The sequence below is a fragment of the Microcoleus sp. bin48.metabat.b7b8b9.023 genome, from assembly GCF_013299185.1.
Classification (GTDB): Bacteria; Cyanobacteriota; Cyanobacteriia; order Cyanobacteriales; family Microcoleaceae; genus Microcoleus.
The window spans coordinates 1-57,671 of record NZ_JAAFKG010000015.1 but is presented as its reverse complement, the minus strand read 5'-3'; the positions used below and the strand labels follow the sequence as shown (position 1 = coordinate 57,671).

Annotated in this window: 44 protein-coding genes and 1 CRISPR repeat array; of the genes, 19 read left to right on the top strand and 25 right to left on the bottom strand. The window is 45.5% G+C overall.

Annotated elements, in window-relative coordinates; all coding sequences use genetic code 11:
• Positions 1-31: 31 nt before the first annotated feature.
• Positions 32-406: a FeoA family protein gene (locus QZW82_RS11305; RefSeq protein ID WP_293148046.1), complete on the bottom strand. Its 375-nt coding sequence runs from the start codon at positions 404-406 to the stop codon at positions 32-34.
• A 503-nt stretch (positions 407-909) separates the two neighbouring features.
• On the opposite strand from QZW82_RS11305, the gene QZW82_RS11300 reads away from it, so the two are divergent.
• Positions 910-1,809 carry an alpha/beta hydrolase gene (locus QZW82_RS11300; RefSeq protein WP_293148044.1) on the top strand — a complete coding sequence of 300 codons (900 nt, stop codon included), beginning with the start codon at positions 910-912 and terminating at the stop codon, positions 1,807-1,809.
• A gap of 330 nt (positions 1,810-2,139) precedes the next feature.
• Here the strand turns inward: QZW82_RS11300 and QZW82_RS11295 are convergent, their stop codons facing one another.
• The 7 genes from QZW82_RS11295 to QZW82_RS11265 form a co-directional block, all read right to left on the bottom strand.
• On the bottom strand, positions 2,140-2,583 hold the full coding sequence (locus QZW82_RS11295; RefSeq protein ID WP_293148042.1) for a DUF4079 domain-containing protein: 444 nt from the start codon (positions 2,581-2,583) through the stop codon (positions 2,140-2,142).
• 236 nt (positions 2,584-2,819) lie between these two features.
• A complete protein-coding gene (locus tag QZW82_RS11290; RefSeq protein WP_293148040.1) occupies positions 2,820-3,581 on the bottom strand; it encodes a WecB/TagA/CpsF family glycosyltransferase in 762 nt (253 codons plus the stop codon).
• Positions 3,582-4,013: 432 nt separating this feature from the next.
• Positions 4,014-5,381, bottom strand: a complete 1,368-nt coding sequence (locus QZW82_RS11285) for an O-antigen ligase domain-containing protein (RefSeq protein WP_293148038.1) — start codon at positions 5,379-5,381, stop codon at positions 4,014-4,016.
• 213 nt (positions 5,382-5,594) lie between these two features.
• Entirely contained in the window at positions 5,595-6,677 is a 1,083-nt protein-coding gene (locus tag QZW82_RS11280) for a glycosyltransferase family 4 protein (protein ID WP_363318918.1), read from the bottom strand.
• Between the two features lie 270 nt (positions 6,678-6,947).
• On the bottom strand, positions 6,948-8,402 hold the full coding sequence (locus QZW82_RS11275) for a transposase (protein WP_293148034.1): 1,455 nt from the start codon (positions 8,400-8,402) through the stop codon (positions 6,948-6,950).
• Between the two features lie 332 nt (positions 8,403-8,734).
• Positions 8,735-9,907, bottom strand: coding sequence for a glycosyltransferase family 4 protein (locus tag QZW82_RS11270; protein WP_293148032.1), 1,173 nt, complete (start codon positions 9,905-9,907; stop codon positions 8,735-8,737).
• Between the two features lie 1,477 nt (positions 9,908-11,384).
• Positions 11,385-12,074, bottom strand: a complete 690-nt coding sequence (locus QZW82_RS11265) for a CPBP family intramembrane glutamic endopeptidase (protein ID WP_293148030.1) — start codon at positions 12,072-12,074, stop codon at positions 11,385-11,387.
• 463 nt (positions 12,075-12,537) lie between these two features.
• Here QZW82_RS11265 and QZW82_RS11260 point away from each other — a divergent pair, with 463 nt between their 5' ends.
• Entirely contained in the window at positions 12,538-14,127 is a 1,590-nt protein-coding gene (locus tag QZW82_RS11260; RefSeq protein WP_293148153.1) for an Hsp70 family protein, read from the top strand.
• Between the two features lie 21 nt (positions 14,128-14,148).
• Positions 14,149-14,487: direct repeats of the CRISPR family, unit length 30 nt; unit sequence TCGTAGTGAGGACTTCAGTCCTTTCTTTTC.
• Between the two features lie 33 nt (positions 14,488-14,520).
• Here QZW82_RS11260 and QZW82_RS11255 read toward each other — a convergent pair.
• The 5 genes from QZW82_RS11255 to ftsH3 all read right to left on the bottom strand — a co-directional run bounded on the left by QZW82_RS11255 (position 14,521) and on the right by ftsH3 (position 18,656).
• Positions 14,521-15,042 carry a L,D-transpeptidase gene (locus tag QZW82_RS11255; protein ID WP_293148028.1) on the bottom strand — a complete coding sequence of 174 codons (522 nt, stop codon included), beginning with the start codon at positions 15,040-15,042 and terminating at the stop codon, positions 14,521-14,523.
• Between the two features lie 249 nt (positions 15,043-15,291).
• Positions 15,292-15,930, bottom strand: a complete 639-nt coding sequence (locus QZW82_RS11250; RefSeq protein WP_293148026.1) for a bifunctional 4-hydroxy-2-oxoglutarate aldolase/2-dehydro-3-deoxy-phosphogluconate aldolase — start codon at positions 15,928-15,930, stop codon at positions 15,292-15,294.
• 132 nt (positions 15,931-16,062) lie between these two features.
• Positions 16,063-16,209 carry a hypothetical protein gene (locus tag QZW82_RS11245; protein WP_293148024.1) on the bottom strand — a complete coding sequence of 49 codons (147 nt, stop codon included), beginning with the start codon at positions 16,207-16,209 and terminating at the stop codon, positions 16,063-16,065.
• Between the two features lie 98 nt (positions 16,210-16,307).
• The gene (locus tag QZW82_RS11240; protein WP_293148022.1) at positions 16,308-16,670 is read right to left on the bottom strand and encodes a nuclear transport factor 2 family protein; all 363 of its coding nucleotides are present in this window, start codon (positions 16,668-16,670) and stop codon (positions 16,308-16,310) included.
• Between the two features lie 147 nt (positions 16,671-16,817).
• The gene (gene ftsH3 / locus QZW82_RS11235) at positions 16,818-18,656 is read right to left on the bottom strand and encodes an ATP-dependent zinc metalloprotease FtsH3 (protein WP_293148020.1); all 1,839 of its coding nucleotides are present in this window, start codon (positions 18,654-18,656) and stop codon (positions 16,818-16,820) included.
• Between the two features lie 498 nt (positions 18,657-19,154).
• Between ftsH3 and QZW82_RS11230 the strand changes: the two genes are divergently transcribed.
• Together QZW82_RS11230 and QZW82_RS11225 are read left to right on the top strand one after the other, a co-directional pair.
• Positions 19,155-25,883, top strand: a complete 6,729-nt coding sequence (locus tag QZW82_RS11230) for a glycosyltransferase (RefSeq protein WP_293148018.1) — start codon at positions 19,155-19,157, stop codon at positions 25,881-25,883.
• Positions 25,884-26,226: 343 nt separating this feature from the next.
• A complete protein-coding gene (locus QZW82_RS11225) occupies positions 26,227-26,793 on the top strand; it encodes a hypothetical protein (protein ID WP_293148016.1) in 567 nt (188 codons plus the stop codon).
• A gap of 66 nt (positions 26,794-26,859) precedes the next feature.
• On the opposite strand, the gene QZW82_RS11220 is transcribed toward QZW82_RS11225, so the two are convergent.
• The 3 genes from QZW82_RS11220 to QZW82_RS11210 all read right to left on the bottom strand — a co-directional run bounded on the left by QZW82_RS11220 (position 26,860) and on the right by QZW82_RS11210 (position 28,394).
• Positions 26,860-27,210 (bottom strand): type II toxin-antitoxin system PemK/MazF family toxin, encoded by a 351-nt coding sequence (locus QZW82_RS11220; RefSeq protein WP_293148014.1) that lies wholly within the window; start codon positions 27,208-27,210, stop codon positions 26,860-26,862.
• A complete protein-coding gene (locus tag QZW82_RS11215) occupies positions 27,194-27,391 on the bottom strand; it encodes a hypothetical protein (protein WP_293148012.1) in 198 nt (65 codons plus the stop codon). The genes QZW82_RS11220 and QZW82_RS11215 overlap by 17 nt, the downstream gene beginning before the upstream one ends.
• 109 nt (positions 27,392-27,500) lie before the next feature.
• Positions 27,501-28,394: a CNNM domain-containing protein gene (locus tag QZW82_RS11210; RefSeq protein WP_293148010.1), complete on the bottom strand. Its 894-nt coding sequence runs from the start codon at positions 28,392-28,394 to the stop codon at positions 27,501-27,503.
• 247 nt (positions 28,395-28,641) lie between these two features.
• Here QZW82_RS11210 and QZW82_RS11205 point away from each other — a divergent pair, with 247 nt between their 5' ends.
• From QZW82_RS11205 to QZW82_RS11190, 4 genes are all read left to right on the top strand, one after another.
• Positions 28,642-29,559 (top strand): YihY/virulence factor BrkB family protein, encoded by a 918-nt coding sequence (locus QZW82_RS11205; protein WP_293148008.1) that lies wholly within the window; start codon positions 28,642-28,644, stop codon positions 29,557-29,559.
• 19 nt (positions 29,560-29,578) lie between these two features.
• Positions 29,579-29,899 (top strand): hypothetical protein, encoded by a 321-nt coding sequence (locus QZW82_RS11200; RefSeq protein WP_293148006.1) that lies wholly within the window; start codon positions 29,579-29,581, stop codon positions 29,897-29,899.
• Between the two features lie 189 nt (positions 29,900-30,088).
• Positions 30,089-31,357: a glycosyltransferase family 1 protein gene (locus QZW82_RS11195; protein WP_293148004.1), complete on the top strand. Its 1,269-nt coding sequence runs from the start codon at positions 30,089-30,091 to the stop codon at positions 31,355-31,357.
• Between the two features lie 139 nt (positions 31,358-31,496).
• Positions 31,497-32,498: a glycoside hydrolase family 104 protein gene (locus tag QZW82_RS11190; protein ID WP_293148002.1), complete on the top strand. Its 1,002-nt coding sequence runs from the start codon at positions 31,497-31,499 to the stop codon at positions 32,496-32,498.
• Between the two features lie 109 nt (positions 32,499-32,607).
• On the opposite strand, the gene QZW82_RS11185 is transcribed toward QZW82_RS11190, so the two are convergent.
• The 3 genes from QZW82_RS11185 to QZW82_RS11175 all read right to left on the bottom strand — a co-directional run bounded on the left by QZW82_RS11185 (position 32,608) and on the right by QZW82_RS11175 (position 36,210).
• Positions 32,608-33,324 (bottom strand): DevA family ABC transporter ATP-binding protein, encoded by a 717-nt coding sequence (locus QZW82_RS11185; protein WP_293148000.1) that lies wholly within the window; start codon positions 33,322-33,324, stop codon positions 32,608-32,610.
• Positions 33,325-33,404: 80 nt separating this feature from the next.
• A complete protein-coding gene (devC, locus tag QZW82_RS11180; RefSeq protein ID WP_293147998.1) occupies positions 33,405-34,589 on the bottom strand; it encodes an ABC transporter permease DevC in 1,185 nt (394 codons plus the stop codon).
• A gap of 199 nt (positions 34,590-34,788) precedes the next feature.
• Complete coding sequence (locus QZW82_RS11175; protein WP_293147996.1) at positions 34,789-36,210, bottom strand: HlyD family efflux transporter periplasmic adaptor subunit; 1,422 nt, start codon at positions 36,208-36,210, stop codon at positions 34,789-34,791.
• Positions 36,211-36,324: 114 nt separating this feature from the next.
• Here QZW82_RS11175 and QZW82_RS11170 point away from each other — a divergent pair, with 114 nt between their 5' ends.
• Positions 36,325-36,933, top strand: coding sequence for a TetR/AcrR family transcriptional regulator (locus QZW82_RS11170; RefSeq protein ID WP_293147994.1), 609 nt, complete (start codon positions 36,325-36,327; stop codon positions 36,931-36,933).
• Positions 36,934-37,167: 234 nt separating this feature from the next.
• A complete protein-coding gene (locus QZW82_RS11165; RefSeq protein ID WP_293147992.1) occupies positions 37,168-37,296 on the top strand; it encodes a hypothetical protein in 129 nt (42 codons plus the stop codon).
• On the opposite strand, the gene QZW82_RS11160 is transcribed toward QZW82_RS11165, so the two are convergent.
• Both QZW82_RS11160 and hpsU read right to left on the bottom strand, forming a co-directional pair.
• A complete protein-coding gene (locus QZW82_RS11160) occupies positions 37,266-38,396 on the bottom strand; it encodes a flagellar assembly protein H (RefSeq protein ID WP_293147990.1) in 1,131 nt (376 codons plus the stop codon). The two genes, QZW82_RS11165 and QZW82_RS11160, sit on opposite strands and share 31 nt — an antisense overlap.
• Before the next feature lie 283 nt (positions 38,397-38,679).
• The gene (gene hpsU, locus QZW82_RS11155) at positions 38,680-39,360 is read right to left on the bottom strand and encodes a hormogonium polysaccharide biosynthesis acetyltransferase HpsU (protein WP_293147988.1); all 681 of its coding nucleotides are present in this window, start codon (positions 39,358-39,360) and stop codon (positions 38,680-38,682) included.
• A gap of 44 nt (positions 39,361-39,404) precedes the next feature.
• Here hpsU and QZW82_RS11150 point away from each other — a divergent pair, with 44 nt between their 5' ends.
• The 3 genes from QZW82_RS11150 (at position 39,405) to QZW82_RS11140 (ending at position 40,972) form a co-directional block, all read left to right on the top strand.
• Positions 39,405-40,199, top strand: coding sequence for a cation diffusion facilitator family transporter (locus tag QZW82_RS11150; protein WP_293147986.1), 795 nt, complete (start codon positions 39,405-39,407; stop codon positions 40,197-40,199).
• 144 nt (positions 40,200-40,343) lie between these two features.
• Complete coding sequence (locus QZW82_RS11145; protein ID WP_293147984.1) at positions 40,344-40,568, top strand: DUF2281 domain-containing protein; 225 nt, start codon at positions 40,344-40,346, stop codon at positions 40,566-40,568.
• Entirely contained in the window at positions 40,565-40,972 is a 408-nt protein-coding gene (locus QZW82_RS11140) for a type II toxin-antitoxin system VapC family toxin (RefSeq protein ID WP_293147982.1), read from the top strand. Before QZW82_RS11145 ends, QZW82_RS11140 begins: the two co-directional genes overlap by 4 nt.
• Positions 40,973-41,657: 685 nt before the next feature.
• Here QZW82_RS11140 and QZW82_RS11135 read toward each other — a convergent pair.
• Both QZW82_RS11135 and QZW82_RS11130 read right to left on the bottom strand, forming a co-directional pair.
• The gene (locus QZW82_RS11135; protein ID WP_293147980.1) at positions 41,658-42,635 is read right to left on the bottom strand and encodes a glycosyltransferase family 2 protein; all 978 of its coding nucleotides are present in this window, start codon (positions 42,633-42,635) and stop codon (positions 41,658-41,660) included.
• 101 nt (positions 42,636-42,736) lie between these two features.
• The gene (locus QZW82_RS11130; RefSeq protein WP_293148151.1) at positions 42,737-43,705 is read right to left on the bottom strand and encodes a glycosyltransferase family 2 protein; all 969 of its coding nucleotides are present in this window, start codon (positions 43,703-43,705) and stop codon (positions 42,737-42,739) included.
• A 408-nt stretch (positions 43,706-44,113) separates the two neighbouring features.
• Between QZW82_RS11130 and cobU the strand changes: the two genes are divergently transcribed.
• The 3 genes from cobU (at position 44,114) to QZW82_RS11115 (ending at position 47,743) form a co-directional block, all read left to right on the top strand.
• Entirely contained in the window at positions 44,114-44,662 is a 549-nt protein-coding gene (gene cobU, locus QZW82_RS11125; RefSeq protein WP_293147978.1) for a bifunctional adenosylcobinamide kinase/adenosylcobinamide-phosphate guanylyltransferase, read from the top strand.
• 279 nt (positions 44,663-44,941) lie between these two features.
• Positions 44,942-45,364 carry a hypothetical protein gene (locus QZW82_RS11120; RefSeq protein ID WP_293147976.1) on the top strand — a complete coding sequence of 141 codons (423 nt, stop codon included), beginning with the start codon at positions 44,942-44,944 and terminating at the stop codon, positions 45,362-45,364.
• A 309-nt stretch (positions 45,365-45,673) separates the two neighbouring features.
• Entirely contained in the window at positions 45,674-47,743 is a 2,070-nt protein-coding gene (locus QZW82_RS11115) for an AarF/ABC1/UbiB kinase family protein (RefSeq protein ID WP_293148149.1), read from the top strand.
• A gap of 727 nt (positions 47,744-48,470) precedes the next feature.
• Here QZW82_RS11115 and QZW82_RS11110 read toward each other — a convergent pair.
• Both QZW82_RS11110 and QZW82_RS11105 read right to left on the bottom strand, forming a co-directional pair.
• Positions 48,471-51,509 (bottom strand): hybrid sensor histidine kinase/response regulator, encoded by a 3,039-nt coding sequence (locus QZW82_RS11110; protein ID WP_293147974.1) that lies wholly within the window; start codon positions 51,507-51,509, stop codon positions 48,471-48,473.
• A gap of 966 nt (positions 51,510-52,475) precedes the next feature.
• Positions 52,476-53,462, bottom strand: a complete 987-nt coding sequence (locus QZW82_RS11105) for a hypothetical protein (RefSeq protein WP_293147972.1) — start codon at positions 53,460-53,462, stop codon at positions 52,476-52,478.
• A gap of 370 nt (positions 53,463-53,832) precedes the next feature.
• On the opposite strand from QZW82_RS11105, the gene QZW82_RS11100 reads away from it, so the two are divergent.
• The 3 genes from QZW82_RS11100 (at position 53,833) to QZW82_RS11090 (ending at position 57,570) form a co-directional block, all read left to right on the top strand.
• Entirely contained in the window at positions 53,833-56,628 is a 2,796-nt protein-coding gene (locus QZW82_RS11100; RefSeq protein ID WP_293147970.1) for a DNA methyltransferase, read from the top strand.
• Between the two features lie 232 nt (positions 56,629-56,860).
• Positions 56,861-57,148, top strand: coding sequence for a DUF1778 domain-containing protein (locus QZW82_RS11095; RefSeq protein WP_293147969.1), 288 nt, complete (start codon positions 56,861-56,863; stop codon positions 57,146-57,148).
• Positions 57,148-57,570 (top strand): GNAT family N-acetyltransferase, encoded by a 423-nt coding sequence (locus QZW82_RS11090; protein WP_293147967.1) that lies wholly within the window; start codon positions 57,148-57,150, stop codon positions 57,568-57,570. Before QZW82_RS11095 ends, QZW82_RS11090 begins: the two co-directional genes overlap by 1 nt.
• Positions 57,571-57,671: the final 101 nt, after the last annotated feature.

Genomic DNA, 57,671 nt, shown 5'->3' with positions numbered 1-57,671 from the left:
TTGCTGTAGATACAATTTTTTGATAATTTCCCTAGACAAGATTCGTACACATAATTTTCTGTGCCATACCCGCCCCCAAACCGATGCGGTTGTCGCAAATCCCCACAATCACCGATCCCCCAGAATTGCTGACGATTTGAACTTCGATGCCGGGGACTAATCCCATGCCGATGAGGCGTCGCACTGTGCCTTCTGAACCTTTGAGTTTGACTATCCGCAGCTTGTCGCCAACGCTTGCCATTGCTAGCGGGAATGATTTACCCTGAGCTGAGTCTGGCTGAACTTCTGTGCTATCCTCTGCGGTTTGAGAGACTTCTGGTGTCTCGCCGTAAAAGGTAAAAGCCCCGAACTGTCTTGGGTTTAGCTGTTCGTTTTGTTGGCTGTATTCTTGGGTGTTTTCTTTCATCTCTTCTGGTTGTCGATCGATTTTAGTAACTTTTTGCTTGGGCTTGCTTGTGCGCCAGACTTGAGATTAATTCTCAATACTGGCAGCGCACAATGGTATACATCGCTAAATTTCCAGTTTCAGCGAACTCTTTCCCTGTTAATATTTCGGACGCAGCCATCCAACCAGCCCAGAAAGACGATTTTTTGGCGAGTTCGTAGTTTTAATCTCTCTTGCGTTAGATGCCAATGTGCGCTTTAACCCCCACGAAGCAATACCTACTGCTCTTAAGCATAGTAAATTAAAAAGGAATTATTAGCAACTATTCTCAAATATTTTAACATATAGTTAACCAACTCAGCCTTAGCCGAGACACCACGAGACTAAATATAGATCCTGGTTTCAGAGGTCGATCGCCCTAAATCCTCAAGTAGGAGGCGATCGAGCATATATACTTAAATGTTTGAGGGAAAGGGGCGATCGCGGAGGCATCGGCCCTACCGATTCACAATTTATCAAGAATTATGCCAGCAAGTTTTCTCCCAAAGTCGATCGCACAACTCACAGAATCTACCTCAATTAGCTTAGCCCAAAACATCCAACAAGAGGCAATTACAACTCCCATAACACAGGAGCCAATTGCCACAACCTACGCGCGCCAAGGCAGTGGAAATACGCCAATTTTGTTAATTCACGGCTTCGACAGTTCCGTATTTGAATACCGCCGCCTGTTGCCGCTGCTTGCCGAAAAAAATGAGACTTGGGCCGTTGATTTGTTGGGTTTTGGCTTTACAGAAAGAGCGGCGGATTTGCCATTCAGTCAAAAAGCGATTGGAAGTCACCTCTATTATTTCTGGAAAACGCTGATTTCGCAGCCTGTAATCTTAGTTGGCGCGTCGATGGGAGGTGCAGCAGCAATAGATTTCACTCTCAATCATCCCGAAGCTGTCAAAAAATTAGTATTAATAGACAGTGCTGGTTTTGCAGTAACATCTAATAAGGGAAAATTTTTAATCCCTCCTTTAGGATATCTGGCAACTTCATTTTTGCGGAACCCAAGAATTCGCCAAAAAATTAGCGTCAATGCTTATTTCGACGAAACTTTAGCTTCTGTTGACGCACAAACCTGCGCGGCCTTGCACTTAGAAATGCCCAACTGGAATCAAGCTTTAATTGCGTTTACCAAAAGTGGAGGTTACGGCGGTTTTGGGGCAAAGCTGTCGCAAATTCAGCAGCAAACCTTGATTTTGTGGGGAAAACAAGATAGAATTTTAGGGACAGCGGATGCAGAAAAGTTTAAAAGTGCGATCGCAAATTCCCAACTAATTTGGATACCGGATTGCGGACACGTTCCCCACTTAGAAAAACCACAGATTACCGCTCAACATATCTTAGATTTCATAGCTAAAGTAGCAGGTTCGTAGTGAGGACTTCAGTCCGCATCTCAGGTTCGTAGTGAGGACTTCAGTCCGCATCTCAGGTTCGTAGTGAGGACTTCAGTCCGCATCTCAGGTTCGTAGTGAGGACTTCAGTCCGCATCTCAGGTTCAGGTTCGTAGTGAGGACTTCAGTCCGCATCTCAGGTTCGGGTTCGTAGTGAGGACTTCAGTCCGCATCTCAGGTTCGTAGTGAGGACTTCAGTCCGCATCTCAGGTTCGTAGTGAGGACTTCAGTCCGCATCTCAGGTTCGGGTTCGTAGTGAGGACTTCAGTCCGCATCTACCTATCAGAGGACTGAAGTCCGAACCATCAAACGTTAAACTTTCGGTAAATACTTTTGTACAATCGTCCATCCGGTGAGCAAAACAATCACAAATCCCCCACACAAAGCCAAATTAGTGCCAATGTGTAGCGGACGCGCCCAAGGATTTTTAGGGCCAATTTGCAGCCCGCTTCCTACAGAAACCAACACCAACGCCACCACAGCCAACCCCGCCGGCAAATGAACCGAATGACCCAACTTGCCGTACTCTCCCAGCGTACCGACTACCCCAATTAAGAGCAGTAAAATTACCAGAGTCGCCATCCCCGCACCAGTCCCCAAATGAAAGGGACGCAGCCATTTTGGGCGCGGCTGTTTCGTGCTGCGGGCGGCAAACATCCACGTTCCAGTAACGGCCAACAACAGGTAAGCCAAAAGCGCCGCACCCATTGACCACGCCGCTATTTTCCACAACCACAAGAAAGAAGGCAGATTCATGATTTAAATCCCGAGTTAGGGATTTGCAACAAAGGTTTCTTTCCGATTTTACCTGCACCTGAAACCAAAAATGAATATAGTTGGCAGAATTATTGGCAGAAAGTGCGATCGCACTTTCCACAGATTCCATCTGTCTGGGCCCAATTCAAACGCCGGATATCACACTCAGATTCATTGACGTTATTGATTTGTAAATAAGAGTGTTTCCCAAGCCCCTTCCCTTCTAGCTTCGGGGTTTAACTGTCCACGAAAGGCATTTTATAAAACCCTAATTTTTGTTCTACGATCAAGCGGAAAAACGGCAGACCTTCTATCAAATATCTTCTCCACAACCTTCTCGGTTCGCTTAACAGTCGGTACGCCCATTCGATGCCAACTTCGCTCATCCATTTAGGAGATCTTGCTTTGCAACCAGCTTCAAAATCAATGGTTGCACCTACGGCCAAGAAAACTTTCACGTGCGTGAATTTACTTCTGTATTTAACCAGCCACTTCTCTTGCTTCGGCGCTCCCACTCCTATAGCCAGAACTGTAGCTCCTGATTTATTGATCGTGTCAATTATTGCTTCACACTCCTCCTCATTTTTTTCAAATCCAAAAGAAGGAGAAAGTGCTTCAACAACTATTTCTCTACCAATTTTTTGATTGATTTTTTCCTGAGCTTTCCTGGCAATTCCTTCAGCCGCTCCTAGCAAAAATATTTTAACGTCCTCGTTATCCTTGTGATAGATATAAAATGCCGGAAACAAATCAGAACCCGAAATCTTTTCCTTGATAGGAGTACCCAAAAATTTTGAGGCATACATCAAAATTTGACTGTCGCAGACTCTATAACTCGATGTATTGTAAGCTTCATAAAAGTCGCGGTCATATTGCAACTTAATTAAGTGGTCTACATTGGGTGTAAATACGACACCACCTTCGTCGTCTAGTTTTTCAAATAACTCTGTAATTGTAAAGTTATCTATCGCTACATTCAATAAATTAACGGTTTTCATTTTGTTATTCCCATCCAGCCTTGATATTCAACTACAACTCAAACCATAAACCCACGATACAGCAAGAGTGTTTTCACTACTTGGGCGTGGGGGTGAATATACTTTTTTTAGTATATCGCCCTACACCCTACCTGTCCAGTCAGAATGTTTAAAGATTGTGTAAAGAATCTGCGGCTTTTAGGAAAAAGTGTATAAAGCTAATTTGCTTTACAACTCGCAACACAGTTTTAATCAAAACACAATCCGGTGCTAATGTTTGAAACCTTGCCAATTAATATCGATATTTTATTTTATTACATTAATTTTGAGCAAACTGAGAAAGAGATTGCAACTTCGTGACTAGATTTAATACAAACATAGTAGATTTTTGAATTTTTGTATCTAGAGAACCCAATATATTTTCAAGCTTTGAGCGCGCTCAAAGCTTGAAAATCATCCTGATTTTTGGTGAACCAGCGACTGTCTTCTTGGTGGCAAACTGGTTTTCTTTGCCTTGAGACTTTCTGGAGCTTTTAAAACCAGACCCGATATTCCTCCAGCAATAACCGCAAAAATCGGGTTAGCCATAGCGTTCAAAACACAGTCAAACATATACATAGTTACGGCTACTCCCAGGGCCGCAGCGGGCGCTACTTTCGGATGAGACCAGGTTCTGGCGGGATACTTGAACGCAAAGACGACAACAGGAAGTAAAAATGAAGAAAATAAACTAACTAAACCGACTGCACCGTTGATGCCAAATGCAATAATCCACAAGCTGTCAGTGACCGAGATATCTTTACCGTACCCGTCGTACACGCGGTTTCCGCCCGAATCCCCCCAGCCAAAAATAAATCTTTGTCGCGCTTTATCTCCTAATATCTCTTCCATGTCAAATCTAAACTTCAGAGAGGCGGCCCGTTCTTCGCCAAATATGGGATTGATTACGCTCATCACGTCGCGGCTCGAAAATTGACCCGATGCAGCTACGTACAGATAAAACGCTATATATCCAATTACGAATAGTAGTGGCAAAGAAGTCCGAAACCACTTGGCACAAAATAATATGAGCAACGCGATAAAAAATAAAGTATAGGCACCTGTAGAACGGCAGAGGAAAAAAGCGATAGTTAATACAATTGCTAGAGTCTTAATGTTTTTGCCCTGAAACTTTTTGAGCGACCCAGTTTGCCAGAGCCAAACTGCGATTAAGGCTGCTGTCATCATCCACACGCCTACCATCAAACCGTGCTGCATAAATACTACAGGTCTCCACCCCCCCATGCGCCTTGCTTGACCCCAGTCCTCAAAGGCGTTGACGCCGTAAACCATTTGGTGCAGAAGTGGGCCCTTAACCCCTTCCAATAAAGTAAAAGGAACGTAGGCTAAACCACCTGCAAAAATCCCGATCGCCAATTGTCGCAGCCCGTCTAAACTACCCATATACAACCGTCCAAAAAAATAAGGCAGACCCCAAGTAACGATTTGGTTGAAAGTCGGAGAAATCGGGCTACCGCCATTAGTAAGTTGTGAAACAATTGGAGACAAACAGCAAATTACGACTGGCACGTCCAGCCAGCCAGGCTTAAATTTGGTGATGCGCTCAGTGTCGTAGATAATAACACCCAGCAAAATGGCGTAGCAAGATGCGGAAACTTTGGTATAGGCGGGCAATATGGGGATGGGATAAGAAACTTGTGGTAAAAACAGCCACGCTGCCACAAAAGTGATAATTACCGCCCGCTGAGTCGGAAACCTCACAAACAAGTAAAGAACGATCGGGATCAAACCGAACATCGTCAATGGGATTAATGCAGCCATAGGTTTTTTTGGCAGTAAAATGGTGGTAGAAAGACTACTTTATTTCCCGGATCTGAATTCTCGCTCTGACGATCGCCTCTTTACCCGATCTTGATAAAGCGGTTCTCAAGCGTGGTGAGGTATGCCCACGGAGACCTATGACGGAGGCCTATGCCCAATGCCCTATGCCCATGAGTACCTCATAGGGCAGCTCGAAAGGCTATAAATAGCTTTCTATTTGTACAGGTTGTCCGTTAATTGTGGCTGACGTTCGAGTGCGGTGTACAGTGCAGCCTCGAAGATATCGGTTGCATCCTCCCAGGTATAATGTATCACCGTGTCCAAAGCAGTCTCAGACATGGCCCGCCATTCGGCATCAGACAACTGACAAATCTGCTCGATCGCTTTTGCCATATCCTCTGGGTCTTCTGGTTTCACAAGTATTCCACCCCCGCCAGCTAGGAGTTCCGGAGCCGCGCCAGCAGGAGTGCCGATCACTGGAGTGCCACAAGCCATCGCTTCTAAAATTGGCAAGCCGAAGCCTTCGGTTTGGCTGGCAAACAGCCAAGCATCGCATTTGCTGTAAAGTTCTTTGAGTTCGTCTTGACTAGGTATCTTATAATACTCAATATTATGCTGCAACAAATCCGGAGGAGCAGTTTCGCCGGAACCAAAGGCAACTAAACGAAGATTAGGGATTCTTTTGGCCGCTAGATTGAAAGCTTCAATGGCAAGAGCACACCCTTTCCAAGGAGCTATAGAATAGTACATCCCGACTGTGGGAACCGACTGCTTGCCCCGCGGCTGCCCCGATCGCGATCGGGGGTCATAAAATTGTGTGGTGTCAACAGTCGGAGGCACGAGAGATACAGACAAATTACCAAATTCATTCCTAGCCTTGTCTTCCAGCCACTTAGCCACGGCAATTTTGTGCATCGGCAGCCGCCAAGTTGCATCTACTCGAGCTTTTGGTGTGTAGTCAAAAGCCTCGTAGTGTTGGAGAAAATATACTTTCGCTCCTTTGCTGGGGGAGAGTTTAGACACCCACTCGGCAGTTTCCCACCAAGTAGCCATGATAATATCGGCATCAGGTACGTCCCTGTCGGTAATTGGACGGTAGGTTTCGGTAACTCGACTTTCGACATCTATACGGTCAAAGTGAGACGGCCCTCTCGCCTGAGCGGGTTCCCAACCCTTACCTCTGACCACAGAGCGCAATTGTTGCATTAAACTTGGTCGTTCGTGAGGTGTAGAGACGATACATATTTTGTGTCCTCGCTGTTGGAGAATTTGTGTGTAGATAGACAAAACCCTCATGCCACCTGTAAGAGCAAGGGTAGGAAGGACAAAAGTAATTCTCATAGTATAGGTAGATGTGAAAGATCAAAACTGGTCGATCGAGCTTCTCCATCCTAATCTATTTGCACTGACGAGTCTCTTTTTGGGTTTGGCGCAGGGTTTAGGTCAAAGATCGAGGCGATCGTTACTTGATGTCGAGCCGGCCGTACTTTGTCGTCAGGGACTTTTGCCAATGACAAATCAGGAGATGTGTGAGAATTAGACAAGTCTAACCTTTAACAGATACATTTAACCCGGTAAATCTAGGAATCCACCCAAATCTACTGTGTATGGCATAATCTGGAAAGCTTGCAGCTTACCAGACATGGAGGTATCCCTCAAAGCTTTCAACAGAATATTGAAAGCGCCGTTTAAATCCCTGTCCAGAGTGTGTCCGCATTCGGGACATTTAAACGTTTTTAAGCCGCCCAACTTACTATGGATATGACCGCATTTTGAGCAAGTCTTACTGGTGTACTCTTCTGTCACGTCTACTACAACACAACCGTACTTGGATGCTTGATGCTTCAACGTTTGTTTAAAACGATAATGACTCAAAGTTACCATCGCTCTAGCTGTCTTCGTGGCAAGTTTTCGCTTACCCTTTTTTACCATTTGCTGCGTTTCAAATGTTGGCAAGAAAATTAACTTATACTTGCTAACTAGGTAATTAGCCGCCTTATTGTGCAATTCCGAAACTAAGTTCTTAATCTTAACACGAATCCTGGCTGCTACTTTTCTCGATCGATACCGCAGCCGCTTAAACTGACTACCTTTGCTTTTTCCGAGCCGAGACATTAACTTGTCTAAATGTCTGGCTAACCGATAAATGCGACCGATATCACTTTTGCCTAATTTCAGTATATTATGACCGTCAAATCCTGTCATAAATGTTCTGATTCCCGGGTCTAAGGCAATCGCTAATTCGGATTGAGTCGGAGGCGGTGCAACAGTGTCAACCGCATAGCAGATAAACCATTGATCGTTGATAATACTAAGGGTTGGTTCGTGTTGCATTACCTCCACTATTGCTTCAGACGCTTTAAAAGACAAGCCTTTGGTTTCGCGCGGATAGAATGTGTTTGATTTCCAGTTTGCTGTTTGAAACCTAATAGTTTGAGTAGGAGCTTTACAACTTCTAAATTTGGCTGTACCTTGGGATTTACAAGCTGCTTTGTGTGCTTCACAGGCTTGAAATACTGCTAGTTGACGCGGGTTGTATGGCTGTTGAGACACCCATTCAGGCGCTGAATCCATGATGCGTTTACGCAATTCATATTTACCGATTTTTTCATTTTTGAGAATGGCAATTGCTTGATTGTAACACCATCTGCTTGCGGCTATCCATGTCCGCCATTTCTGAGCTAGTTTTGTTTCCGGGTAGACTCGGATCTTTTTGGATAGTAGATTTGTCTTGACGCTGGGAGTAGAGTCCGCAATCGTCAGCCTGGATGATTCATAGGATATCTTCAACCATTTCTGGTTGGGGAGATAAGTCTGTTCGGCACAGAACCAGGAGTTAGCAATTTTGCTGTTGACAGATCCACTTGATAATATGGATCTGTCAACTCCTGGGCGCGAGTAGGTCAAAGCGATCGACGACCACAACTGTCTCGATATCTCCTGACATGACTTGTCCCAAAAAGGCAAGAATTTCTTGGCGTGTGAAGTTGAGTCCGTATCCAATGTATTGGAATTCGTCATACACGGTGGTTTTTTGTTGATTACATAGTATCAATGTCTACCGCTATCTTCAAGGAATTTACAAGAAATCGTTTACTATACGAAAGCAGCCTGAGCTTTCAAACATCCGTTGAACTCGGGTTGAGATTTTGGCCGGCAGTAACAGGAAACCAGTATTTGAGGTAGATGCGGTCAGAATTAGTGTCGAAACTGCTGGGTAGAAAACAGGACACCGCCGATGTGAGTTTTAGTAGAAGCACCCCACCAAACGATAATTGAGTTCCTATGCAGAATCCCGCGATCGCTGGCATCACTAGCGCAGAATTTCAAATTGCTGCTGTTAACATCAAAGCTTAACTTTTTCCGGCGCCAGTGGGAACCCGGCATGGTAATGGGCCCCGCACATAGTAGGGAGAACAGGAAACTATGTTAACTTCACGCTGTTGAGATTTCTCTACAGCAACTTTCAATCCTGCTTCAAAATGCTCCGTGGCATCTTTCCAAGAGTAATTGGTCACCTTAGCATAGGCGGCTTCCGACATGGCTTGCCACTGGGCATTTGACAAATGACACATAGATTCTATGGCTTTTGCCATTTCTTCGGGATCTTCTGGGCTGACAAGTATGCCAGTACCGCCGCTCAAAATTTCAGGAGCAGCGCCTGCTGTGGTACTGATGACGGGAGTGCGGCACGCCATCGCTTCGATAATTGGCAAGCCGAAGCCTTCAGAGCGACTCGCCAGCAGCCACGCATCGCATTTGCTGTAATAATCTTTGAGTTTGTCTTGGTCGGGTCTAATTACATACTCGGCATTGGCTGGTAGCGGCAATTCCGGGGATGGGGCCTCTGTACCGAAGGCAACCAGACGCAGGTTGGGAATTTTTTCAGCGGCTAGGGAAAAAGCTTTGAGTGCGATGTCGGTTCCTTTCCAGTAAATTGTAGAGTACATCATGCCAATGGTAGGAACCGATTGTTTGTGGCGAGGGCAGGCATAAAATTGCTTGGTGTCAACGCTCGGAGGAGCTGAGGAAACTTGGCTATCGCCATATTTAGTCCGAGCTAGGTCAACTAACCAGTCAGAAATCGTAATTTTGTGCATGGGTAGCATCCAGGTTGCTTCGACTCTACCTTCAGGTAGATAGTCAAAAACTTCATGGTGCTGGATAAAATAAGCTTTAGCTCCTTTGCTCGGGGAGAGTTTTGCTACCCACTCGGCGGTTTCCCACCAGGTGGCAACTACTACGTCAGCGTCAGGCACATCTTTGTCTTCTACTGGGCGCGAGCGATCGATAATTTTGTGTTCTACACTCAGATTATCGAAAAATGATGGTTCATTTTCAGGTGTGGAAATCCAACCCCTTCCCCGCAGCAGCGACTTGACTTGCTGGCGCAGACTCGCTGGGGTGTGGGGTACAGAGATGACGAACACGGAGTGCCCTCGTTTTCTCAAAAGTTCTGCGAAAATAGATACTACTCGTATTCCACCAGTCAGACACAGAGTTGGAAGAACAAAGGTGATTTTCATGTTTAACTCCCGCTGAATAATCCGACTCGGTTTCGACGCTGCGATGAGCGTGCTTTGTGAGAGCCGACAGGAAAGAGGGGCGGGTGAATCTTAATTACCGCTTTCCCGGTGTGGGCATAGAATCAAACCTAGCGACTGTTCGCAACACCCCAGTATCGATCGACAATTTCGCTGTCATTCTATTTATAGTAATGATGGATTCGATCGCGAAACTGTTCCGCAGGCATATTGTTTTGGGTCTCGGAAAGTTACTTCTCAAGACAGATACGCGATCTAACATCAGCTTTTTTCGCCCCACACGAAGCTCTACAACACTTCCTACCTAACATAACATCACTTGCTTATCTTACCGACAGATAGTTACGGTAAACCGAAACTCTCCAAACTTTAGTGTTGGGTAAAGGTAGCCAGCGTAACAATATTCCGGAGATTGACAATCGCCGTCCGGAAAACTGGGTTATAAAATATTATTAAATTAAATTATTAGTTATAAGAAGTTGACTTACGATAGCTACTATCGCTAAAAATACTGATATTTGACTGTGTTTCCTAAGTGACTGCACGCTCTGTTTCGCTTAAAAATATATTATTTATTCTGAATTCAGAGATGTAATTTACTCAAACACCTGCACGGACGCGAGCTAATTATGAAAGGGAATCGCGGAAATCACAGTCATGGATAGGTTAATCAGGAAAAACTGGTTTTTTTAACTGTTTTTCGATCTTTGTTGTCATAAATATCTTAAAAAACCGTTTGATGCGTCTGGACTGCTGAAAAAGGTAGGTTTGTCGATCGCTACAGAATATATAATTTGATTGGTATCAATTTAATTAACTGCCTGAGTTTTAAATTTTTTAATGGCAGGCGATCGCCTGAAAGTATCCCCAAAAGTGACTGCCACTTTTCCACCGAGTATGTAGCGTGCCCAACAGGTGTCTAAGTAATTACCGTAAAAATCAAGTTCCCCCAATTACCTAACGATCGTCTAAATATCACAGTAATTGTCAGGGTGCAGTGATATAGATCGTGGCAACCTTGACTCTTAATTGGTAGCCGCAGCTTAGCGGTATGTATCAAACGAGCTCGCTTGCAAAAAAATCCTGTTATGAAAGAATCAGATTTCCTGAGTTGGCGATTCGGAAGGACAATCGGTGTACTTTTGGGCGTTGTGCTGTCCAGGGTGGCAACGATATGGTTTGACAGTTTTCACGCAGTCAACATTATGCGCCAGCGCAACAAAATCTCTAACTTTAAACAGATGTCTTCACACAAAGCATTTCTCGGTGGGAATACAGGAACTTTCAATTGTTGTACAGCATCAGTCAAAATCCCAGCAGCGTCCAATACGGTTTAGTTAAGAGAGTCCCGCAGTCATAACGATTTGAAAAATAGACACGGAGATTGCTTTGGGGGCCCATGGCTGCGGACAAAAAGTGTTAGCCCAAGGGTATTGGGCTATAGTTGCTCAAAAACTGGCTAGTTAAAGAGGATTTGCCAAGCAATCATTGCGAGGGCTAAATCTGCGATCGCGTGGCTGATATAACTAGGCCACAGCGAACGGTAAGTTAGATAACAGTGCGACCAAATTATCCCGGCGGTGAAGACGGCGAAGGAGCCTAAAATCACAGCGCGCCAGTCGCTGTAGGCTGCGATTACAAAAATGTGGTGGAGGGTGAAAAATAGTGAACTGAGAAATATGGCTGGTTTTCCTGGTGTCAGAATCTGGCATTTGTTGCAGACAAACCACCGCCAAGTAAATTCTTCAATCAGCGAGTTAACTAGCACAAAATATGCTTCAACAATTAAGTAAATATTTTGGCTGTTGGTTCCCAATTGGCGAGCTTTTTCTTTGGCCGCTACAGGATCGATCCAGTGCTGGCCGAAAAGGCTGTAGATACCCACAATTACCGCAAACATGGCTATTCCCCAAATGGCTCCAGCCAGCAATTCTCGCCGCTTGGGGAGGGATAAATGCAGTTTTTGCCGATCGACTAAAACACACCAGGCGATCGGGAAAAGGAGCAACCAAAGTTGACACAAGGCTGATGCTGTTTGTCCCCAGCTTCCGGGGGCAATATACAAGCCTGTTATAATACCAATACTCGCAGCGGGGACGAGCAGTGTGAGAGCTAAGAGTGCTGTTTTGCGATCGCCAATTTCCAGCATTTTTTACGCCACCTTTGAAAATTTGGATTGACATCAAAGGTAAAAGCTTGGCCGGTTCCCAGAGGTGATATAGCAGTCCTTGCAGGAGTCGTAAAGTTTTTTACCCCACCCCAACCCTCCCCTTATTAAGGGGAGGGAGTAAGAAATTCACAAATGATTTAGAATTGCCATACCAGTTTTACAAAAATTTAACTTTAGCCAAACCTGAAATTCTGATGCCGTCAGTCATGCCCAATCTAAAATCTAAAATCTAAAATAGTATGAGTTTTGTGCCGCTTATCAAAGTGGTGCGTCTTTGTTACATCCCAAAATATGCAGTTGCACAAAATTGAACAATCAGCCACTCAAGCCGTTTCGGCAACAACAAAATGTTCGTGCAAGAACATTTTGATTGGATTTTTGCATTTGCGGCTCCAAATACCATAAGATGATTGAATCCGTAGTAGCTGTGTATTTTGGCCCAATGGCGATCGCAATCGATTTTGGAACTAGCAACACCGTCGTCGCTCGCTGGAATCAGGCTCTCCAGCAGCCGGAAACTTTGAAATTACCGGGATTGTCGGCAATCTCGGTTCAAAATCCACCCCTAATTCCCAGTTTACTCTACGTTGAGGACGCTGCTCAAAGTAAAGTAATCCTCGGTCAGCAAGTCCGCGACAAAGGCCTCGATCTGAGTGGAGATTCTCGGTTTTTCCGCAATTTTAAGCGGGGAATTGGCACTTCTGTGCAGGGTTTTGTGCCGGAAATTGACGGGCAAATTGTTGATTTTGAACGAGTCGGCGAGTGGTATTTGAGCCAAATTGTGAACTCAATTCGCGAACTGCCTTTGTCGGTAGATTCTTTGGTTTTTACTGTGCCGGTAGATAGTTTTGAAGCTTACCGCCATTGGTTGGGTAAAGTTTCTGAATCTCTGCAAGTGGAACAGGTGCGGATGTTGGATGAGCCTACGGCGGCTGCTTTGGGTTACGGTTTGGCCGATCGCGAAATTCTATTAGTGATTGATTTCGGCGGCGGCACTCTCGATATTTCATTGGTACGCCTCGATGTTAATGCCAACAAAAAGCCTTTGGGGTTTTTGCTGAAATGGGGCGAAAAGTTGTTAGCTGAATCTTCTGCACAAAAGACAAAAGTTGCCAGGGTTTTGGCTAAAGCCGGACAAAATTTAGGCGGTTCTGATATTGACAATTGGTTGGTTGACTATTTTGTTAAAACGAAAAAGTTGGCAAAATCTCCGATTACGACGAGATTGGCAGAAAGGTTAAAAATTCAGTTATCTTTGCTAAATAATGCGACTGAGGTTTATTTTGATGACGAAAGTTTTGAGAGTTACGAATTAGAATTGGACAGATCGGGCTTTGAATCTATCCTCGCCGAACATCAGTTTTTTGAGAACCTCGACGAGTGCATGAATCAAGTATTGCAGCAAGCGCGGCGCCAAGGCTTAGAAATTGGCGACATTAATGCAGTTTTGCTCGTTGGGGGTACTGTCCAAATTCCAGCGGTGCAGCGTTGGGTGCAGCAATATTTCGATCCGGCAAAAATTCGGTGCGACAAACCCTTTGAGGCGATCGCCCAAGGCGCCCTACAATTAAGTCAAGGCATAGAAATCAAAGATTTTCTCTATCACAGTTACGGCATTCGCTACTGGAACCGCCGCGACAATTGCCACAGTTGGCACAGTTTAATCAAATCCGGTCAGTCTTATCCGATGACCGAACCAGTAGAATTAGTCTTGGGAGCTTCTTTGGAAAATCAGCCCAGCATAGAATTAATTATCGGCGAATTGGGAGCGGAAACTGGTGGGACGGAGATCTATTTTGACGGCGACAGGCTAATTACTCGCCAACTCGCGGGCGAAAGATCCGTACAGCCGCTAAATGACAAAGAGGGAGCTCGCAGTATCGCGCAATTGACGCCTCCTGGGTATCCGGGGAGCGATCGAGTCAAAATCTTCTTCCGCGTTGACGAACAGCGCTTTTTGCGGATTACTGTGGAAGATTTGCTAACCAATCAAAATTTGTTAGAGGAGCAAGCAGTAGTGCAGTTAAGTTAAGGTGTATTTCTAATTATAGGTTCGTAGTGAGGACTTCAGTCCTTTCTTTTCTAAGGTGTATTTCTAATTACAGGTTCGTAGTGAGGACTTCAGTCCTTTCTTTTCTGAGGACTAAAGTCCAGGTTCGTAGTGAGGACTTCAGTCCTTTCTTTTCTAAGGTGTATTTCTAATTACAGGTTCGTAGTGAGGACTTCAGTCCTTTCTTTTCTGAGGACTAAAGTCCAGGTTCGTAGTGAGGACTTCAGTCCTTTCTTTTCTAAGGTGTATTTCTAATTACAGGTTCGTAGTGAGGACTTCAGTCCTTTCTTTTCTGAGGACTAAAGTCCAGGTTCGTAGTGAGGACTTCAGTCCTTTCTTTTCTGAGGACTAAAGTCCTCACTACGAACCTATTAGTTAAATTTCAGATTTGTGCACCACTACAGGCGTCCCCACCGAGGCCCAATTGAACAGCCATTTTGCATGATCTACAGCGACATTTGTGCAGCCGTGAGTGACGGGATTGCCAAACAAATTGTGCCAGTAAGCGCCGTGAATTGCCATACCTCCATCGTAATACATTGTATAGGGAACGTCGGGCACGTCGTAGTCATCGCCAGTCATTCTAGTAACGCGGTGTTTGGTTTGAATGGCAAAGGTTCCCGTCCGGGTGGGAGTCGATGATTTTCCAGTGGAAACATTGACAGCGTAAACGGATTTATTGCCTTCCCAAGCTACTAACTTTTGTCTGGACAAATCAATTTCAATCCAGCGCTGGTTGGATTCTTGCAACTGCATAATTCTATTGGCAATTATGTTGCGCTGTTGACCTGCAATTGCAGGTGTGTAACCGCCACAGACAGCAGCCAGAGTCAGCGCGAAACTGGCACAAAAAGTTCCAGCGCAGCGTAAATAATTTGAGTTTATAATGCTTTTCATTTCTCACACCTCTTGAATCTAGAAAACTATATCTTTGGAGGACTCCTTATTTACAGGATATCTCAAGCGATTGTGAGCAGCTTATTTTAGCAACATAATGTTAAGATTTTGGGCATAAATTTTCAAAATTCGATCCTCATCAACCCCCTTTAAACCAATACGCTACCCTGCAACTGTCAACTGTTTAAATCTTCATCTTAAAAATCTTATGCTTCAACTGTCAACTATCAACTGTCAACTGTCAACTGTTTAACAAGTTGTTAAGTTTTGGGTGAGAGTTTTGGCAATTTCGACGATCGCCCGCCAATCTCGATTTTGCACTAAGTGTTTGGGAAATAAGTCTCCGGCTAAACCAACGGCGATCGCCCCAGCGTCAATAAATACCTTGGCATTTTCCAGCGTCACCCCGCCCGTGGGAATCAAAGGAATGTCGCCCAGAGGGCCTTGCAGGCTTTTCAGGTAAGCAGCGCCTCCCAAACCCGCGATCGGAAAAACTTTCACGCAGGTAGCACCTGCTTGCCACGCCGTCATAATTTCTGTGGGAGAAAAAGCACCAGGGACGATCGGCACTCTCGCATCAACTGCTGCTTGAATCATGGTTACATCGGTGTGCGGAGTAAACAGGAATTGAGCCCCGCAATCTATGGCTTGCTGCAACTGTTCTAAGTGTAATAAAGTGCCAGTACCAATAGTAAAATCGGGCAATTCTGAGCGGAGTTGCGAAATTAATTCAGCGGCTTTGTGGGTATTCCAGGTAATTTCAATAAATTGGATTCCTCCTGCTGCTACAGATTTTGCCATCTGCCAAGCGACTTCCTGTTCGGATGAACGGATCACGGCGATCGCCCGGTGTTTTTTTAGTAGTGTCAACCATGATTGATGATTCATGCTAACTGATTTTGCCCCCAGATAATTCTATACAGTTCAGATCGGAATACCGAGCGGTTGAAACCGCGTCTATACAAATAAAACCCACCTCCGTGGGTTGAAAATAGAGCGGTTGAAATTGCGTTATTTTTTTTACACTACAGGCGAGTGGACTGCGTTTGACTCCGTGGCTAGAGCAAGTAAAGCCTCAGCATCGGTCGGTTGTGCCATCCATATTACCAGAAAGAATTGGTTGAAAGCCTCTCCCCGATCGGGAGAAATTAAAATCAGACTATCCATTACTCCAATCCTCGGACTTCTAGATAGAGGTCGCTCTCAAACTGTCAACGGTCAACGGTCAAAAGTCAACTGTTGAACGCCATTTGCAGAACCTCGCTCTACCCGTTGTAATGAGCAACAACTTTAGTCACTTTTCCGGTTGAACTGACTTCCATAAACTCACCTGTTTTCGTGCCTTTTTGGTTGATGTAGTACAGGACAAGACTGGAAATTCCCCACATGACATCGAGCAGCTCAAACTTGAGGTTAGGATAAACTTCCAGCCCCTTTTTGAAGTAGTTTCGTAGTGCTTCTTTGCCTGTCACTGTCCCAGATGGTTCGTTTAGCAGTTGCGCTGCGACAGGCGAGATCAGAATTACATCTTCTGCGTAATGCGACATGATGCGATCGAGGTTATGAGTATTCCAAGCTTCTACCCAATCACGTGCAAGTTCGCGCGCTCTATCTTCGGTGAGGATCATAGTTTGCTACTCCAATGCAGTTTTCCGCTGCTTCCTGTATGCCCCAAAAAAAATCGGGGCGATTCCAGACAATACCAGAAGCACCCCAATTATCGATTTTAAGCTTTAGATTAAATCTAAAATCTAAAATCCAAAATCTAAAATCAATTAGGCAATTGTCGCCATCTTGACATCGCTGTTAGCTAACAAATTTTGCAATTCATCAGCATCGACAGTTTCCTTGTCAACTAGCATATCTGCCAAGGCGTTGAGCACGTGGCGGTTGCCGACGAGCACGTCTTTAGCGCGACGGTAAGCTTCTTCTACCAACAAGCGAACTTCGTCATCGATCGTAGCTGCGGTTTCTTCAGAAAAGTCCCGTTCGGCCATGATATCGCGACCCATGAACATATTCCCTTGTTGGCGACCGAGAGCTACAGGGCCTAGCCGATCGCTCATTCCGAAGCGAGTTACCATTTGGCGTGCTACTCTGGCTACTTGTTGCAAGTCATTGGAAGCACCGGTGGTGACTTCTTCCTCGCCGAAGACAATCTCTTCAGCGATGCGGCCGCCCAAAGCTACCGCCATTTGATTTTGCAAGTAAGAGCGAGAATACAAGCCAGAATCCATGCGATCTTCGCTAGGTGTGAACCAAGTCAAACCGCCAGCGCGGCCGCGGGGGATAATGCTGATTTTCTGAACTGGGTCATAATCGGGCATCAGGGCACCAACTAAAGCGTGACCGGCTTCGTGGTAAGCAACTAAGGTTTTGCGCTTTTCGCTCATCACGCGGTCTTTCTTTTCTGGGCCGGCGAGGACGCGATCGATCGCATCGTTGACTTCATCCATCGAGACTTCGGTCAAATTGCGGCGGGCTGCCAAAATTGCTGCTTCATTGAGCAGGTTAGCCAAATCAGCACCGGTGAAACCGGGAGTGCGGCGGGCGATTTTTTCCAAATCCACGTCTTTCGACAAGGTTTTGCCGCGGGCGTGAACGTTAAGAATTTCCAGGCGGCCGGAGAAATCGGGGCGATCGACCACAACTTGGCGATCGAAACGGCCTGGGCGCAGCAAGGCAGCATCCAGCACGTCGGGGCGGTTAGTAGCAGCAATCAAAATGATGCCTGTATTGCCTTCAAAACCGTCCATTTCGGTCAGTAACTGGTTCAGGGTTTGTTCCCGTTCGTCGTTACCACCGCCCAAACCAGCTCCCCGCTGGCGGCCTACGGCGTCAATTTCATCAATAAATACGATACAAGGAGCGTTTGTTTTAGCTTGTTCAAACAAGTCGCGGACGCGGGAAGCACCCACACCTACGAACATTTCCACAAATTCCGAACCGGAAATCGAGAAGAAAGGAACGCCAGCTTCTCCAGCGACTGCTTTAGCGAGCAAGGTTTTGCCTGTTCCGGGAGGGCCGACTAGCAGCACGCCTTTGGGGATTTTAGCTCCGACTGCGGTGAAGCGATCGGCATTTTTCAGGAAGTCCACGACTTCAGCGAGTTCTAGCTTGGCTTGTTCGATGCCGGCTACGTCGCCGAAAGTCACCTGAGTTTGAGGCTCCATTTGGACTCTAGCTTTCGATTTGCCGAAGTTCATGGCTTGGTTGCCGGGCCCGTTTTGGGCGCGCCGCACCAGGAAAAACAGTCCCACCAAGAGCAGGATCGGGAAGAACAGGCTGCTGAGGGCTTTTACCCAGAAGCCTTCGTCGTTTTGGGGCAGAACTGAAATATCTACCTTATTTTTGGTCAGGATGTTAATCAGTTCGGGGTCGTTAGGCAGATTGACAATTACCTTGCTGCCGTCTTGAGCCGTTACGAGAGCTTTGCTGCGATCGGAACTGATATTTATTTTGTCTACTCTGTTGCCTTCGACTTCCTGAATGAATTGGCTGTACTTCCAAACTTCCCGACTAGGGGGCTGTTTGTCAAAAAATGCCGTGGCTAGGGCAATGACTACAATAGCCAGCAGTGCGTACAGTCCAGCGTTTCTCCACCGTTTATTCACCGAGGTCGATCCTCCTAATTATTTAGTCCCTGTGATTTGGGAATTTTTATTTATGTTCATCAATCTTAACGTAATTGTAACCTATTTTTGTGTTGTGAGGAATCCCGGCAAGGGCGATCGCTCGTCTGAGGTGGTGGAAACCGAACTGCCCTGAAAGCCGTCAGGAGATGGGAGTGTTTTACTAAGGAGTCACATATAGCATAAATTAAAAATTGTCAAGCCTTTAGTCGAAGTAATCTTGAGGGGACGGACTCCTGATAAGATCTCTGAGTCAGGGCTGCATTGGTGTAGGATGTTCCTGTTTATTCACTCTTCATATACAACGATCGACCGTTGAGGAACCGTCCGAAGATTTCAAGCCTCAGCATTAAAACAGTCTAGCCTACCCATTGCCATCACTTTGCCAGATTAAAAATTGAGTTAAGAGCGAGAGATATTCGGCATTCCAATACAGACAGTCACTTTAATAATTGTGTAAATTTAGATAATCAAAAAAAAATGAAGTGCAATATTTGTGATTCTCCAACAAACAGCTTGGCTGCGGCTACGGTACTAAAAAAATATAACGTTGAGTATTTTCAATGCTCAAATTGCGGATTTGTTCAAACCGAGGAACCGTACTGGCTTGAGGAGGCTTATTCTGAAGCCATAGCTAGCAGCGACGTGGGAATGTTATCGAGAAGCACGATGTTCTCCACCGCAGCCAATAATATTATTTTTAATTTGTTTAATCACCGCGGTAAATTTTTAGACTACGGGGGCGGCTACGGTGTATTTGTTCGGATGATGAGAGATTTAGGATTTGATTTTTCATGGCATGATAAATATTGCCAAAATATATTTGCACAAGGATTTGAGGCCGAGGCAAACAGCAGCTACCCCTACGAATTAGTCACAGCATTTGAAGTATTTGAGCATTTTGTTAACCCGCTGTCGGAGATCGAAAAAATCTTCAAATATTCTCGCAATATTTTATTCAGTACCAGATTGCTGCCAGCCAACAATCCGCAGCCCAGCGAATGGTGGTACTATGCCCTAGATGAAGGTCAGCACATTTCTATTTATACCACCAAGGCACTGTCTATAATTGCCGAAAAATTCAATTTAAATTTTTACTCTAACGGCGATTCTTTGCACCTCTTGACAGAAAAGGGAATCCCGCATCAACTTTTTCAAAGCCTATCATATTGCCAAGAACCGGAATTGAAAAAAGCCTCATTACTCCAAGAGGATTACGAGGCAGCTTTGAGAAAAATTGCCGACATAGAGAACCGCAAATCAATGAGAACTCCAGCAGCCCTATCTCCTAAAAATTTAAAAAAGATTGTGATTGACGGCGTATTTTATCAGCTTAACAGCACCGGCATTGGTCGCGTCTGGACATCGCTGCTAGAAAACTGGGCAGAAAATGGTTTTGCTAAGCAAATTCTAGTTCTTGACAGAGCGGGAACCGCCCCCAAAATTCCCGGCATCCAGTACCGGAATGTAGCCCGCTACGACTACAGCCAAACCGATGCAGACCGCCAAATGCTACAGCAAATCTGCGATGAAGAAAATGCAGACTTGTTTATTTCTACTTATTATACAACGCCTTTGTCAACGCGATCGGTATTCATGGCCTATGACATGATTCCAGAGTTGATGGGACAAAATCTTGCTCATTCCGAGTGGAGAGAAAAGCATTGCGGTATCCGTCACGCCTCAGCCTACATCGCCATTTCCGAAAATACAGCCCGCGATTTAGTTAAGGTTTTTCCGCAGATATCTTCAGCTTCTGTAGCTGTAGCGCACTGCGGAATAGACGCCAATTTCTCGCCAGCCGATAGAGAAGAAATCGCAGGTTTTAAGTCAAAGTACGGCATTGCTAAACCCTATTTTCTTTTGGTAGGCGAGAGGGTAGGCTGGCATGGTTACAAGAATGGGATATTATTCTTCAAAGCCTTTTCTCAACTTGCCAATAAGTTTGACTTTGATATAGTCTGCACAGGCGGAAAACCTGTATTAGAACCCGATCTGCAATTGTATTGTTCTGGAATCACTGTCCGCACGCTGCAACTAAGCGATAGCGAATTGAGAGTTGCTTATTCGGGTGCTGCGGTATTAGTTTATCCGTCGAAATATGAAGGCTTTGGGTTACCAGTCATCGAGGCTATGGCTTGCGGTTGTCCAGTCATCACTTGTCCAAACGGTTCGATTCCGGAAGTAGCAGGAAAAGCAGCGGTTTATGTAGATGCCGATGATGTCGGCGGGCTTGTCAATGCTTTGCGGGAAATACAGAAGCCTGCTGTTCGCAATTCATTAATTGCGGCGGGGCTAGAGCAAGCTAAGAAGTTTTCCTGGTCGAAAATGGCTGCAACTGTTAGCTCAGTTTTGGTTCAAGTAGCTGAGCGTTCCGTTCAACCGCAAGCCGATCCAGCCTTACAGAGCGAATTATCGAATTATGACACATCGCAGCCTGTCCCGTCAGCTTTCAAAGTATCTGCGATCGTTTCTACCTACAACTCAGAAAAGTTTATTCGCGGCTGTTTGGAAGACTTGGTAAACCAAACGATTTACCAAAAAGGCGAACTGGAAATCATTGTCATTGACAGCAATTCCGAACAGAACGAAGGAGATATCGCCCGGGAGTTTCAAGCAAAATATCCCAACATAATTTATTGCCGGATACCACAGCGAGAAACAATTTATGCCGCTTGGAATCGAGGAATCGAGATGTCGCGCGGCAGATACATTACTAATGCTAACGCTGATGACAGACACCGCCCCGACGCCTTGGAAATCATGGCTAATTATTTGGACTCGCAACCAGAAACTGCTCTGGTTTACGGCGATCAATTAATTACGAACGTTGTTAATGATACCTGGGTTGCGACGCAAGCTCAAACGCGGTGGAATTGGCCGGACTTTTCCTATGGGGAACTGGAACGACGCTGCATCGTGGGTTCTGGGCCAATGTGGAGAAAATCGCTACACGAAAAACACGGCTATTTCCGAGCAGAATTGACTGCGGCTGGCGATTACGAATTTTGGTTGCGGGCGGGAAAAACCGAAAATATGTGCCGCATCCCGGAAATAATTGGGCTTTACTACCACAACGAGCAAGGTTTAGAACATGGTTCAGGGCGATCGCAACAAGAAACGCTTAAGATATGGAATGAATACGGCATCATCCGCCGAGGTATCAAACCCGCTACTACCGTCCCCGTTGCCATCTCTGTATCACAGCTAAACGCCATGCCCTACCGCACGCCCGAAACAGCACTCGTCAGCATCATCATCCCCTGCTACAACCACGCCAATCTACTCAGAGAAGCTGTTGAAAGTGTTGTCAATCAAACCTATCAAAATTGGGAGTGCATCATTGTCAACGACGGTAGCACCGACGATACCAGCAACTTCGCCAATTATTTAATTCAATTATATCCTCAAAAAGCGCTGCGCCTCATCGACAAACCCAACACGGGGCCCGCTGATTCCAGAAATATTGGTGTTCAGCAATCGTCAGGAAAGTTTGTTTTATTTCTAGATGCCGATGATAAAATTCATCCCAAATTTCTAGAGGAGTGCGTTGAAGTTTTAGCAGCGAAACCGGAGGTGGGTTTTGTTTATACAGATGTGCAGCACTTCGGAGCAAACTGCGATTTAGTCAACCACGGCGATTTTGACCCCAATAAGTTTTTGAGAGACAATCAAGCCCCGGCGACTTCCTTATTTAGAAGAGAAATTTACGAGCAAGTAGGCGGCTTGAAAAAAGTGATGAAGCTGGGATGCGAAGATTGGGAATTTTGGATTTCTGCCTATGAAAAAGGCTGGTTAGGCGATCGTTTGCCTCAGCCTTATCTCTACTACAGGCAACACGGCGACGGCTCTAGCAGAACCCAAAAAATGGCCGCAGAACGCGCCAAATTAGACTTGATGAGGGCTACAATTGTTCGCCTGCACTCTCAACTTTACAAACCTGAAGAAGTGAGTTGGTCAGAAAAAGTTTTGCAGCAACACGGTAACTTGATTGCTGATGAATTAGCTCAAGTTAATACACCCGAACAGTCTTTAGCTTCCCTTCCCCAACACCTGGGAGAGTATCAAAAAGACCAAACCAATCAAGTTGCTCTCGCTCATATCCGCCAACTGCGCCGACAACTTGCCGATTATTTTGTGAATCTGCCCGCAGAGAAACTAGAAACTGCCTATTCCGGTGAGGCAGGTAAGGCACATCAAATGCTGCTAAATAGTACAATCAAATATGAAGCAATAACAGATACTGAACAGAGTTTAATCGGTCAACTGGAAACACATCTATCCCAGGGAATTAAAACTCTAAAAGATGTTAGCTACTTACTAGCAGCCTCTCTTTACCGTCGTGCCGATCAGTTATTGCTAAAGTATGAAAATGCAGCTATACCCAATTGGTTTGTCAACGACTATCTCAAGTTTATGTTTGCCGCGCCGACTCTCTTTCAAGAACTAGGAGAGGCTGACAATTATTGCCGCTACTTTCAGGGATGGGTTAGTTACGTCCACCGCAATATATTCCAAAACCAGAATTCACAAATTTGGCAGGAAATTGCCTGGTTTTTCACTCAAACCGCTAACTTTATCCCTTTGTATTTCAATAGCGAAAATCTCAAGCAAGTTTACACCAAACGGGCAGAAATTATTGAATTTGCGATGAAAAATCGCGGGGCTGCCATTGATTGCATTTTTCCGGCGAGGCCTGCAAACAGACAGAAAATTCGCGTCGGAGTTCTGACTAAGCATTTCGGGGCGATGACGGAAACTTTCGCGACTTTGCCTGCTTTTGAATATCTGAATCGAGAACAGTTTGAAATTATTTTGTATGCTATCAATTTGGATGGTAATAAATTAGAACAGTATTGCCAGAGTCGCGCGGATAGGTTGGTGCAATTGCCGAGTGATTTGCCGAGTCAAGTTCAGACTATCCGCGCTGATGACTTGGATATTCTGTTGGTTGCTACGAATATTACTGCTGTCACTCATCCGATTAGTTTGCTGGCGCAGCATCGATTGGCGCGGGTACAAACTACTTGTTTTAATTCTCCTGTGACTACGGGAATGCGCCACGTTGACTATTATATTGCTGGCAAGTTGATGGAACCTGCCATTGAGGGACGCGCGCACTATCGCGAGGAATTAGCCACTGTTGACGGTTTGGGTTGCTGTTTTAGCTATACCCTCGAACCCTATACTCCTAATCTTCAAATGACTAGAAATAGTCTGGGAATTTCTGAGGAATCGGTTGTGTTTATTTCCAGCGCTAATTTGTATAAGTTGGTGCCGGAGTTAAGGGAAACTTGGGCGAAGATTTTGGCTGCTGTTCCTAATTCCATACTGTTTTTAATGCCTTTTGGCCCTAGCTGGACTAATTATTATCCTGGGGCGGCTTTTGTTAATAATATGCAAGGGATTTTGGCGAAGTATGGGGTTGAGAGTCAGCGTTTGCGGGTGGTGAAGGCTTTGCCAAATCGTGCGGATGTCAAGGAAGTTTTGAAGTTGGGTGATGTTTATTTGGATTCTTACCCCTATGCGGGGACTACTTCTCTGGTGGATCCGCTGGAGGTGGGGTTGCCGACTGTTGTCAGGGATGGTGATACTTTACGATCGCGCATGGGAGCAGCAGTGGTACGATCGCTCTTGATGCCCGATTTAATCGCCCGTGACGAGGCATCCTACATTCAGCTAGCCGTCAATCTCGCCACTAACCCGCAACTGCGGCAGCAAAAACGCCAGGAAATTGTGCAAAAAATGCAAGCCAATCCCGCCTGTTTTGACAGTGTTGCATACTCAGGGGCGATCGCAAAACTATTTCAAGAACTCTTTAGCAACTGGCAAAAAAGCCACCTAGAAGCCTCCCGCAGCTTGCAGAATAGCATTCCCAAACAGCCAGACTTGGGTGAGAAACTCTTGCATAACGTCCAGCTTTACCAAAGAAACTCATCAAACATCTCAGCAATATCCGAACTCCGCCAAATCCGCAAACAAATCGCTGATTTCTGGCTAAATGTTCCCACCGAAAACCTGGAAGCCACCTATAAAAGTGCTGCCGGAAAAAGCTATCAAATGCTGCTGCACAGCTACTTTCAACATCAAGCGATGATGGAAGGCGAACAAATATTTTTGCAGCAATTAACGCAGATTAGCAAAGGATTAGTGCATCCTAAAGCTGTCAACGCCTTGCTCGCAGCAATGCTGTATTTCCCGCCGGGAACCATGCGGATTCCCGACGCTCGCAACCGCTTGCCACACTGGTTAATCGGCGATTACAAACAAGTTTTTGAAACAGAAGATACCGTCGAGAAGGAGTCAAGTTCTGACTTACTCGCTCAATACATTCAATCGCCGCAATTTGTAAATCAACTATTAGGATGCGTCAATCTTTACCGGATCGATCCGTCAGACGAATCGGTAGTTTTGGAACTCCGCCAAATCCGCAAACAACTGGCTGATTTTTGGCTGATTGTTCCCCCAGAAAAACTGGAAAATATTTACCGAGGGGAAGTTCGCAAAGCATATCAAGCAATACTTAACTGCGGCTTGCAAGCACAATCAATGACGGAAGCCGAACAAAACTTTTTGCAGCAAGTGACCGAAATTAGCAAAGGGTTAGTGCATCCTCAAGCTATCAATGCTTTGCTGGGTGGAATGCTGTACTTTGTACCAGGAAAAATGCGGGTTTCCGACCCTCGCACCCGCTTGCCACAGTGGTTGATAGACGATTACGAAAAAATCTTTGAAATCCCATTCGCGGACAATCAACAAACGATTGTCAACCAAGATTATCTCCCGCAGTTTCTCAATCAATTAACTGCTGCCCTGAATCTTTATGAAATCGAACCGACGGCGGAAATGGTAATAGCAGATTTGCGGGAAATTCGCAAACAAATTGCTGACTTGTGGCTGAAGGTTTCCGGCGAACAACTTGAACTTTTGTACCGGAGCGATTTGGGTAAAGGTTACAAGGCAATGCTCGGGAGTGGGTTTGTTAACGATCCGCTTACTGATACTGAACGTACTGTTTTGAATGCGTTGGTGGGTGAGTTGAGTAAAGGGTTTGGAATGCCTCAAGCTGTGAATTATTTGTTGGCGGCGAGGCTGTTTTGTCGCGCTGGACAGTTGCAAGTTCAGGATGCGGATAGTTGTTTACCTGAATGGTTGTTTGAAGATTACGAGCAGTTTGTTGGGGGTGCGGTTCAGGTGGCTGTGAAGTAAACAGTTGACGGTTGACAGTTGACAGTTGACAGTTGACCATGGGAGAGCGACCTCAACCTAGAAACAAGAGGATTTGAGTAATGAATCGTCTGATTTTAATTTCTCCCTCAAAGGCGGGCGGGCTTTCAACCAATTCTTTCTGGTAATATCAAATCCGGTTGCATCCTCCTGTATTCATCTATATCTTCTCTCTCTGTGCCCTCTGTGCTCTCTGCGGTTAAATCATTCCTATACAACTGGAAATGATACAAACTGGCATAACGCAGGCTGGGGCGCATATTACCCAGCCCTGTCTGGCGCAATTAATTAGGCAATTGTAACTTGATTTTGAAGGACAAAATAAATGCTTCAAATCTATAGAAATGGTGCAAATGGAGAAATAATTCGGGGTCAAGGGCTGTCGGCATTTATACACAATGTGAACTACCATGAAACTATCATCAAAGTCTTTGAAGATGGTAAAATCGATTGTTGGGGATTGGTTGACTTTGAGGAATTCAAAACCAAAGTTGCTGAGGGATGGGTTGTTACCCAAGTTCCCAAGGGTGCGAGGATAAGCTGTCACCATCTCTATTATGGAAACTCGACTTTAGAGTTTTATATAGAGATTGATGAGTTTGTCAAAGAAGTGGAAGATACCATAAACCTGCTTCAGGGCAAGCAAACAGTTGCAAAGACTTGTGTTGAAGCCTTTGCTAGATTCCTAACCTTGCCAACACCAGAAAATAAAAATAGCTTGCGAGAAGCTTACGATGCTATTCCCAAACATCTGAGAATTTATGTTCTTGGCGATATGGATTTTAAAGATTCTGCTATCCTAATCTGTATCGATGAAGATACGGAAGTTTCTCAGGAAAGTATCGAAAGCTTTAAGAGGCAATATGAATATATCTGGGAACGGTTAAATTAAGCGAATATGTGTATATAGTTATGTTTGACTGTCTTTCCTCGTTCCCAGGCTCTGGCTGGGAATCAGTTAAAAACTGTCGCTGTTGCACTGAAACCCCAACCAATCTTGGAGAGATTGCTCCAGTCGCTCAGCATCAGAATCTGCTAATATGCCAATCTTCCTTACAACTAAGCTTTCATGTACTGTATGCAAACCTCGCTTGACTGCTGTAGCCACATTTAACCCTGCTGCTGACCATTCAGTGAGTATGAACTCACCCTCAATTAAGGATGCAGTTTTGCTTGTCAATGGCACAATCATAATCTCTTGAGATACGTGTGGCGAACTCACAACAATTGCTACTCTTACCTTAGAACTAGACAAGTTTGAAAAGGGATATCTAACCAAAATTATGTCATTTTTAGAGTAACTGGGCATAGATATCATCCTCAGTATTATCCCAAACTGTATCTAGTGATGTTTGACTGGCTTGAAGCCAAAACTCAGTTTCTTCATCAGGTAAGAGTGTTACTAATACTTTTGCCCCTTCGGGTAACTCTGATAACTCTAGCAGTTCAATTTTTCCTTGTCGAACAGTAGCCCAAAGTGTTTTCAGCATATCCACCTCATAAACTGTGCTTTACGCAATTTGCAGATTTTTGATACATTGTCGCACAATTACAACCTAAGACACATAGATCGAGGAAGTATTTAAGCCTGACTTAGGATTAATTCAACACGAGTTCTGGATGTTGTGGCTCAAACAAAGGGCGTGTTACCTGGCGCAGCAGCACTGTTTCTAAACTGCCTTCTACTACATCTGCTGCTTCTATTTCTAATTCTCCCCACAAGAATCGATCGCCCTGAGCAGGCATTCTACCAAAAGTATGGATCGCGAATCCGGCGATTGTTTGGTACGCTTGGTTGGTTGGCAGGTTTAACCCGAGTTTTTCGTTAACTGCTGTTACTTCCCAGACGCCGGAAATTAGGGCTGAATGAGCGTCTTTTTCAATCAGAGTTGCTTCGGAAGCTGGTAGCAGCGATTCTGACTGTTTACTGGTAATCCAACCTGTCAGCATCCGTACCGTACCGTTGAGAACTGCTAGCAGCGGCCAGAGTATTTTCGAGCAGACTTCCAGGGCGGGCATCAGTAACAAAGCTGTGCGTTCTGGGGCGTGGGTTGCTAATACTTTGGGGATGAGTTCTCCTAATACTATCTCGATGTATGTAACGAAGATGAATGCTACGGGAACTGCGATCGAATGCGCCGTCAGCATCGCGGGAAAATGCCCGATCGGCAATTTGTCGATCCAGGGCTCGATCCAGTGTACAGTCGCACCCTCGCCCAACCATCCCAACAGCAGACTTCCGGCTGTTGTGCCTGTTTGAGTCACCGACAGGTAATGCGGTATGTTGTTCTGCGCTAGATGGACGAGTTCGGCGGTTTTCGCGTTTGGGCGATCGCGCAACTGGGCAAGTTGGCTGATTTGATGGCGATCGGCTGATACTAATGCTAGTTCTGACGCCACAAAAAACGCGATTAAAAGTGTTAAGCCCAGCAACATTGCTAACCTCAACAGTGTTTCGGCGACTTCTATTTCCAGACAAGTAAGGTTATTCAAGATAGATATCTAATCTGATAGATGTTTAGGTTAATCATTTCATCTTAGCTTGCAATTCAGATAGATTGACGGCTCCACATATCGGATATCCGCACTACGGGTCTTCGTAAGGTGTGCATTGCACACCCTACAAATAGATAAAAAAAGCAATTTGCCATCCATAAATCTATCTTCTGGCCGACGAGAAAAAACTCATAACATATTACGATTTATTGGTGCAAAGACAAGTATAAGGAAACCAAAGGTCGTGAACTTAAAAACAGTCGTATCGCTGCTAAAACAAACTTTTACTGAATGGCAAGAAGATAAAGCACCAACCCTAGCAGCCGCCCTAGCCTATTACACAGTTTTCTCCCTCGCCCCGCTGCTAATTATCGTAATTGCGATCGTCGGTTTAGTCTTTGGTGCAGATGCAGCCCAAGGTCAAATCGTCGCCCAACTTCAAAGTTTAATCGGCAAAGATGGCGCTCAAACTGTCCAAGAACTAATCCTTAAAGCTTCCGAACCCAAGTCGGGAATGATTGCTACTATAGTTGGTCTCGCTACACTTTTGTGGGGCGCTTCCAACGTATTTACTAACCTCAAAGAAGCTCTCAATACTATTTGGAATGTTTCACCGCCTCCGGGACGCGGCATTTGGGGATTTTTGCAAGACCGCGTATTGTCTTTTGCGATGATTTTAGGCATCGGCTTTCTATTGTTAGTATCTTTAGTAATTAGCGCCGTTTTAGCAGCCGTCAGCTATTGGTTGAACGGCTTGCTGCAATTACCAGTCAATATTTGGCAGATTGTGGATTTTGGGATATCCTTTGGTGTAGTTACGCTGCTGTTTGCCTTGATTTACAAACTTTTGCCCGATGTCGATCTTGCTTGGAATGATGTGTGGATCGGCGCCGCCATCACCTCAGTCCTGTTTACGATCGGCAAATCGCTAATAGGAGTTTACCTGGGAGGTAGCGGTATTGCCTCTACCTACGGTGCTGCGGGATCGTTCGTAATTATCCTGCTTTGGATTAATTATTCCGCTCAAATTCTGTTCTTAGGTGCCGAGTTTACCCAAGTTTGGGCTAACCGATACGGCTCTCGAATGCGAGGTTCGCGAAATAATACCCTGCACAGTGAAAAGGGGGAATCCTCCACACGCAAACATCGAAAAAATTCTTAATATTTGACAATTGGGAAATTTGAGGTTAAAGTCTATCCCCGGCTTTGATAAAAGCAAGAGCGAAGCAGCCAGAAAGCGGAAGGCGGAAGGAAAGAAAAATTTTGAAGGCAATAATTTATCTTTCTCTTCGAGCGCCATGTCAAATTCTGTCTTTGGGAAGATTTACTTCTGCTTTCTCCACAGTTCAAATTATTTATCGCGACAGGTAAAAATTTTACCTCCGACTGACGGGATCGGCTCGAACAGCAAGCTGAAAGCTGGTTCGAGTTTGACAACTGCTCAAATCCGGGAAATTCTTTTCACCCTCGTTCATTTCCATTTAGATTATCTAGAGTTTTAGCTGCTGCTGGTCTCTGTCAGCAGAAGGAAGTCGTTTGTCAATTTTTCCAGTGAAATTATCCCTGAGGGATGATTTATCGATCGCCTATTTTGACTTTAATAACAATTAGCAGCTACATTTCATTCCCCGCGCAGTAGCCAAAATCGCACATTAATCGGCTGCATTTTTTTAAAATTTTGGTAAACAATCATGATTTCATTAACAAAAAAACGCATCGCCCTGATCTCGGTGCACGGCGATCCGGCTGTGGAAATTGGCAAAGAAGAAGCGGGCGGGCAAAACGTTTACGTGCGTCAAGTAGGAGAATCTTTGGCGAAACAAGGATGGCAAGTTGATATGTTCACCCGCTCATCCGATCGCCAACAAGCAAGGATTGTCCAGCACAGCCCCAATTGCCGGACAATTCGCCTAGTAGCAGGGCCGCAAGAATTTATTCCCCGCGACGAACTTTACGGATATTTGCCAATTTTTGTTCGCGAATTTCAGAAGTTTCAGTTAGAGTCAGGCTTTCAATATCCCTTAGTTCACACGAATTACTGGCTGTCTTCTTGGGTGGGAATGGAGTTGAAAAAATCCCAACCCCTGCGACAAGTTCATACTTACCATTCTTTGGCAGCAGTTAAATACAAGTCGGTTGCGACTATTCCGATGATTGCCAAAACCAGGCTGCAAGTAGAAAAAACTCTTCTGGAAACAGCCGATCGCGTGGTGGCTACCAGTCCCCAAGAAAAAGAACACATGAGGTCTCTGGTGTCCTCAAAAGGCAATATAGACCTCATTCCCTGCGGTACCGACACTCAGCAGTTTGGGTCGATCGCGCGATCGGCAGCCCGCCGCCAGTTGGGAATAGCCCCCGAAACCAAAGTCGTGCTGTACGTCGGTCGTTTTGACCCCCGCAAGGGCATCGAAACCTTAGTCCGCGCCGTCAGTCTGTCGGCGCTGCGGCGCAAAGGGGATTTAAAACTAATTATCGGCGGTGGCTGGCGCGAGGGGGAATGCGACGGCAAAGAGCGCGATCGAATCGGCAGCATCGTGGAAGAATTAGGCTTAAGCGACATTACCAGCTTTCCCGGCGGTTTGAGCCGAGAGATTCTCCCCGCCTACTACGCAGCCGCCGATGTCTGCGTGGTTCCCAGCCATTACGAACCCTTCGGTTTAGTCGCCATTGAAGCGATGGCCTGCGGCACGCCCGTAGTCGCCTCCGACGTGGGAGGGCTCAAATATACCGTAGTGCCGCGAGAAACAGGTTTGCTCGCGCCTGTGAAAAATGAAGCAGCCTTTGCAAGTGCGATCGATCGGCTGTTAGTTGACTCAGTATGGCGCCAGCAACTCGGACAAGCAGGCAGAGTGCGCGTCCAAACCAATTTCAGTTGGGACGGTGTGGCCTCCCAACTCGGTCAACTTTACACTCAACTGCTCGAAAAATCGGCGATGAAACTTGACCCCGTGAGCGCTTAGTAGTATCACTTAGTATGGTTGAAGCCTGTTTCCCTCGATCCCTATCCATCTCATCTATAAACTGGGAACCTTCAACTAGAAGTGATATGAGGAGGTACTCTTGTACGCATCAGAACATCTGGGAAGACATCTGCTTCGTATGTCCGACCAAGAGCTAATTCGTCTGTGGGTAAACCGCAAATCTACCCCCAGCAAGCGCTTTAGCTGGCAGGCCGCCAACGGTTTTCGACTGTTTGTAGACAAACCGCTGGCACAAGTGACTCTGACAGATATCCAGACTTTCGCCGCAGCGATGAGGGCTCGCAAAGTTCCACCCCGTTTCTACAAGCAAACCTTGCTAGCTCTAAAATCGCTGTTCGCCTTCGGCCAGCAAACCGGAGTCTTGCCCGCAGCTATCCCCCTGTACGCGTGGCCGGTGCGAGAGCGCAGCCAGCAGTACAAACAACTCCGTTTGAGGCTGGGGTGGAGTTTGTGCATCTGTTTGTGCTTTTTTTTGGGTAGAATGGCCCCGAAACTCTGGGGACAAACAGTCTCGGCAGAAATGTCGCCACCTCCAAAACGCCTGACTGCCTCGGCAGAAAGCTCGCCGGCTTCGGCATCAGAAGCGTTGCCGAAAGTTGCAACTGACGAGCCACCAGACAAAAGAGATAAGAACGAGGATAACGACGATAGCATTGAGCGCGATCGGGTAAAAGCATTTCTCGACACCATCGCCAGCGCCGAAGGCACCGCTGCTGCCGATGGCTACCACACCCAGTACACAGGAACCAAATTTGCCAGTTTCAGCGACCATCCCAGAGAAATGAGATGCGGCCGCCGCTACGGCAAAAAACTCTGTTCCGACGCTGCGGGGCGGTATCAGTTTCTCAGCACAACTTGGGACAGATTCGCCAAAAAATTCGGTGTCAAGGATTTCAGTCCAGAAAATCAAGACCTAATGGCTATAGAGTTAATTCGAGAACGAGGTGCATTAGAAGATATCAAAGCGGGTCGATTGGAGCCAGCAGTCAGAAAACTCGCTTACATCTGGCCTTCTTTTCGGCGTTTTGGCGGTTCCGTGGACTCGTCGCTGCCCAAACTCGAAAAAATGTACCGGGAAAATTTAGGGATTTATCGCCCAGGATTAGTTGTTAGCAATTAGTTAATAGTCCGAGGACGAGTTACAATTTGCGATTTTGGATAGACTCTAGAGCATCCAAAATTAAAAGTTGGGGGTTATGGGTGATGTCGATTCTTTGAGAACTTAAAAATTATGCTAATTTTCCATCTTCCATGTTAACAATGCGATCGGCAATATCCAAAATACGGTTATCGTGGGTAACTAACAAAATCGTACAACCCTGCTCTCTGGCAAGTTGCTGCATCAAATTCACCACTTCCCGCCCGGATTTGCTGTCTAGGGCCGCTGTTGGTTCATCAGCCAAAACAATTTGCGGGCGACTAACTAAGGCACGGGCGATCGCAACTCTTTGTTTTTGTCCCCCTGACAAGTCATCTGGATAATAGTTAAGTCGTTGTTCCAGTCCTACTAATTCTAGCATTTTTGTAGATCGATCGCGCATCTGGGAACGTGACAAATTTCCGTGAACTTCCAAACCCATTTGCACGTTTTGTAGCGCGGTCAAACTGCGGTGTAAATTGTGCGCCTGAAAAATATAGCCAATTTTGCGCCGCGTCTTTACCAATTTATCTGAACTGGCATTGCACATCTCTTGACCGAGAATTTTGAGACTACCAGATTGACCAGAACGCAGTGCGCCAATCAATGTTAAAAGCGTGGTTTTTCCCGAACCGGAAGGCCCGGTCATCAGCACAATTTCACCTGCATATATCTCAAGGTTGATGTCAAAAAGTACCTGTTTTCGGAGTTGACCTTGACCGAAGTAATGGTCGAGTTTGTGCATGGAAATTACAGGCTCGGAAATCTGTAGGTTGTTGGCTGTGGGGTTGAGAATAGCGGATTTCATAAGTTAAGGATTCGGATTTTTTTAACCACAGAGGGCGCAGAGAACACAGAGAAAGATCAGAGAGAGATGAATAATTGGGATTAAAAAATGTCGGCGGGGTCGGCTGCTTGCAGTTTACGAGTGGCAATAGCTCCTGAAATACTGCACATAACCATGTTCAAAATTAATACTGCTAATGCTCGACCTATGGTCATGTATAAGGGTAAATTTGTAGCTTGACGAGTCACATGATATAGTGCTACAGAGACTCCTACTCCAGGTAAAAAACCGAGGACAGAAAGAATAATAGCTTCTTCAAAAACAATGCCGAGCAAATAAACATTCCGGTAGCCCATCGCTTTAAAAGTAGCATATTCTCCCATGTGGTCGCTGACATCGGTTGAGAGAACTTGGTAAACGATAATTACTCCTACTACAAAACCCATCGCTACGCCTAAATTAAAGACAAAGCCGATCGCAGTATTTTTAGCCCAATAATTTTTCTCGAACTCGATAAATTCTTGTTTGGTCAAAACCTTGACATCCGATGGCAAATATGCTTTTAAAACTTGTTGGACTTGCAGCGAGTCAGCACCGGGTTGCAGTTGAATTAATCCGGCATTTACGCTTGCAGAATCCTGTCGGGGAAACAGGCGTAGATAATTTTGATCGCTGGTGATTAAAGCTCCGTCAGCGGCAAAAGATGCTCCAACTGTAAATAAACCGCCGATCGCAATTGTGCGCCGATCGATCTCAGTTTTAACAGATTGTCCCTGATTAATTTGGGCGATAGACCCTTGATAATCTCCCCTTGAAGCTCGGTCAAATAACACAGTATCCGGCAATTTAATCAAATTCAAATTTTTGTTGACTTCTGGCAGGTCAAATGCAGGGCGATCGGGATTAAATCCCAACACCATAATCGACGTTTCCCGCCGAGTTTCAGGAACTTTCCAAGTAGCAATTTTGACATAAAGTGGATCGGCTGATTTCACACCAGGTACATTCATCGCCTGATATAATCTGCGCCTTGGAAAAGAAGATAAATTCAGCAAATTCCGGCCTTGGGGATTCATCAAAACTAAGTCAGTTTGCAAAGTTTGGTGCAGGCGCGTATTGCTACTGTAAAGCGCATTTTGAAATCCCAACTGCATGAACATCAAAACGTCAGCAAAGGCAATTCCTGCAACTGCAACCGCCATTCGTCCTTTGTCGTGACTCAGTTGCAGCCATCCGAGAGGAGTTCTGTTTCTTAACTGTTGTAAAGGTTTAATTAGTCCAATCATATCTCTCTTCTCTTCCTCTATTTTCTCTGCGTTCTCTGCGCTCTCTGCGGTTAAAAAATCTTAATTCTTAATTCCCGCCGATCGCCACTTTGACTTGCAAATTAGTCAATTTTGAATCGGCGATTGAAATCGCAACTACACAAACGAAGTCTGCCTCCGCAGACTCAAGAATGCTATTTAAGGCGGATTTGATTGATATTTAATTCCCGCCGATCGCAACTTTGACTTGCAAATTAGTCAAACCCGCTACTTTCTGACTGGAAGCTGCATCTAAACGCACTTTTACCTCCACAATTCGCGCATCAATATTCGCAGAAGGCTCGGTGTTAACAATGTTTTGCCGCTGCACCTGCAAACCGATGTATTCGACACTTCCCTGCAATTCCCCATTCAAAGAATCGCTAGTAATTTTGGCTGGCTGTCCAATCCGTACTTTGTCCACATCACTTTGGTAGATTTCAGCCACCGCCAGCATTTCGCGAGTTTGTCCGAGTTCGACAATGCCGTCATTTCCAACTTTTTCCCCAGGATACGTGTGAATTTTTAGGACTTGAGCATCTCTGGGAGCGCGGATGTAAGCTAGATCTAGATTGGCTTTGGCTTGTTTGGCGGCGGCTTGGGCGGAACCGACTTCGGCGGCGGCTGCTTCTATGTCAACGGGGCGCACTTCGGCGATGCGATCGAGATTTGCTTCCGCTTCGCCGATTTGCTGCTGTCGAGATTCCTGAATTTGGCTGAGTTTGGCTTGCGCTTCATTAATCTGCTGCTGGCGAGACTGCTGAATTTGATTCAGTTTGGCTTGCGCTTCATAAATTTGTTGTTGGCGAGATTGCTGAATTTGATTCAGTTTGGCTTTTCCTTCGTTGAGTTGCTGTTGGGCTGTTTCGGCGGCGAGGGTTTTGCTGTCGCTAGTTGAGGCAGAAATTGCTCCTTGTTGGTACAGTTGCGAGTAGCGTCGCTGTTCGTTTCTAGCGTTGCGGAGTTCGGCTTCTATGCGAGCAATTGCTGCTTGTTGGGTTTGAATTTCCCCTTGCTGTTCGGCCCTTAAACGAGCAATGGTGGCTTGTTGGGCTCTAATTTCGGTACTGCGATCGACTTCTAAGCGAGCAACGATCGCCTGTTGCGCTGCGATCTCGTTGCTGCGATCGGCTTCTAAGCGGCCAATGGTGGCTTTCTGGGCTTGAATTTCGCCATTTTTGGCTCCTGCTTTCACTTTTGCGAGATTTGCCCGGGCAACGCGCACTTGTTCTTGTGCTTGGTCAAAGGCTGCTTGCTGGCGATCGCGATTGTCCAAAATTGCGATCGTTTCACCTGTTTTCACTCTGTCTCCTTCTTTTACCAGGAGTCGATCGATCCTGTTTCCATCCGCCGCCCCAGAGCCCGAAACTTTAATCACTTCTCCCCTCGGTTCAAGTCGCCCCAAAGCTGTCACTGTGGTTAATTGGGATGCTGTGACTGCTGCTGCTGCGGTTGCTGCGTTGGGATCTGGCTGGCGCGATCGCCAGATCGTGTAACCAGTAGTTCCCCCAGCCGCCAGAGTTGCTAAGGCTGCTACAACTACGAGTTGTTTAACTAAGGGTGAATTGGAAGATAAGCTTTCTGCGGTTAAGCGGTGTACCATGACACACCTCATGATTTGGGTAGGTAAAAACTAAACGGTTTAGTTTATAAATAAATACTAAACCGTTCAGTATAATGATGTCAATACCCGAAGCAAAAATTACAGAAACCAGAGATGGCAAGGACAAAACCAATCGAACCAGACGCAACATTAGGTGATAAAAGCGAGCAAATCCTGCAAGGTGCGATGCAAGAATTTTTAACCCACGGCTACGCGGGTACGAGTATGGACAAGGTAGCCAAGACGGGGGGAGTTTCCAAAGCCACGGTTTACAGCTACTTTCAAGATAAAGAGGGATTGTTCGCGGCCTTGGTGCAGTGGCTGGCGCGAAAAAAAGTCCATTTTACAGTTCTGGATGAAGAACCCGCCGTAGCGCTGCGATTCATTGCCACAACTATATTGGATCAGGCGACGCACGAACCCGAATTTCTCAATTTCGTCAGGCTAGTGATTGCGGAGTCGGGGCGTTTTCCCCAGCTAGCGCAGACTTTTGTGAGAAACTTAGCTAAACCGGGTATCGATCGCCTGACTGAATATTTAACATTGCATCCAGAGTTAAAATTGCCCGATCCTGAGGCGACGGCGCGGATTTTTATTGGCTCTCTGGTATATTTCCAGTTAACGCAGGAGATGATGCACGGTAAAGATATTATGCCCATGGAGCGCGATCGAGTAATCGATGCTCTGCTGCACTTGATTTTGCGATCGCAGTCAAATTCCTAAGTGCGATCGAATGTTGATGGGAAGATGGGGCGATCGGGTTAATTTTTGAGGTTTTGAGTAGTCGCTTTCCCTCTCCCTTTTCCCCATCATTTGAGCTTTCAAACTTTGCTGTCAACGGGAGCATCTGAGTTTTGCATTTATAGTAGTGCGAGCGTCCCCGCTCGCGTATTCTACAAATCGCGAGCGGGGACGCTCGCACTATAATAATAAAAAAATGCTTTTTGCAAACCTGAGATGCTCCCGCTGTCAACTGTCAACGAAGAGGGCGGGCACTCTTGGCACCGCCCCTACAAACTGTCAACTGTCAACTGTCAACTGTCAACTGTCAACTGTCAACTGCCAACTAACCTTTCCCTCAATTGAGCATCTGATAAATGTGGCAGTTGTTCCACAAACAAAGTCAATTCTGCCAAAGGCAAAGCCAATAAATTAGTCACAGCCTGGGGCAGAATATCCTGCAAGTTAGTAACAAACATTTTCAAGACACTTTCAGCCAACAACTTGACCGCTTCTTCCCGCCCCGATTCATCGACTGTCAGCATCGACATTGCCAGCAACAAAACCGTAAAATCCGCAGCCAATAACTTGGATATGGGAGATAGAAAAGCCGTCATTTTCGGGCTTAATTCTCCAAAGCGAACTCGCAGAAAATTTTCTAAGATTAACCGCTGTTGTTCTTGTCTGCCTCGTTCCAGTCCTCGTTCTAGCCCTTGTTCCAGCCCTTCTTCTAATCCTTCTTCCCTAGCTTGTTGCTGTGCAGCTTGTATTTCTTCTCGAAAAAGTGGTGCTATCGTCATAATTAACTCCCGCTCTTCTGGCTCTAATTCCTGTGGGATGTCGGTTACTAAATTTGACTGTAACCGATACAATAATTCTAGCGCGATAATCCGCAACGGATCGTTTGTGGCTAAAGCGCTCAATTGGGCGATCGCCCTTTCCTGCACTTTCCCTTTGCCCAAAATCCTCAACCACAGAGTTTCGGGAGTTTCTGGCAACTGGTGAATCACCACAATTGCCGATCGCAAAGATTCCCCCAAAAAATAGATTCCCTGCATCCAATTCTCTGTATCTGGTGTCGCATTAAAGCTATCTACCAAGGCTTTCGATGCTGTCGGTGTCAAAATCCACAGTTTGGGTAACTGAGAGTCATCATAGCGAGTATTTTCTCTTCTAAATTTTCGCTCCAACTCGCCTCGCACGTCCAATAATTTGCCCAAACAGCTACAAATTTCGCTGGGGTTTGCCGGATTGCGAAACGGCTCAAAAATAGCAGTCGTACCCGCCATTTTTCCCAACAAGCCTAGATTTTCGGAGTATTCGGGAATTGCAGTGCCAGGAGTGAAATAAACATCGATTTCTCGAACTTCGCTCGTCACATCGCGGCCGACATTCACCGTTCCTAGCGGGGAAAGCAATTCTTCCAGAAATTCTTTAGCAAAGCGATCGTGAATAAATCGCGTCATAGGAATTACGATTAACTTTATCCGTTAATAATAGCAGATGTGCGATATTTATTTACAGCAGTTCTAAGAAATATGAGGTACGTTGTTGGGCTTTAGCCCTCTTATTTTCGTTTAAGTAATATAGCATTTATGAATGATTCATATAAATTTGTAGGGTAGTGCCCCCGTACCTACGCCCTATCTATCGCGCAATCGAGTTCGGGAAGAACCCCTACAAAAGTTACACAAATAATTTAGGATTGCTATATTTATCAACGAAGTGGTAGAAGAAAGGACTGAAGTCCTAACTACAAACTTTTTTGATTTCTCGCCGATCGCGCGGACGACAAGGATTTCCCATACAAACAAAGCCAGCGGGCATATTTTCAAACACGCTGCTGCGAGCTCCGATTAAGGCATTTGCACCGATCGCAACACCAGGGCCAATGAAGCAATCGGCGGCAATCCAAACGCCGTTATTAATGATAACAGATGCTGTTATTAACCCAAAGGCTGGGTCTTGGGGGTCGTGAGTGCCGGTGCAGAGGTAGCTTTTTTGAGAAATAACGCAGTGTTTGCCGATCGCAATTCGCTCCAGACTGTACAATACAACATCATCTCCAATCCAACTATAATCGCCGATTTCAACTTTCCAGGGATAGGTAAAACGAGCCGTAGGGCGGATAATTACCCCAAAACCTATTTTCGCGCCAAATAACCGCAACAAGCCGCTTCTGATGCCGTTACAAGGGTGTGGAGTGAGGGGAAAGGCGATCGCCTGCACCAACCACCAAACCAAAATTAGCCATCCGGGCCTTCCGCGATCGAAATTTGACTGGTTGTACAGCCGCAAATCAATTAAAGATTCACCTGTTAAAATATTTGGTTGGTTATTGCCAATGGGAAGATCGTTGATTTCAGGATTTGGCGAATTTGCGATCGGATGCGGCGGTTCCGGGTCAGGAGTTGGCGTATAATGAGTCATCTAATATTTAATTGAAAATCGAGTTTAACTTTAAGGACTGCTGCATGACATCTCCAGTTAGGGACAATTTTAACTCTGAAAACACGAAGGATCTCGCACACAGCCAAAATCCAAATCCCAGCATTCCGAAAGTGCGACTTTTACAAACAGCTTTAATACTGCTTAGCAGCTTTTTTGTAGCAGAGTTAATCGCCGCCATCAATTCTCACAGTTTATCCCTATTGGCAGATGCGGGTCACGTTTTGTCAGATGTAGCAGCTTTAGCAATAACTTTGACAGCTACTTGGTATTCGTCGCGACAAAGAAGTAAAGCTGTAGATTGTGCGATCACCCGATCGGCAATTCCTGCACGGGGAGAAATTATTGCTGCTTTAGTTAATAGTATCAGTTTAGTGGCGATCGCCCTGTGGATAGCGGCAGAGTCGATCGCCCGCTTGCAGTCCCCAACCCCGGAAGTAGAAGGACTCCCGATGTTAATTACCGCCATTGTCGGTTTAAGCGTCAACTCGATCAATGCTTGTTGCTTGCATTCCTGCTGTCACGGCGACTTGAACCTCAAAAGCGCCTTTCTGCACGCAGTCGCCGACATATTTTCGTCGGTTGGAGTAATTTTAGCTGCGATCGCCGTAGCGTGGCTGCACTGGAATTGGGCGGACGGCTTAATTAGCTTGCTAGTATCGGTATCAATAATTTTATTAACTCTACCATTGCTGATTGAAAGTATCCAATTGCTGCTGGGAAAAGTATCGGCAATCTCCGCAATTCAAGAACCTTGCGACTGCGAAAGAGTCAGCGCCGAAAAACTCCTGTTTCCATCCCTCGAAGAACTAATCAAATGATGTCTCGACCTCTGCGTTCATCAGCGTTTATCCGCCGACATCTGCGGTTAAGATCCAAAGTATAAAAGATAGGTATACAATCAAAATAGAACAGACTAAAATCAAATCTATGTCAACTAAAGTAGAAACGGAGGAAAAAAAACAATGAATTTAGAGCAAGCAGTTTTAGATAAGTTGCGCGGATTGCCCCCAGAGAGACAGCAAGAAGTTTTAGATTTTGCTGAATTTCTTCAACAAAAAACTATGGCTAAACGACCGCTAAAGAGTGTCAAAGGATTGTGTGCTGACTTAAAAGTAGATATTACCGAAGAAGACATCGCCCAAGCCCGAAAAGAAATGTGGGGAAATTTTCCCAGGGAGATTGTTTGATACCCTCAGTCGTAGCAGATACCCATACCCTAATTTGGTACATTTTTGAACTGCCGAGATTGTCGCCAGCAGCATTAACGGCATTAGAAGAAGCGGTTAATGAGGGAAATTCGATCTACTTTTCGGCAATTACAATAGTAGAAATTTCTTACTTAATTGAGCGAGGGCGTTTGGCAGGCGAGGTGCTGACACGAGTTTTAAATGCTGCGGACGATCCAAATGTGGGGATTTTGCTAGCACCTTTGGATCGCAATATCTCGGCAACTATTCAACAAATTGACAGGGCAACGGTTCCTGATATGCCAGACAGGATTATTGCCGCCACTGCTTTATCTTTGAGTCTTCCGTTAGTCACCCGCGACGCGAAAATTCAAGCGTTAACTATTATTCAGACAATATGGTGAGTATGGGTGGAATTGACAGGGCAATCTAAGAAACCGGGTTTTTTCCGAAATCTTTCATACATCCTGTAGGGGCGGGTTCACCAACCATAATTGCGCCAAAACAAACAATCTCAAAAACCCGCCCAACCCAACTCTTGAAGTACATCAAGGGCTTTTAGAGCATCGGGATATTCTTGTAATTGGGAGCGATATTGTTCAATTTCTGATTGGGTAATGGTAGTCATTGGGATAATGGCGATCGATTAATTGAATAATTCTTATTTTGTCATAATTATTGTACTTCTTTTGTGCAGAAACCCGGCCGTTGAAATAGCATTGATACAAACGAAGAAACCCGGCGGTTGGAAACCGCGGCTTGTCAAACGAAGAAACCCGGCGGTTGGAAACCGCGGCTATACAAACAATGTCCGCCTCCGCGGACGAAGAAACCCGGCGGTTGGAAACCGCGGCTTGTCAAACAATGTCCGCCTCCGCGGACGAAGAAACCCGGCGGTTGGAAACCGCGGCTTGTCAAACAATGTCCGCCTCCGCGGACGAAGAAACCCGGCGGTTGGAAACCGCGGCTATACAAACAATGTCCGCCTCCGCGGACGAAGAAACCCGGCGGTTGGAAACCGCGGCTATACAAACAATGTCCGCCTCCGCGGACTGATACAAAATTCGGCTTAAATATCCCGTTTATTTCTTAGTCTGCGGAGGCAGACTTCGTTTGTGTAGCTGCGGTTTTAACCGCCGAATCACTCTCTGGCGGTGACAAAGTAGGCTCAGGTTCTGCCACATTTAACTGACCGCCGCAGCAGCGCAATTCGTAAAGTTTAGCATTAATTTGATACTCGTACTGACTCAATAATCTTGCATAAATATAGCCAGCTTTTCCATCCAAAAAGCCGAGCTGAATGAAGTAAAATAAAATAAATCTGAGTAGTGGTTTAAAAGGCAGCCGCACCCAAACTTTTTTGAGAAATCGCTTCCGCTGTACTGCATCTCCAAATAAGTTGGCGCCAATAGTGCCGCTGTCGTCGCGGCCTTCAATAATATTGTAATAAACGCGGGCTTCCCAATTTGAATAGCGGTTGTGCCGTTCTATCCAGTGAAATAAATCGCGGTAATCTTCGTGGATCATGTCGTGTTTTAAGTAGCCGACTTGACCTGCTAAAATGACGTGTTCGTGTACTTCGTTGTCACCTGTATTGGGGACGGATTCGGTGCCGAGATTTTCGTAGCGGCCTTTTTGATGCTTGAACAAACGCAAATTCCAGTCGGGATATCGGCCGCCGTAACGCAGCCATTGACCTAAAAAGAAGACTTTGCGGTTGAGGTAGTAGCCGTCAAAATTCGGATCGGCGATCGCCCGCGCGATTTCGTCCCAAAGTTCCGGGGGGATGCGCTCGTCGCAATCGACAATTAAAACCCATTCGTTGCGAAAGGGCAGGTTGTCCAAAGACCAATTTTTCTTTTTCGGCCAGCGGTTGTCAAAATAGAATTGCACGACTTTGGCACCGCTACTGATGGCAATTTCTACCGTGCGATCGCTACTTTGGGAATCCACCAGAAAAACTTCATCTGCCCTGGCAATGCTGGCCAGACACGCAGGTAGATTAAGTTCTTCGTCTTTTGCCGGAATGAGAACTGAAACCGGAATCTTGGATGAACTAGATGTCATAATCGAGTGCTTGAACCTGAATGCGGTCGAGTTATTGTGGATGAAGTGCGATCGGCATGGTAGCGCCGACGACTTTAACAGCGAGGGATATTGCCTCTAGCCTAATGCCTGCTGGTCGATTTCGGTGTAAAAATCAGGCCCCGAAGGGCTGCACTTAAATAACCAATTTGACCCCAAGCAAAAACGAAATTTTCAAAGCGCAGTCCCGGATCTCTAATGTATTTAAAAGACTTGTATACTCCCCTCAGTATTCTTTCACCGCCCCGTCCAAGCTGAGCAATACCTGCTCGATCGGACAATTGTTCCCGATAACACTCGCTGATGCCTTGCCACCAACCCCGATCGAGAAACCAAGCTTGCTTGAGCCTTTCTACAGCCACATTGTGCAGAACCAGGGCCTCGGGCAGATAAACCACTTGCCAGCCTAACTCTAATGCTAATTCTGTCGCGCGCAATTCTTCATTTGACAACAACTTTTTGCCGACTCTACCGAGTTTGACATCGAAGCCACCAATTTGTTCGAGAAAAGCCCGCCGGATCGAGTAGTTTACACCCCTGGGAGTCAAACCGGCAGCAGTTACGTACTGGCAAGTATCCCCTAAATCATAAACTCCCAAGTTTTGGGCCAATCCGGGCGATAGCCATTTTGGTGCACAGACTCCACAAGGCCACAGCAAGTTAACTTTGCCGCCGGCTACGGCTAGTTTTTGATTGCTTTGATAGGCGGCGTGCAGCACCCTGAGCCAATTCGGCTCAGCAATAGCGTCGTCGTCGAGATAAGCTAATATTTCGCTGCTAGCTTCCTTGGCGCCGGTGTTTCGCGCTACTGATAAACCGATTGTGGGTTCCCAGACATACTTGAGGCGGCAGTCGGAGAGTCTTGCTTCTACCACCTCGCGAGTGCGCGAAGTGGAACTTTCGGGGCTGGCATAATCGTTAGAACCGTTATCCACTACTACTACTTCAAAGTTATCGGGAAAATCCTGTACCAGCAAGCTGTCGATCGCCCCAGCTAAATAGCTGGCGCGATTGTGAGTGCAAATTATGGCTGATATCTGAGGTTTGGGCATTGGGCATTGGGCATTGGGCATTGGGAAGAAGGCTCGCGCAGGGCATTGGGCATTGGGGATAGTCTCTATTTTTTGCTTCTTTTCTTCTCTCTGCAAATTGGTAAGGGCGTAACTCACTTGCTGGAAAACGGCTATGTTGGGAAATTTGATGTAGTTATTCTGATATTGTCCTATCAATGCTATTATCGCCTAAAAATCATTGGTAATCAAACAAATAACCAGCAACCAATAACCAGCAACCAATAACCAGTAACCAATAACCAATAACCAGTAACCAGTAACCAGTAACCAGTAACCAGTAACCAGTAACCAATAACCAGTAACCAGTAACCAATAACCCTTCGACCCTTCGACTACGCTCAGGGAACCGCAAATAACAAATAACCAATAACAAATAACCAATAACCAATGACTAAAATAATCTTAGTAACTGGGCCGGCTCGAAGTGGTAAAAGTGAATGGGCCGAAACTCTGGCCGCGGCTTCGGGAAAACAAGTAATCTATGTGGCTACTGGCATGGTTAATGAAACAGATTTGGAGTGGCTCGGCCGCCTCGAACAACACCGAAATCGCCGCCCGGTTCATTGGAAAACCCTAGAAGTGCCGATCGACTTACCGACAGTTATCCGCACTGGTAAACCCTCGGATTGCTTGTTAATTGATTCCCTCGGAACTTGGACGGCGAATCTTTTAGAACAAGAAGCCACACTTTGGACTGCTGCACAGCAAGATTTGCTAGCGAGTTTGAAGTCAACTGCGGCGGATGTAGTTTTTGTAGGAGAGGAAACAGGATGGGGTGTTGTGCCTGCTTATCCGGCGGGGCGGCTGTTTCGCGATCGCCTCGGCACTCTCGTCCGTCACATCGGGGCGATCGCCGATACTGTTTATCTCGCCACCGGAGGTTACGCCTTGAACCTGTCGGCTTTGGGTACGCCGCTACCCCCCGCCAAGAATTAACAGACGGAAGCGCGATCGACTTTTCGAGCAAAAAGCTCCGTTTGCCCGCAGACAATTTCAACTAAAAATCAGCTATAATTACAATTAAGCTCGAAAACTCAAAAATCACATCAATCACTCCAAAAAAATACTCGCGCCCAGCAACCAGCACAAAAATTTGACACCGAAAATAGTCGGCTTTTGAAAGAATGTCAAATATCAAATGTCTCTTGAGATAGAGATCGAATTTAAAGTTTAAAGTCTAAAATTACCAATGAATTGCAGGATTGAGTAAAAGCTATGGCATCAGAAAGTGAAGTCAGAAAATATATTGCTTACTGGTTTCAGTTAGGCAAAAAAGTATTTATTCGCAACGGTTCCGAAGCGCTGCTACCAAAATCGGTAATTGCGGGCGATCGCTACAGCAGCGAATTTGAAGAATGCTGGCAAAAAATCATCTCCCCCGACAGCGGAGACTGTCACCTGCAAGGCACCAACGAAACAATTGCCGAACTGCTGACACCAGCATGGGAAATCAGTCCCTGCGCGCGCTGTGCCATGCCCGTAGTGTTCCAACAAACCGGAATGCCACCAGAGTGCTGTCCTTGTTACGACTTACCCAACTGGCCCGATACCGAAATGCCCCAACCTCGATCGCCCGTCAGCACCAAATCGCAACTTTCAAGCATTCGCGATCGACTCCTCAGAACCGGTGGAGAGTGAAGAGGGGGAGAGGGGGAGAATGGGAGAGGGGGAGAGGGGGAGAGGGTGGCAAGAAATGGGGTTTTTCGCCAGATATTCCACTAAAAAACCCGGTTTCTTTAGTCCTAGCCCATAAGTCTTCGACCAATGACCAATGACTAAGGTTCGTAGTGCGGACTTCAGTCCGCTCTAATTCTGCGGACTGAAGTCCGCACTACGAACCAACTGCCAACTGACTAACCAATTCGGTTTTCTCTATCTCACAATAGTGGCGAGAAGGCCACAAATTGTTACAATGTCTTTACAATGCTTCACACTAGGTCTGAGTTTATGGATGTCAAGACGGTATCGCCAGCCTCCCCAGTAACTTACTCAAATTCAGGGACTCACGCTGCACCAGACAATCTCAAAGAGGTAAAAACAGTTCCCCTGCAAGCAGTACAAGTAGAACTAGACACAGCTACAGCAAATCCCCAACCGCTCAAATCAGCCAAAGATATCGCCTATGAGTTGGCCGGAGAAGCTGTGCGCTACGATCCAGTTGCGATCGCAGCCGAGTACCGCAATCGCCCCCTGCAAGTCTGGAGAAGGCTGTCGAGCGTGGTTTGGACATTTTTTAGCTTTGCCTTCAGTTTGTGGTGGGACAAAAAGAGAGGCCGCACCGCAGCCAACGAAAAGCGCCGCGCCGCCCGCCTGCGAGAAATTCTCAGCCAACTCGGCCCAGCTTTCATCAAAATCGGACAAGCACTCTCAACTCGCCCTGACTTAGTACCGCCAGCATATTTAGAAGAATTAACCACGCTGCAAGACCAATTGCCAGCGTTTCCCAACGAAGTAGCATATCAATTTATACAAGAAGAATTGGGCGCACACCCCAAGGATATTTACGCCGAAATTACCGCAGATCCGATCGCAGCAGCATCCCTCGGACAAGTCTATAAAGGCAAACTCAAAACCGGCGAAACCGTCGCCATCAAAGTGCAGCGACCCGGTTTAGCCGAAAACATCGGCTTAGATATTTACATCCTGCGGCGCGTCGCAGTTTGGGCGCAAAACAACTTCAAAATAATTCGCAGTGACCTCGCCGGAATTATGGACGAGTTGGGCGAGCGCATTTACGAAGAAATGGACTACACCCACGAAGGACAAAATGCCGAACGCTTTGCCGAACTCTACGGGAATCTGAAGGATATTTACGTTCCCAAAATCTACTGGGAATATACCCGCCGCCGCGTCTTGACCATGGAGTGGATTACCGGCATCAAACTCACTAATTTAGAAGCCGTCAAGGCTCAAGGAATCGACGCTCCTTACTTAATTGAAGTGGGGGTGCAGTGCTCTCTCAGACAGCTTCTAGAACACGGTTTCTTTCACGCTGACCCGCACCCCGGCAATCTTTTGGCAACTCCTGACGGTCAGTTGGCTTATCTCGATTTCGGGATGATGAGCGAAGTCAAACCTTATCAGCGGTACGGCTTGTTGGAAGCTGTGGTGCATTTGGTAAACCGCGACTTTGAAGGTTTGGCCAGAGATTACGTAAAGTTGGAATTTTTAACGCCAGACACCGATTTGACGCCAATTATTCCGGCTTTGGCTGGGGTATTTAACAATGCTTTGGGTGCTAGCGTTGCGGAACTCAATTTCAAAAGCATTACTGACGAACTTTCGGCGGTGATGTACGAGTATCCTTTCCGAGTTCCAGCTTACTATGCTTTGATTATTCGATCGCTCGTTACGCTAGAAGGGATTGCCATTAATGTCGATCCAGAATTCAAAGTGCTGAGTAAAGCTTATCCTTACGTAGCAAAACGGCTGTTGAGCGACCCCGCACCGGAATTGAGAGCCTCCCTGCAAGATTTATTGTTCAAACAAGGCGAATTCCGCTGGAATCGCTTAGAAAACTTGCTGAACAATGCCCGCGAAAGCGACGATTACGATGTCAGCAAAATCCTCAACCAAGCGTTAGAGTATTTATTTTCGCAAAGAGGAGATTATATTCGCGATCGCATTGTTGCTGAATTGGTGAAAAGTCTCGACACACTTTCGAGCAATGCTGTTGCTAACGCCAAAGCAGTTGTCGGCGAATGGTTTGGAGTCAAAGCAAGCCTACCTGTAGTTTCACAAACCGAACAAAATAACTTAGAACACATCAAGCGGATTTGGGATATTTTGCAATCAACTCCGGGTTTTGACGGCATGAAAGTATTGCAACTACTGCCACAGTTGTTGGTGAAACCAGAAGTGCAGAATATGGGCCAGCAAGTCGTCGGCGGCTTAGCTCAAAGAGCAGTTGCTAGGTTAATTCGCGAGTTTTTACTTTCCGAGAAACCAGCAGCTATTCCTGAAAATGGCAGCTATTCTCAGACTTCGCCTCAGTTGTCTTTGCCGGCGGCGAAGTAGTTAGATCAGATAAAAAAAGGTACGTAGTTGCGCTTCAGCGCTCTTTCCGGATACCAGAAAGAGGGCTAAAGCCCAACAACGTACCTTTTTTGTGTTATGAAAGTCCAGCCAAGGTACGTTGTTGCGCTTGGGCGCTCTTTCCGGATCTCAGAAAGAGGGCTAAAGCCCAACAACGTACCTTTTTTGTGTTATGAAAGTCCAGCCAAGGTACGTAGTTGCGCTTCAGCGCTCTTTCCGGATACCAGAAAGAGGGCTAAAGCCCAACAACGTACCTTTTTTGTGTTATGAAAGTCCAGCCAAGGTACGTAGTTGCGCTTCACCGCTCTTTCCGGATATCAGAAAGAGGGCTAAAGCCCAACAACGTACCTTTTTTGTGTTATGAAAGTCCAGCCAAGGTACGTAGTTGCGCTTCAGCGCTCTTTCCGGATATCAGAAAGAGGGCTAAAGCCCAACAACGTACCTTTTTTGTGTTATGAAAGTCCAGCCAAGGTACGTAGTTGCGCTTCAGCGCTCTTTCCGGATATCAGAAAGAGGGCTAAAGCCCAACAACGTACCTTTTTTGTGTTATGAAAGTCCAGCCAAGGTACGTAGTTGCGCTTCAGCGCTCTTTCCGGATATCAGAAAGAGGGCTAAAGCCCAACAACGTACCTTTTTTTTCTATCGTACTATTGATAAGATTAGGAAAGAGGGCCCAAGCCCAACAACGTACCTTTTTTGTATTTAGATTTTAACTGAAATATTGTTGGATAAATGCTTGCAGTTGTCGGACTTCGCAAGCTTCGGCAAGACGAATCAGTTCTCTGGCAAAGGCAGCCCGGTTCTCATCTTGAAGTTGTTCTGCAATTTCGATAATGCCGTCAAGTTCTCCGTTTTGTGCTAACTCAAATAGTTCGTTTAAAATTTCGGTTGCAGGTGGCTTAATTGACTCTGTTGCAACATCAGCATTCTGGTTTGGATTGTTATTGGTGTCGCAAATCCAATCCAATTGCAGATGTTTTTGCATTAGTTCCAGTAAGGTATCAGCTTCTACGGGTTTGGGCAAAAAGTCACTTCCACCAGCTTCCAGACTCTTGTGGCGATCGCTTTCAAATACGCTCGCAGAAGAGACGATAACGATGGTTTCTTTGAGTTGGGGATAAGTCTGTAGCTTCCGCAAAAACTCATACCCATCCATCACAGGCATACTTAAATCGGTAATAATTAAATCTGGTGAAGTCTTGAGAGTTTGTTCAATTCCTTCGAGTCCGTTGCTGGCTTCAACGATCTCAAAACCGATCGGTTCTAAAAGATTGAGTAGAACCGAGCGATTTTCCCAAGAGTCATCAATAACGAGAATTTTGTGTTTTTTACCTTGATATCCAGCGATCGCCCGTTGGTGAGATACTTTCGCAACGGATGCCCAATTGTCGGCGACGGGGAGTTCTACTTCAAAGGAGAAGGTGCTGCCTTCACCCGAGATACTGCCGACGCTAATTTCACCGCCCATGATCGAAACAATTTTGTGGCTAATTGCGAGTCCTAAACCTGTGCCTTCAGCTTGCTTTTTGGTATCACCAACTTGTTCAAAGGGCAGGAAAATTTTCTCGATTTCTTGCGGGGTCATGCCAACTCCGGTATCTTGAATGTGAAAGCGAATCTTTTTGCCAACAGATTCAACTTTGAAGGTGACACCGCCGCGATCGGTAAATTTAATCGCATTTCCCAGTAGGTTAATCAAAACTTGACGGAGGCGTTTTTGATCTGCAAAAACTCCCACAGGCAAGCCTTTTTCCGCTTTAAATTCAAAGTAAATCCCTTTTTCTTCGGCACGGATGCGGTGGATTTCGACGACACTTTGCAGGAAGGAAGGTAGGTGCAAAGGTGCGGGATTCAGTTCGAGTTTTCGGGCTTCGATTTTGGAAAGATCCAATATATCGTTAATCAGGGTGAGCAAGTGAGAGCCGCACTGGTAGATGATGTTGATGCCGTTGCTTGCTTTCGGGGTGAGGGGTTCGCTGCGTTGCAGGATTTGGGTGTAGCCCAGAATCCCGTTGAGGGGTGTCCGCAATTCGTGACTCATGTTGGCTAAGAATTCGCTTTTGGCTTGATTGGCAAATTCGGCTGTTTCTTTGGCTTGTTGAATATCGACGTTGGCTTGTTGAATTTCCTGAAACTTATCTTGCAGGGCTATAGCCATCAGTTGGAAGTTATTGGACAGGGTGTTTATTTCGCTGATGGAACTGTTGGGAATTTGCAGCGATTGTTGTTCTGTAAGTTTATCGGGCAAATTGTTGGTAATATTGGCAAGTTGCAGCAAGGGTTTGACTAGACTGCGACTAATAGATTTTGCCAGAAGCGGGGCGAGAAGTGCGATCGCCATGAGAATCGCGAAGCTTTTGGTATAAATTCTATCGAACACTGCTAAATGGGAAGCGCTGGGTTGTTCGATCGCAATTATCCAAGAAAAATCACCGCCAACAGCAGTTTTATTCACGTAAAATGACTTTCTCCACCGCATAACCTTAGGCGTGTTGGGGAGGATGGGTATCCAAATATTGGTGTTTTGATTCAACGGATTAATTTCACCATTCCCATTTTTATCAAAGGGTTGTGCTTCCTTTAGATCCTCGCGAGTGCTGGAAATAACGCGATTTTCGCGATCGAGCAAACTCACCATCCGAGTCGATCCGGCTTGACTGGCGAGCAAAAATTGTTTTAATTTGTTGGTGTCAACTTCTGCAAAAACTTGACCTACCAGGTTGTTATCCCGGAAAATGGGTACTGTTTGGGCGATCGTCGGCGAGTTCGACACCGTAACGAGATCGGAGAGCACCGGCTGCTTGGCTGTCAGTAAAGCCTGCAATGGCAAACTATCGAGTTTTGTGACTGAATTGCGATCGGTATTTTGGACAGTAGTGGAATTCAGAATTTGCCCGTTGGTGTCTGTAATGTAGAGATTGCTGAACCCTGAAAGAGTCGATCGGGCTATTTGAATTTTTTCCTGCATCTGTGAAGCGTCCAAGAGATTGCTATCCTGAACATTAGATGCCAGTTTTTGTAGGTTCTCCAGACTTTTCTGGTGCCACTCCTGTAAATCCGTACTCACAGCTTGTCTGCTGTTTTCTAGCTGGCCTAGAAGATTTTTTTGTTGAACATTAGTAGCATCCTGACAGTTCCAAATAGTTAACACCAATGCCGGTAGCAAGACAAAAGCTACCAGCAAATTTAGAAGAGTTTGTTCAAAATCCTGAGTTTTGAGAGTATTGACGCGGAGCCACTTAGCAATAGGAGTGTGAGTCAGAATCAGACTAGCAATCAAAGCATTACAGATTTGGTTGACTGGATTTCTGAAGGAAATCAACAGAACAGATTGAGGAGAAACTTTCCCACAAACCACATAAAGAAACCAAAGCAATGGAAATCCAATCGTTGCCCAGAAAATAACATCAATTAATAATAAATTTTTACTTCGGCGCAGTCCCAATCCGACAAAGATTGCCTCCACTGTCCAAAGAATAAAAGCGTAGGGATGATACCAAATTAAAATTGTACGGAAATTGGCAATTACCGCAGCGAGCGTTCCCCAGCCTAATCCATACAATCTCATAACCAACATGACAAAAACACTGCCAAAGAGCCAATCTGTGTAGAGAATAATTGGAATACTGAAATAGTTACCCAAATACCCTAAGACCAGCAAACAAAGCAAAACAACCGTCAATCGCAATTGTTCTTTTGACTGATTTTTATGCCTTGAGTAGTCGCCTAAACCTGAAATATTTGTCATTGTCTTTGCTGATTATAGAATTCCAAGACTTTGTAAGAGCGATCGCTTTTTTATTGACTTACAGAAACTAATAGCAGCGATTTTCTGATATCAAACATTGCTAGATTTTGCTAAATTATTTTCTTTGTCTAAATAGAACTTACTACGCTTGTGGTCAATTATTTCAACGATCTCCTCGATTTTATACCATCTTGGCAAAAAAGTGTGTGTTGTTATACTTTTTTGTCGATCGGGTGCGGCGATTCATAAATTGTTGATAGGTAGTTGTAGTTGTAGGGTGTGTCGCCATAGAAAATACTCAAGAAAGAGCGACTATCTCATAGCGACGCACCTCTTCTTTTCAAAGGTTTTAGTGGTAGGTGTGCCACCACAGACAAGACTCAATAAAGAGCGATAATCGAGCGAGCAATGCACCTCTTCTTTTCAAAGGGTGAGAAATTAAACCCCAATACGGCTCAATTAATATTAATTTCAAAAATCCTTGCTTCAACGCTCTTCGTTGAGTTGGTTTATTCAAATATTGTCGCACGCTTTGCGTCGCTTGCTAGGTTTTTCGTTTTTTCTTGCCTAGCATAAATGGAGCCGCGCCTACCAATATTGTTGCATTTATTTTTTTAATTGGTATTACTATTAATTTAACTTGATTGATATTGTAGTTTTTCTCAAAAAGATCGGGCATGACATACAGCTTATATAACACTCAAATAAGAGGGCTAAAGCCCAACAACGTACCCGTTATTTCGATGGAGCCGCTATATATTAATTTCGTTAGCATCATAATTATTCATCTTTCTCCTCTGTCCCTCTGCATTCTCTGTGTCAAGAGCGGTAAATCATTCCGATACAAGCGGAATTGATATTACCTTTGTATTTAAAGATTGAACACTCACATAGAAACTATCGGCAAGGCAGACAAACTGAATAAATATCCTCAATTGCACCCAAGGGCGGATAAAACTCAAAGAATTACTGAAGCTTAAATCCCTTAGCAGCTAATTGTTGGCGCAGACTTTGAATTATGACACTATCGACAGTATTTTCACCTTTGTCTGTACTGGCTTTGCGTTGGCGTTCGACATATTCGGTACGCTTTTGAGATAACTCGCGGATCGTTTTTTTAATCCTTTCTCTTTCGGTTTTCTTGCCAGCTACATATGTTCTTTTTTCAGTTAATGTCATACCTCGCATGATTTCCGGTAAGCTCTCATCTGATATTTCCTCTAGTTTCACTTTTCCAGTTTCAAGAGCGTCGAGTAAATCCCAAGAATAATTACTATAGTATTCAGAAGCTTTGGAGGCACCACGCATTGCAATATTTGCGCCAGCATTACTATCTTCAGTAGCTTGACGTTGTTGTCCGATTCTTCCTTGTCTGCCATAGGGAATATAAGTTTCATTTAATTTAGTATTCCAACTAGAAATTTCCTCATCATAAGGCGACTTAATTACCACAATTACTTGATTTTGATTGATGTTGAAGTTACTACCTTTTGCCAAAATAGCTCCAGATGCCCAAAGTTGTCGTTCCTGACTTTCCGCTGAACCACAGTAGATAGTATTAACAAGAGTATCTCCTTTAACAGCCAGATTGACAGATTGAGTCCAAACTATAGGGCCTTGATCGAATGGTTCATTGCCAGCGATAAAAATCACGCGAAAATCTGCCGGATCTTTACTCCAGTTTAATTCTTGCATTGCCGATCGAATTACCCAGCCAGCATATTCTTGACCGCCGTTAGTTTTGATACTAAATAGCTTTTCGGACACCAAATCTAATTCAGGAGTAAATCCAGTTAATAATCTGACAAAACCTTCCGAAGATGGTAAACTATCATTGCCATAATGATAGAGAGCAACTTCTAAATCTGGAACTTCGCCATCTTTTCTGACCTTAGATAAAAAATTCACAATTTGCCAAAGTTGATTGCGAGTCTGGTCGATCAGTCCATCCATGCTATTACTAGAATCTAAAAGGATGGCTATCTGAATTTTTGCTTTGGCGAAAGCGGCTGTGGGGGAGCACAGAATACTTAGGGTTAAGGCTGTAGTGAATAAAATTCGAGTTAGTTTCTGCATGGAATTTTGGGATTTCCTTACGATCACCAATTATAGTCAGTGGTAATCTAGATTTAGTTCCTGGTTTCCAGTGATTTGTAACAATATTTTACATTTTTCCGAAACGGGCAAGATGCCCGTTCCACAAAAAGTTATTAGTAGGATGTGTCAGCTACGATCGTTTTCGGTTTAAACTCAAGGTGCGTCAGAATTATACTTTTGGTGGTGATTCGTAATGTCGCAACTGACGCACCCTACAACTACAACTATGAATGCAGTCGAAATCGAAGAAGCCGTTTCCCGGCTTGCTGAATCGCCCTTTGACTCGGAAGAGTTTCCCTTTGCTTTCCTCGAAGCTTTTGGTAACAAGTCAACTACCATCAAGAAGCTCAAAAGCAAAAGCGGTGGTTCAAACAAATCGGATGTCGGTGGCGTACTTCAGCATAACAATATTCATTTGAAGGTTTGCTCCGAAGGTGAGGTGACAAATACCCTCACTGCTTTGCGGGAAAGTGCGGCGACTGCTAGACATAAGGCTAAGTTTATCCTTGCTACCGATGGCAAAAGTTTTGAGGCGGAGAATTTGGCTGATGGGGAGACAGTCGCTTGCGATTACCACGATTTTCACGATCATTTTGGTTTTTTTCTGCCGTTGGCGGGGATTACGACGGTTAGGCAAATCCGGGAGAATGCCTTTGATATCAAGGCTACGGCGCGTCTGAATCGCCTTTATGTGGAGCTGTTGAAGGAGAACCCGGAGTGGGATAAATCGGAGAATCGGGAAGCGCTCAATCACTTCATGGCGCGACTGATTTTCTGTTTCTTTGCGGAGGATACGAATATTTTCCACAGTGAAGGTTTGTTTGCGAAAACAGTCCAGCAAATGAGTGATTCGTCGAATACCCATGAGGTGTTGTCGGAGTTGTTTCGGGCGATGTGTCTGCCGCTGAAAGAGCGAGAAGTTGCACAGATTCGGAGTTGGGCAGATCGGTTTCCCTATGTGAATGGAGGGCTGTTTTCGGGTGGGGTAGAGGTGCCGCGTTTTAGTAAGATTGCGCGTTCTTATTTACTTCATGTTGGTAATCTGGATTGGACAAAGATTAATCCCGATATTTTCGGCTCGATGATTCAGGCGGTGGCGGATGATGAGGAGCGCGGTGCTTTGGGGATGCACTATACCAGTGTGCCGAATATCCTCAAAGTGCTTAATCCGCTGTTTTTGGATGATTTGCGATCGCAGTTAGAAGCGGCAGGAGATAATGCCCGAAAGTTGTTGAATTTGCGGCAAAGAATAGGGCGAATTCGGGTGTTCGATCCGGCTTGTGGTTCGGGGAATTTTTTGGTGATTGCGTATAAGAAGATGCGCGAGATTGAGTGGGAAATTAATCGTCTGCGGGGGGAACCGGATCGCAAATCTGAGATTCCGCTGACGAATTTTCGGGGAATTGAATTGCGCCATTTTTCCTGTGAGATTGCGCGGTTGGCGTTGATTATTGCGGAGTATCAATGTGATGTGTTGTATCGGGGGCCAAAGTTGGCGCTGGCGGAGTTTTTGCCGCTGAAGGATGATAATTGGGTTACTTGTGGGAATGCGTTGCGGTTGGATTGGTTGAGTCTCTTCCCATCGAAGGAAACGGGGGTGAAGGTGCAGCGGGAGGATTTGGATTTGTTTGGTGAGATGGGGGAAGTGGCGGAGATTGATTTTGAGAATCAGGGAGGAGAGACTTATATCTGTGGGAATCCACCATACAAAGGAAGTCAAACACAGACAAAAGAGCAGAAATCAGATCTTGCCCTTGTTTTTAAGCAATATAAGGTTTCATCTAAGCAGATTGACTATGTTGGTGGCTGGTTTATGAAGGCAGCCGAATATGCTCAGCACACTGTGGCAGAAGCCGCATTTGTGAGTACAAATTCAATATGTCAAGGGCGTATCGTTCCAATACTATGGCCTACAATCTTTGAAACAGGCTCGCTCATCCGCTTTGCATATACGTCATTTAAATGGGCAAATCTTGCTAGTCATAATGCTGGTGTAACTGTCTCAATAATTTGTCTTTCTCAATCGAAAGAAAAGAAACGCTACCTTTTTGATACAGGTCGCAATGGTGAAACAGAAGGAAGAGAGGCTGGCAACATTACACCCTACTTGACCGTAGGAGAGAATATTGTTGTAACGAGTCAGCAAGATAGTATCGCTGGTTTACACGAAATGTCTTTTGGAAATATGCCAGTCGATGGTGGCAATCTTCTTCTGTCAGCAGAAGAACTTAGGGAACTGACGCTTACACATCAAGATAAGCAGATATTGGTTCGTCGTATTTATGGGTCTGCCGAGTTCATTCGTGGCCTTGTCCGATATTGTCTTTGGATAGCAGGAGATCGGCTACAGCACGCGCTAGCTATTGAATTAATTAGAAGACGAATTGACTGCGTTCGGTCGATGCGCCTTGCAAGCAAAGATGCAGGCACAAACAAGATGGCTGCGCGTGCTCACCAAATGCGTGAAATGAACATCGGAACAAAGCAGACAGTCTCGATGCCCTCCGTTTCGTCCGAAAATCGGGATTATCTTCCAGTCGGGTTAATTGATGCTTGGTCTACAGTCAGCAACCTTTGCTTTGCTCTCTACGATGCCCCACTCTGGAACATGGCACTCATCGCCTCACGCATCCACCTAGTCTGGATCGCCACCGTCTGCGGCAAGCTAGAAACTCGATATCGCTACTCCAACACCCTCGGCTGGAACACCTTCCCCGTCCCTACGCTCACCGATCGCAATAAAGCCGATCTCACCCGCAGCGCCGAAGACATCCTGCTAGCACGGGAGAACTATTTCCCCGCCACGATCGCAGATATGTACGATCGCGATCGGCTGGATACCGAATTCCCATTGGTTAGGGAAGCGCACGATCGCAATGACGAAATCCTGGAACGAATCTACATCGGCCGCCGCTTCAAAAACGATACAGAACGATTGGAAAAACTGTTTGAATTGTATACAAAAATGACCAGTCAGCAACCGCTCCCAAAAAAGTCTGCGAAACGTAAAGGAGGTAAATGATGAAAAGCGCGATCGAAATTCCTATGAATAAAATCACGAAATGCGAAATCGATTGCTTGATGAATATTATGATATAAAGATCGCAAATGGTTTGTAAAATTCTTACTCTCTCCCCTTAGTAAGGGCAGGGGTGGGGTTAAAAATTTACGATTCATTCGTGAGAGCCTTAATTGACATACGGCAAATTGCCGTATATCATTAATTTAATACCTTATTTTACGGCTCTAACGCCATGACTAATGCAAGTGATTCAAAATCGCCGGCGCGGCTAGAACTTCGGATCGGTCAAGAAGCCAAGGCTCTCGTGCAAAAAGCTGCTGACTTGGAAGGAAGAACCCTTACAGACTTTGTGATTGCCGCTGTGCTAGCAGAAGCTCGTAGGGCGATCGAGCAGCACCAAACCCTGACGCTCAGCCTTAAAGATAGTAACGCTTTTGTTGAAGCAATTCTCAATCCTCCGAAGCCCAATCGAGCCTTAAAATCGGCGGCTTTACGGTATAAACAAACAATGTCAATTTAATGGTTCTCACGATCGACCTTCTCGATAGCCGAACCCATATCCGTTCGCGCTTTTGCTGTGGAGAAGAAAGTTTGGATAGCTACCTGTGCAAGCAAGCATCTCAGGATCTCAAAAAGCGAGTCTCCACCGTCTTTGTTTTAGTTGATGAGCCTGAGAAGAATGTTTTAGGTTACTATACGCTCTCCTCGTACACTGTCAATGTCACAGCTTTAGAAGAAAAACTTGCCAAAAGATTACCCCCTTACCCAGCATTACCTGCAACACTACTAGGTCGTCTTGCAGTTGATAATAACCAAAAAGGGAGAGGGTTTGGTGAACTATTATTAATCGATGCCCTAAAAAAGTCTTTAGATGCGAGTCAGCAAGTTGCATCTCTTGCTGTGATTGTAGATGCTTTGTATCCGCTCAATAATTCGGGGTAGCCGAGAAAAAAAGTAAGCAGAGTAAAAAAAGTGTTATAAAATAGGAGACATGACGCTTCATATTATTTCACGAGACAAGTCACCCTGCAATATACTACTGC

Bases quoted from the DNA above. Each gene is read 5' to 3' on its own strand.
- QZW82_RS11305 (WP_293148046.1), bottom strand. From the start codon at position 406: ATGAAAGAAAACACCCAAGAATACAGCCAACAAAACGAACAGCTAAAC.
- QZW82_RS11300 (WP_293148044.1), top strand. From the start codon at position 910: ATGCCAGCAAGTTTTCTCCCAAAGTCGATCGCACAACTCACAGAATCT.
- QZW82_RS11295 (WP_293148042.1), bottom strand. From the start codon at position 2,583: ATGAATCTGCCTTCTTTCTTGTGGTTGTGGAAAATAGCGGCGTGGTCA.
- QZW82_RS11290 (WP_293148040.1), bottom strand. From the start codon at position 3,581: ATGAAAACCGTTAATTTATTGAATGTAGCGATAGATAACTTTACAATT.
- QZW82_RS11285 (WP_293148038.1), bottom strand. From the start codon at position 5,381: ATGGCTGCATTAATCCCATTGACGATGTTCGGTTTGATCCCGATCGTT.
- QZW82_RS11280 (WP_363318918.1), bottom strand. From the start codon at position 6,677: ATGAGGGTTTTGTCTATCTACACACAAATTCTCCAACAGCGAGGACAC.
- QZW82_RS11275 (WP_293148034.1), bottom strand. From the start codon at position 8,402: ATGACGAATTCCAATACATTGGATACGGACTCAACTTCACACGCCAAG.
- QZW82_RS11270 (WP_293148032.1), bottom strand. From the start codon at position 9,907: ATGAAAATCACCTTTGTTCTTCCAACTCTGTGTCTGACTGGTGGAATA.
- QZW82_RS11265 (WP_293148030.1), bottom strand. From the start codon at position 12,074: ATGCTGGAAATTGGCGATCGCAAAACAGCACTCTTAGCTCTCACACTG.
- QZW82_RS11260 (WP_293148153.1), top strand. From the start codon at position 12,538: ATGGCGATCGCAATCGATTTTGGAACTAGCAACACCGTCGTCGCTCGC.
- QZW82_RS11255 (WP_293148028.1), bottom strand. From the start codon at position 15,042: ATGAAAAGCATTATAAACTCAAATTATTTACGCTGCGCTGGAACTTTT.
- QZW82_RS11250 (WP_293148026.1), bottom strand. From the start codon at position 15,930: ATGAATCATCAATCATGGTTGACACTACTAAAAAAACACCGGGCGATC.
- QZW82_RS11245 (WP_293148024.1), bottom strand. From the start codon at position 16,209: ATGGATAGTCTGATTTTAATTTCTCCCGATCGGGGAGAGGCTTTCAAC.
- QZW82_RS11240 (WP_293148022.1), bottom strand. From the start codon at position 16,670: ATGATCCTCACCGAAGATAGAGCGCGCGAACTTGCACGTGATTGGGTA.
- QZW82_RS11230 (WP_293148018.1), top strand. From the start codon at position 19,155: ATGAAGTGCAATATTTGTGATTCTCCAACAAACAGCTTGGCTGCGGCT.
- QZW82_RS11225 (WP_293148016.1), top strand. From the start codon at position 26,227: ATGCTTCAAATCTATAGAAATGGTGCAAATGGAGAAATAATTCGGGGT.
- QZW82_RS11220 (WP_293148014.1), bottom strand. From the start codon at position 27,210: ATGCCCAGTTACTCTAAAAATGACATAATTTTGGTTAGATATCCCTTT.
- QZW82_RS11215 (WP_293148012.1), bottom strand. From the start codon at position 27,391: ATGCTGAAAACACTTTGGGCTACTGTTCGACAAGGAAAAATTGAACTG.
- QZW82_RS11195 (WP_293148004.1), top strand. From the start codon at position 30,089: ATGATTTCATTAACAAAAAAACGCATCGCCCTGATCTCGGTGCACGGC.
- QZW82_RS11190 (WP_293148002.1), top strand. From the start codon at position 31,497: ATGTCCGACCAAGAGCTAATTCGTCTGTGGGTAAACCGCAAATCTACC.
- QZW82_RS11185 (WP_293148000.1), bottom strand. From the start codon at position 33,324: ATGAAATCCGCTATTCTCAACCCCACAGCCAACAACCTACAGATTTCC.
- devC (WP_293147998.1), bottom strand. From the start codon at position 34,589: ATGATTGGACTAATTAAACCTTTACAACAGTTAAGAAACAGAACTCCT.
- QZW82_RS11175 (WP_293147996.1), bottom strand. From the start codon at position 36,210: ATGGTACACCGCTTAACCGCAGAAAGCTTATCTTCCAATTCACCCTTA.
- QZW82_RS11170 (WP_293147994.1), top strand. From the start codon at position 36,325: ATGGCAAGGACAAAACCAATCGAACCAGACGCAACATTAGGTGATAAA.
- QZW82_RS11165 (WP_293147992.1), top strand. From the start codon at position 37,168: ATGCTCCCGCTGTCAACTGTCAACGAAGAGGGCGGGCACTCTTGGCAC.
- QZW82_RS11160 (WP_293147990.1), bottom strand. From the start codon at position 38,396: ATGACGCGATTTATTCACGATCGCTTTGCTAAAGAATTTCTGGAAGAA.
- hpsU (WP_293147988.1), bottom strand. From the start codon at position 39,360: ATGACTCATTATACGCCAACTCCTGACCCGGAACCGCCGCATCCGATC.
- QZW82_RS11150 (WP_293147986.1), top strand. From the start codon at position 39,405: ATGACATCTCCAGTTAGGGACAATTTTAACTCTGAAAACACGAAGGAT.
- QZW82_RS11145 (WP_293147984.1), top strand. From the start codon at position 40,344: ATGAATTTAGAGCAAGCAGTTTTAGATAAGTTGCGCGGATTGCCCCCA.
- QZW82_RS11135 (WP_293147980.1), bottom strand. From the start codon at position 42,635: ATGACATCTAGTTCATCCAAGATTCCGGTTTCAGTTCTCATTCCGGCA.
- QZW82_RS11130 (WP_293148151.1), bottom strand. From the start codon at position 43,705: ATGCCCAAACCTCAGATATCAGCCATAATTTGCACTCACAATCGCGCC.
- cobU (WP_293147978.1), top strand. From the start codon at position 44,114: ATGACTAAAATAATCTTAGTAACTGGGCCGGCTCGAAGTGGTAAAAGT.
- QZW82_RS11120 (WP_293147976.1), top strand. From the start codon at position 44,942: ATGGCATCAGAAAGTGAAGTCAGAAAATATATTGCTTACTGGTTTCAG.
- QZW82_RS11115 (WP_293148149.1), top strand. From the start codon at position 45,674: ATGGATGTCAAGACGGTATCGCCAGCCTCCCCAGTAACTTACTCAAAT.
- QZW82_RS11110 (WP_293147974.1), bottom strand. From the start codon at position 51,509: ATGACAAATATTTCAGGTTTAGGCGACTACTCAAGGCATAAAAATCAG.
- QZW82_RS11105 (WP_293147972.1), bottom strand. From the start codon at position 53,462: ATGGATGGACTGATCGACCAGACTCGCAATCAACTTTGGCAAATTGTG.
- QZW82_RS11100 (WP_293147970.1), top strand. From the start codon at position 53,833: ATGAATGCAGTCGAAATCGAAGAAGCCGTTTCCCGGCTTGCTGAATCG.
- QZW82_RS11095 (WP_293147969.1), top strand. From the start codon at position 56,861: ATGACTAATGCAAGTGATTCAAAATCGCCGGCGCGGCTAGAACTTCGG.
- QZW82_RS11090 (WP_293147967.1), top strand. From the start codon at position 57,148: ATGGTTCTCACGATCGACCTTCTCGATAGCCGAACCCATATCCGTTCG.